Source organism: Streptomyces sp. NPDC001502 (genome assembly GCF_042894785.1).
GTDB classification, from domain to species: Bacteria; Actinomycetota; Actinomycetes; order Streptomycetales; family Streptomycetaceae; genus Streptomyces; species Streptomyces kutzneri.
On the sequence record NZ_JBIAVW010000020.1, the window covers coordinates 110324 to 165271 of the forward strand.

The following is a 54948-nucleotide window of genomic DNA, read 5'->3' on the forward strand; positions in this document are numbered from 1 at the left end:
ACCACCTGGTCCGGCGGGACGACTCGGACCTGCGGGCCCCGGTCGTGGTCGAGGAGCGCGGAGATGCTGACGCCCAGCGCGTCGGCGAGCCTGACCGTGGTGCCCACGCTGGGGTTCGTACGGGCCTGCTCGATCTGGATGATCATCCCGCGGCTCACTCCCGCGCGGGCCGCCAGGGAGTCCAGGGTGAAACCGCGCTCGCCGCGCCACCGCTTGAGGTTACGGGCGAGCGCCTGGGTGAGCTGTTCGAGGTCCGACACCATTCCGTCCAATATTTTGGATGACACAGTCCAATAGAGTGCACTAACGTGTTCTGTATTCGATCCTGCACTCCCACGTTCACTGCACTGTACTGCGAGGCCCCATGACCGCCCTCTTCGCCCTGGCCACAGCCGTGCTGTGGGGGCTCGCCGACTTCGGCGGCGGGCTGCTGACCCGCCGGATCCCGGCGCTCACGGTGGTCGTCGTCTCCCAGGTCGTCACCGTGGTCGTGCTCGGCGCGGTGGTCCTCGGCACCGGCGCCTGGCGGGAGGCCGGTCCGCAGCTGTGGTTCGCGGTCGGCGCGGGCCTGGTCGGCCCGGTCGCCATGCTCGGCTTCTACAAGGCGCTGGCCCTCGGCCCGATGGGCGTGGTCTCGCCGCTGGGCTCCCTCGGCGTGGTCGTGCCCGTCACCGCGGGGCTGCTCCTGGGCGAGCGGCCCGGCCTCGGCCAGTTCGCGGGGATCGCGGTGGCCGTCGTCGGCATCGTCCTCGCGGGCGGCCCGGAGCTGCGCGGCGCGCCCGTCCAGCGGCAGGCCGTCATTCTCACCCTGGTCGCGGCCTTCGGCTTCGGCGCGGTGATGGCCCTGATCTCGGAGGCGTCCAGCAGCGTCACCGGACTGTTCCTCGCGCTGTTCGTACAGCGCGTCACCAATGTCGCCGTGGGTGGCGCCGCCCTGTGGACGCAGACCCGGCGCGGCATACCCGCCCTTCCGGCCGGCGCCGGCCCGAAGCTCCTGTGGGGGCTGCTGCCCGCCCTGGCCTTCGTCGGCCTCGCGGACGTCGCGGCGAACGGCACGTACTCCATAGCCGCCCAGAACGGCCCGGTCACCCTGGCCGCCGTACTGTCCTCGCTCTACCCGGTGATCACCGCGCTCGCCGCCTTCGCCGTACTCAAGGAACGGCTGCGCACGGTGCAGGCCGCGGGCGCCGGCCTGGCTCTCGCCGGAACGGTTCTCCTGGCTGCGGGCTGACCGGCAGGACACCCCCTAAGAGTGCTCGGCCTCCGCGAGCTCGGCGAGGCCGCGGAGCTGCTCCGGGGTCATCCCGTCGGGGATCGGCACCGGCGTCGGCGTGCGCAGCGGCGGCTGCCAGCCCGTCTCCGGCTCCCAGCGCCGTACGATGCGCGCCGGCGCCCCCGCCACCACGGCGTGGTCCGGGACCTCGCCGCGTACGACGGCGCCCGCGGCCACCACCACGTTGCGGCCGAGGCGCGCGCCCGGCAGGATCACCGCGCCGGTGCCGAGCCAGCACCCCGGGCCGATCTCCACGGGTGCGCTGCGCGGCCACTGCCGGCCGACGGGCTCGTGCGGGTCGTCGTAGCTGTGGTTGGTGGACGTGATGTAGACCCCTGGGCCGCAGAAGGTGTTCGAGCCGATGGTGATCCGGGCGTCGGCGATGACATGGCTGTTGCGGCCTATGACCACCCCGTCGCCGAGCACCAGCATCGGCTCGGAGCCCAGGTCGAGGTCCGGCATCATCCCGGCGGTGAGGGTGACCTGCTCGCCGATGATGCAGTGCCCGCCGAGCCGGATCCACCGCTCGCCGAAGACGGTGCCCTGTGGGAAGGCGAGCCGGGTCCCGTCCCCGATCGCACCGAACCTGAGCCGCCCCGGGGCCTGCGCGGTGACCGCACCGGCCTGCTGCATCCAGCGCCAGCCGGTGTGGACCACGCGGCTCGCCAGCCGGCGGCGCGCGGCCGTCAGAGATGAGAACGTGTTCTGTTTCTTCGGCACCCGGCCACGGTAGTGCGCCGGGCCCCGCTCGCCCCGGCCACACTCCTGTGATCTTCACCCCATCGCCGGTGCGGCGGCACGCGTGGCCTACGGTGCCGTTAGCGCGGCAACCGGACGACGGACGCAGAGGAAGAGAACATGACGCACCAGGCGGCCCAGGCACTCGTGGCGGGTGTCGGCGGCAAGAACCCGGACATCGACCCGACGGCCTTCACGGCTCCGACCTCGGTCGTGGTCGGCGACGTCACCCTCGCCGCGGGCGCGAGCATCTGGTACTCGGCGGTGCTGCGCGCCGACTGCGGCCCGATCACGCTCGGCGCCGACAGCAACGTGCAGGACAACTGCACGGTGCACGTGGACCCCGGCTTCCCGGTCTCGATCGGCGAGCGTGTCTCCATCGGCCACAACGCCGTCGTGCACGGCTGCACCGTCGAGGACGACTGCCTGATCGGCATGGGGGCGACCGTGCTGAACGGCGCCGTGATCGGCGCCGGTTCGCTGGTGGCCGCGCAGGCCCTGGTCCCGCAGGGCATGGTCGTCCCGCCCGGCTCACTGGTGGCGGGCGTGCCCGCCAAGGTGCGCCGCGAACTGACCGACGAGGAGCGCGAGGGCATCAAGGTCAACGCCCTGATGTACGTGGAGCTGGCCAAGCAGCACCGCGCGTCGGTGACCCCGGAGGGCTAGGCCGTCTCTTTCGGATCTTGCCGGGCCGCCCACGCGGCTGCGAGCAGGGTCCTGACGGCCTTGTAGTCCGGGTCGTGCGAGAAGGGTCCGCGGCGGGCGGTGATCCCCTGCCCGGACGTCCCTTCCCGCACGGTCCGCTCGGTGGGGACGGCGCCCCGCGCGAGCAGCAGCTCCACCAGGTCCGGGTAGCCGAAGCGGGCGGACCAGTCGAGCACGGTGCGGTCCCTCATCTTCTCCTCGATGTCGGCGCCCCGGTCCAGCAGCAGGTCCACGAGCTCCGTGTGCTCGCGGTCCCTGCGCGTGGCCGCCAGGACCAGCGGCACGTAGCGCATCCGTCCGGCGGGACCGCCGGGCGGGGCTCCCGCGTCGAGGAGGGCCCGGGCGACGTCCGTGTCCCCGTGCATCGCCGCCAGGCACATCGGCGTCGCCTCGTCGTAGGCACCTGCGTCGAGGCGGGGGTCGGCGCCCGCCGCGAGGAGCAGCCGGACGATCTCCGCGTGCCCGGCGCACACGGCCAGGTCCAGCGCCCTCCGGCCGCCGCTGACATGGGCGTCGACCTCGGCTCCCCCGGCGAGCAGGCGCTGCACCAAGGCCGTGTCGCCGCTCTCGGCCGCTCGTCCCAGCCCGTTGATCAGCGGGTTGTAGTGGTCCTCCCGGCCCTCGTTGGACCAGTCGGACTCCGGTCGCTCCGCTGCCGTCATTCGCCGACGGTGGCCCGGGCCGCCTGCTGCGAGGGGATCTCCGTTTCCGCGGCTGCTCCGGCGGCCGCGGCCGCCTTCTTCATCCGGCTGCGCACCACGAGCGTCACCGCGAGCCCGAACAGCACGGCGAGGCCCAGAGCCAGCCAGGAGAACCGCTTCAGCCACGGCTCGGCGACGATCCCGACCGAGTAGATGACGGCCGTGGTGCCGCCGGCCCAGAGGATGCCACCGAGGACGTTGGCGACCAGGAAGCGCCAGTAGGGCATGTGCAGTACGCCCGCCAGCGGCCCGGCGAAGATCCGCAGCAGGGCCACGAACCGTCCGAAGAAGACGGCCCACATGCCCCACTTCTCGAAGGAGCGTTCCGCCAGCGCCACCTGCTGGGGTCCGAAGTGCTTGGGGAAACGCCGGCCCAGCCGCTCCAGCAGCGGCTTGCCGCCCCGGCGGCCGATCGCGTAGCCGATCGAGTCGCCCACGATCGCCCCGGTGATCGCGCAGAGCCCCAGGATCACGGGGTCGATCTGCCCGTGCTGCGAGGCCAGCAGCGCCGAGCTGACCAGGATGATCTCTCCCGGCAGCGGGATGCCGAGGCTCTCCAGCCCGATGACCAGACCCACCAGGAGATAGATGCTGACCGCCGGAATCGTCTCCAGCCATTCCTGGATGTGCACCGGTACGTCCTCCCGTGTCGTCCCCGGCGCGCCCCCTGTGACACGCCGAACGGGCAGCCTATCGGCTTGTCACGACCGCCTTGGACCTCAGTGGCAGTTCGCGCGACGAACGGCCCGCGAACACCTGCCGTCGGCCGGAACCCAGCACCCAGGCATGCCGCTCCGGATCCCATGACGACAGCGCCCGTGCCGTGATGTCGAGGGTGACCCGCTCCGCCTCGCCCGGTGCCAGGACCAGTCGCCGGTAGCCGGCCAGCGCGCGCACCGGCTGGTCGAGCTCCAGCTCCGCGGACGGGCCGACGTACACCTGGGCCACCTCGGTGCCCTTGCGGCGCCCGGTGTTGCGGACGGTGAACTCCACGCGCAGCCCGCCCCGCTCCGGCCGGACGGTGAGCTTCTCGTACTGCCAGGTGGTGTACGAGAGCCCGTGCCCGAAGGGGAACAGCGGGGTCACCCGCTGGGCGTCGTACCAGCGGTGGCCGACGTGGATGCCCTCGGAGTACTCCTCCCGGCCGCCCACGCCCGGGTAGCGCAGCGGGTCGCCGCCGACCGGGGTGGCCTGCTCGTCGGCCGGGAAGGTCTGGGTGAGGCGGCCTCCGGGGTCCACGTCCCCGAAGAGGAGATCGGCCGTGGCTCCCGCGCCCTCCTGGCCCGGGTAGTACATCTGGAGGACCGCTCCGGTATGGGAGAGCCACGGCATCGTCGTACTGGAGGAAGTGTTGAGCACGACGGTCGTACGGGGGTTCGCGGCGGCCACCGCCTCGATCAGCCGCTCCTGCCCGCCAGGGAGTGCCAGGGAGGTCCGGTCCCGGCCCTCGGTGGCGTCCTCGTAGGCGAACAGCACCACGCTGCGGGCCGACTTCGCGGTCTTCACGGCCTCGGCGAGGTCCGCGGCGCGGATCGCCCCGGTGGTGTGCCGGATCCGGAAGCGCTGGCCCTTGTCCCCGCCCTCGGCGGTCACGGCGAGCCGGTGGGCACCCGCCTTGAGGGCGAGGGTGGTGCGGCGGACGCTCATCCCGTCGGGTGCGGAGCCGAGCAGGCCGCCGGCGAAGTACTCGGCCACGCCCTGGCGGACGGGGAACAGCTCCTCCCCGTCGAGGCGTACGACGGGCCGCTTCCCGGTGTAGTGGACGAGCAGGGTCCACTCGTCGTCGTCCGCGAGGCGGAACTCCCCCTCGTGGCTCCAGACCCGCCCGGGGTCCACGGCCCGCGCCTCCAGGTCGGCGGCCGGGATCAGCAGCTTCGCCGGGAGCGGCCGCCCGTACAGGTCCTCACCGAGGGCGTAGCGGACGGTCGAACCGTTCCCGGCCCGCCGCCGGATGGCGGTGAGCGGGGCGGCCGCCCCGTCGGGGACCACGTGCGCGCTGCCCCCGCCGCCGACGAAGGGCACCTGGCCGGTCGGTCCGATCACCGCGATCGAGCGGGCGGCGGCGCCGGTCAGGGGCAGGGTGCCGTGTTCGTTGCGCAGCAGCACCGCTCCCGCGGTGGCCACCTTGCGGGCGGTCCGCGCCCCGGCGGCGGCGTCGCGCGGGGGCCGGGCGGCGGGCGGGGCCGCGAGCAGCCCGAAGCGGTCCATGGTGGTCAGGATCCGGTGGACGGCGAGATCGACGGCGTCCTGCGGTACGGAGCCGCCGCGCACCGCCTCGCGCAGCGGTCCGCCGAAGTGGGTGCCGCCGGGCATCTCCATGTCGAGGCCGGCGCCGATGGCGGCGACGGTGCTGTGGGTGGCGTCCCAGTCGGACATCACCCAGCCGTCGAACCCCCAGCTGCCGCGCAGCAGTTCGTCGAGCAGCGCCTTGCTCTCGCAGGCGTGGACGCCGTTGACCTTGTTGTAGGCGCCCATGACGGCGCCCGCGCCGGCTGCCACGGCGGCCTCGAAGCCCCGCAGCTCGGTCTCGTGGAGGGTCTGCTCGGCGGCGATCACGTCGACGGTGTCGCGGCCGTGCTCCTGGTTGTTGAGGGCGAAGTGCTTGACGGTGGCGATGAGGCCCTCGTCCTGGATGCCGCGGATCATCTCGCCCACCAGGTCGGCGGTCAGCTGCGGGTCCTCGGCGAAGGTCTCGAAGTTCCGGCCCGCGTACGGGGTGCGGATGAGGTTGACCATGGGTGACAGCAGGACGTCCTGGCCGAGCGCCCGGCCCTCGCGGCCGATGACACGGCCGTACTCGCGGGCCAGCGCCGGGTCGAAGGCGGAGGCGAGCAGGACCGGCGCGGGCAGCGCGGTGGCGGGTCGGGCGACCCGTACCCCGGCGGGCCCGTCGGCGAGGCGCAGCGCCGGGATGCCCAGGCGCGGTACGCCGGGCACGTAGCCGGCCTGGCCGAGGGAGGTGGGATCGGGGGCTCCGTGCAGCAGGCTGGTCTTCTCGTCGAGGGTGAGGCGCTCCAGCAGGGCGTCGATGCGCGCGGCGCCCTTGGCCTCGGCGGCGGCCGGTGCGGCGGGCGGCGCCTTACGGGCTCCCGCGCCCGGCGGCACCCCGGGCGCGCAGGCGCCCGCTCCGAGGGCCGTGCCCGCCGTGCCCGCCGCCGCGAGCAGTCGCATCGCGGAACGTCTGGACACGGCCTCGCTCATGGGCGCTCCCTGCGGCGTGGGTCGGCGGGAGCGGCCCGCGCCGGACCGCTCCCGCGCCCACTGTGCGCCGCGCGCCCGCCGGGTCGGCCGAGACGCGCCACCGCGGCGCCGAGGTTCAGCCCTCCGGCAGCGGCGGCGCGCTGTCGGCGCCGCGCCGGGTCTCGTCCCGGCGCTGCACCCGTGCCCCGGCGCGGTGGCCGCGCGCGGTGTGGTCCCGTACGACGGCCTCCACCGCGTCCTGCGGCGAGCCGACTCCGGCGAGCACCATCACGTCCACCACGAGCTCGGCGTCGAGGCTGAGGTCGGCCTTGGCCACGGGCGTTCCCTCCGTCGTCGTGCGACGGAGCTCAGGACGTGGCGGAGCTCAGGACGTGGCGGAGCTCAGGACGTGGCGGACCGTGGCCGCAGGGGTTGACGTGCGCCGGTCGTCACGCGTTGGGACGCAGGGTCCAGACGACCGTCATCTCGCCGGTCACGGCCTCGTCCTCGCGCTGGATGGCGATGGTGACGGGGAACTCGGGGCGGCCGCCGGCGTCGAGTTCGGCGATGACCTCCGCGGCCGGGCGGCCGAGGGTGGCGGTGGCGGTCACGACGCCCTTGGCGAGCTTCTTGTAGCCGATCTCGGCCTTCACGGCGAGCGGGACGGCGCGCGAGAGCTGGTCGCCGAAGGCGGCCAGGACGATCGCGCCGCTCGCGGACTCGGCGAGGGTGAACATCGCGCCGGCGTGCGGGCCGCCGACGTGGTTGTGGTAGTCGGGCTGGTCCGGAAGCCGGACGACCGCGCGCTCGGGGGTCGTCTCCAGGAACTGGAGGTTCAGGGTCCGGGCCATCGGTACGGTCGCGGCGAGCAGTTCGCCCACGTTCATCTGATCTGCGCTCATGGGACGCGATGTTACCCACGAGTAGTCCTCGTTGACCAGAGCTCCCACGGGGGCGGCCGTGGCTCCCCGCCTCCACGGCCACTATCGTTACCGGCCATGTGGCCAGGACAGCAGCAGCCGCCCGGGGGCGAACAGAACCCTCAGGACGCGCAACAGAACCCGTACCAGCAGCAGCCGGGACAGCCGGGGCAGCCGAACCCGTACCAGCAGCAGCCCGGATACGGATACCCGCAGCAGCCGGGATACCAGCAGCCCCAGGGGGTTCCCGGCCAGCAGTGGGGCCAGCCCCAGCTGCCTCAGCCGCCCCAGCCCGCCGCCGGCAGCGGCGGCGGCGGGAGTCCCTACTCGACCAGGACCGTGGCGATCGTCGCCGCGGCCGCCGTCGTCGTGGCGGCCGCCGCGACCGGCGCGTTCGTCCTGACCCGGGACGACAAGAAGACCGAGGCCGACGACAAGCCGGCGGTCAGCCCCTCGGCGCCGGCCTCCGAGGCACCCGCCCCGGCCGGCAGCAGCCCGAACCCGCGGGCCGGCGGCAGCGCCCAGCCCGTCATCCCGGGCTGGAAGGTCGTCGTCAACACGAAGTACGGCGTCAGTTACGACGTGCCCGCCGAGTGGAACGTCAACGAAACCGGCGCGATCCTCTCCTTCCACGACGAGGTCAAGAACGACGGCACGCCCCTCATCACGATGACCGGCACCGCCACCCTCAAGGAGGAGTGGTGCACGGTCGACAAGGACGCGGACGGCAGGGCCGAGAAGTTCTCCCTCGCGGACACCGGCATCAAGGGCGCCCAGGGCGCCAAGGACACCGCACAGGTGGCGACCGACAACACCAGTGCCTGGGCCTGGGCGGCCTTCGCCCAGAAGGAGCCCAAGGGAACGGTCAAGGTGGGCGCTCCCAAGGAGTACACGACCTCCTCCGGGATCAAGGGCCACCTGATCGTGGTGACCGCTCCGAACCTGAAGAAGGAGCACAAGTGCTCCACCGACGGCAAGACGGTCGGCTTCGGCTTCAAGAACGCCGTCGGTGACTTCGCCAGCTTCGTGCTCATCAGCGCGGCCGGCGTGAAGGACGAGGTTCCGACCGAGGTATCCGACAAGATCATCAGTTCCATCCGGCTCACCACCCCGTGATCCCCGCGTCCCGTGTCCCGGGCCGGCAATCCGTTTGGATTCTCGGCCCGGGGCGGGGATAGTCCGGGGGTGAGCTCTCCCCGCACCGCAACACCCCGTACGCCCGCGAACCGCCGCCGACCCGACTGGGCCGGCCGCAACTACAGCCTGCTCACGGGTGCGGCGATCATCACGAACCTGGGGAGCCACGGAGCACACATCGCGGCCGCCTTCGCGGTCATGGAAGCCGGCGGGTCCGTCGGCGACGTGGGCCTGATCGCGGCCGCCCGCACGCTGCCGCTCGTCCTCTTCCTTCTCATCGGCGGCGCCATCGCCGACCGGCTGCCCCGCCACCGCGTGATGGTCGCGGCCAACGTCCTGAACTGCCTCTCTCAGGCCGCCTTCGCCGTCCTCGTCCTCGCGGGCGAACCCCAGCTGTGGCAGATGATGCTGCTGACCGCCCTGTGCGGCACCGGCACGGCCTTCTTCAATCCCGCGGCCGAGGGCATGCTGCTCTCCACCGTCTCGGGCGAACACTCCAACCGGGCCTTCGCGCTCTTCCGCATGGCGATCAACGGCGCCGGCATCGGCGGCGCGGCCCTCGGCGGAGCGATGATCGCCGCGGTGGGCCCGGGCTGGGTCCTGGCCGCCGACGCCGCGGCCTTCGCCGTCGCCGGCGCCCTGCGGACCTTCCTCGACGTCAGCCACGTGCCCGACCGGGCCCCCGGCGGCGGCCTGCTGGCCGATCTGCGCGAGGGCTGGGTGGAGGTCCGGACCCGCCCCTGGCTGTGGAGCATCGTGCTCCAGTTCTCCGTCGTGGTGGCCGTCGTCGGCGCCGCCGACGCGGTCTACGGACCGCTGGTCGCCCGGGACCAGCTGGGCGGGCCCGCGCCCTGGGGCGTGGCCCTGGCCTTCTTCGGTGTCGGCACCATCGCCGGGGCCGTCCTGATGATGGTGTGGAAACCGCGCCGTCTGCTGCTCGTCGGCACCCTGTGCGTGTTCCCGCTGGCGCTGCCCTCGGCGGGGCTCGCCGTGCCGCTGCCCGTGTGGGGGCTGTGCGTGGTGATGTTCGTGAGCGGTGCCGCGATCGAGGTCTTCGGCGTGAACTGGATGACCGCCATGCACCAGGAGATCCCGGAGGAGAAGTTCTCCCGGGTCACCGCCTACGACTGGTTCGGCTCGGTGTCGATGCTTCCGCTGGCCACCGCCCTGGCCGGGCCCGCCGAATCGGCCTTCGGGCGCACCCAGGCCCTGTGGGGCTGCGCGGTCCTGGTGGTCGTGCCCACCGCCCTCGTCCTGCTGGTCCCGGACGTCCGCCGCATGACCCGCAGGGCGCACGGCAAGACGGTCGCCGGGGCCGCCGCGGCCCCGGCCGAGCAGACCCCCGCCGACGCCGTCGGCCGCTGACGCAGCGCCGGCCCCGGCCGCTCGCCCCAGGCCGCTCACCCCAGGCTGAACGCGCCCTCCGGCGGCGCCGGGGAAGGGGCCGCGTCCGCGTCGGCCACCGGCGACGCGCCCTTCCTGAACCGCACCAGCCCGTCCCCGTACTCCACCCTGGCGGGAAACGCATCGGCCGCGCACCTGCGGGCGAGCGCGCCGACCTCCAGAGGGGCGTCGGAGGCCAGCAGGACGGCGTTCCCGAACCGCCGCCCCCGCAGCACCGCCGGCTCGGCGATCAGCGCCAGCTCCGCGAACGCCTCGGCGAAGTTCGCCACCTGCGCCCGCAGGAAGTCGAAGGGTGCCCCGTCGGCCAGGTTCGCCGCGTACAGCCCCCCGGGCCGCAGCACCCGCGCGGCCGCCCGGGCGTACTCCACCGACGTCAGCTGCGCCGGCACCCGCGAGCCGCCGAACACGTCGGCCACCACCAGGTCCACGCTCGCCGCGGGCGCCGTCTCCAGCCAGGCGCGGGCGTCGGCGGTGTGCACGGTGACCCCGGAGCCCGCGGCGAGCGGCAGGTGCCCGGCCACGAGGTCGACCAGGCCCGCGTCGAACTCGACGACCGTCTGCCGGGAGCCGGCCCGGGTGGCCGCGGCGTAGCGGGGCAGGGTGAGCGCGCCGCCGCCGAGGTGCAGGAGGTCCAGCGCGAGCCCCGGCTCGGCGGCGCAGTCCAGGACGTGCGCGAGGCGGCGTACGTACTCGAATTCCAGGTGCTGCGGATCGTCCAGGTCCACATACGACTGCGGGGCCCCGTCGACGGTCAGCAGCCAGGCCCGGTCCCGGTCCACGTCCGGCATCAGCTTGGCGGTGCCCTGGCCCACGTCCCGGACGACCGGGATCTGTTCGTCGCTCACCGCTCCATTGTCCGGCAGCGCCCGGGCGGGCTTCGAACAGCCCTCGCACGGCCCTCAGGCGGCCCCGGCCCCGGCCGACCAGACCGCCGCCGTCTCCCCCGCGTGCTCCTCGGCCTGGACCAGGCCCGCCCGGGCGGCCGGATCCCGCCGCGCCGGATCCAGCACGTTGCGCCCGAAGGCTTTGCGGGCGGCCGTCGACGGGGTGATCAGCAGGACCCGCGCGCCCGCCTTGCGCAGCCGATCGGCCTGCGCCGACGGCGAGGGGACCAGCCCGGAGCCGAGCGACATCGGGGCGAGGATCACCACGCGCGCGTAGCCGGCGGCCAGATCCGCATTGGTGGCGGAGCGGATTCCGCCGTCGATGAAGCGGCGGCCGCCGACCGTGACCGGCGGCCACACCCCGGGCACCGCGCAGCTCGCCGAGACCGCGTCGACGAGCCCGTCGCCGCTCCCCCGTTCGAACGCCTTGAGCTCACCGCTGAGCGCGTCCACCGCCGTGACGACGAGCCGCCGCTCGGGCCACTCGTGCGAGACCAGCCGGGCGGCCAGCACCTTGCGCCGCTCGGCCTCACCGCCGGTGTCGGCGGCCAGCGCCATGGCGCCGACCCGCTGCTGGTAGGCCGTGGCGGTGCGCGAGCGCGCCATCGCGACGGCGTACCGGGCGAGGAGGCCGGCCCCCAGTTTCGCCGTGGCCTCCCCGGCGGGGTCCCCGAGCTGACGCTCGTACAGCTCCTGCGCGGTGAGCATTCCGGAGGTGAGCTGCGCCCCGACCACCGAACCGGCCGAGGTGCCGACGACCAGGTCCGCCGTGGTGAGGTCCACGCCTGCGCGGGCGAGGCCGTACAGGATTCCGCACTCCCAGCCGATGCCGGTCAGTCCCCCGCCGCCGAGCACCAGTGCCGTGTCCGCGCTCATGTCCGCCCGCCCCTCCGCTCATGCCTGTGGTGACGGCAGTCTGGCGCAGCCAGGCCACCGCCACCACAGAGGGGTCCAAATCAGGCCCGGGTCACCCCAGTACGGCCGTCACCGTCCCCGCGCCGACGGTCCGCCCGCCCTCGCGGATCGCGAAGCCGAGCCCCGACTCCAGCGGGACGTCCCGGCCGAGCTCGACGGTCATCGTGACCGTCTCCCCGGGCCGGGCCACGGCGGCCTCACCCAGGTCGACGTCCCCCACCACGTCGGCGGTGCGGATGTAGAACTGCGGCCGGTAGCCGCTGGCGACCGGTGTCGTACGGCCGCCCTCGCGCCCGGAGAGCACGTACACCTGCGCGGTGAAACGGCGCTGCGGCGTCACGCTGTCGGGCGCGGCCACCACGTGCCCGCGGCGCACGCCGTCGCGCGGCACCCCGCGCAGCAGCAGCGCGACGTTGTCCCCGGCCTCGGCGGACTCCATCGGCTTCCCGAAGGTCTCCAGCCCGGTGACGACCGTCAGGGCCGGCTCGCCGTCTCCGCCGAGGACCGCCACGCGGTCCCCGAGCCGTATGGTGCCGCGCTCGACGGCGCCCGTCACGACGGTGCCGCGCCCGGTGATGGTCAGCACGTTCTCCACCGGCAGCAGGAACGGCGCGTCCGTGTAGCGCACCGGGGTCGGTACGTACGTGTCCACCGCGTCCAGCAACGCCTGGATCGCCTCCGTCCACCGCGGGTCGCCCTCCAGCGCCCCGAGTCCGGAGACCCGTACGACCGGCGCGCCGTCACCGCCGTATCCGTGCGCGGTGAGCAGCTCGCGGACCTCCAGCTCGACCAGGTCGGTCAGCTCGGGGTCCCCGGCGTCGGCCTTGTTGAGCGCCACCACGATGTGGTCGACGCCGACCTGCCGGGCGAGGAGCACGTGCTCGGCGGTCTGTGGCATGACCCCGTCGAGCGCGGAGACGACGAGGATCGCGCCGTCGAGTTGGGCGGCGCCCGTGACCATGTTCTTGATGTAGTCGGCGTGACCGGGCATGTCCACGTGGGCGTAGTGCCGGGTGTCGGTCTCGTACTCGACGTGCGTGAGGTTGATGGTGATGCCGCGCCGGGACTCCTCGGGGGCCCGGTCGATGCGGTCGAAGGGCACGAAGGAGGCGCCGCCGTGCTCGGCGAGGACCTTGGTGATGGCGGCGGTGAGGGTGGTCTTGCCGTGGTCGACGTGACCCATGGTGCCGATGTTGAGGTGCGGCTTGGTGCGCACGAAGGCCGTCTTGGCCATGATTCATTCCCGTGTCTGGAAGCTGGAACGGGACCCCGAGGTCGAGCCGACCCTCCCCCTGCGGGGTCCGCCGGACGATCCGGGAAGGGTCAGCTTCGTGCGCCGTCGAATGCGGCGAAGACGGGTGCGTACGCAGGTGCGCCTGCCGGTGCGCCCGGGATTGCGGCAGCCTTCGGCGCGTCCGCGACTGCGGACCGCGCTGCGAGGAAGGCATACCGGTTCATGCCCCTGATCCTGCCGGACGCTCCGGGGCACGTCGAACGAATTACGGCGTGGTCAGAGGTTCTTGAGCGCCTCGCGCACGGACAGCGGGGCCAGGGAGCCGCGTTCGGCCTCGACGAAGGCGCGTACCGCCTCGGGGTCCGTCTTCGCGTACTCGCGCAGGGCCCATCCGATGGCCTTGCGCACGAAGAAGTCCGGGTGGCCGGCCCGGCGGCGGCAGTAGGCGAAGAGCCGTCCGGTGTCGGTGGCGGACTTGAAGCGGAGCTGGTGGAGCAGCGCGGTGCGGGCGAGCCAGAGGTTCTCGTCCTCGATCCACTCGTCCATCACGGCCGCGAGTTCCGGGTCGGCGGCCACCAGCGGTCCGACCGTGTGCGCGGCCAGCAGGTCGACGGTGTCCCACCAGGGGACGGTGACGATCAGGTGCCGGACCACCGGCAGGAAGCCGGAGGAACAGCGGGCGGCGTGGCGGCGCAGGTAGTCCACCGCGAAGTACTGGTACTCGCGCTCCGGGAGCAGCCAGCAGCGCAGCGCGAGCGCAGCGCAGTCCGCCTCGGTCGGTTCCGGGGTGTTCTTGGTCACGGTCTTCGACAGTTCCCGGCGCAGCGGGGTGGGGATGCCGAGGAAGGGCGCGACGTCCTTCATGTACGCGGCCATGGCCCGGCCCCGTACGGGATCGGCGGCCGCCCCGTACGCTCCGGGCAGCCGCTCCAGCAGGGTGTCCGCGAGGGCGCTGCGGGGAACTCGCGGGGGTCGCCGGTCGTTCGACAGCATGAGGCCCAGATTACGGCGCCCCGCCGTATACGTGGGCTAGTCTCCCGGGATGTCCCTCCTCCTCGCGCCGTGGACCCGGCTGTCGGTGCTCGTCGTGCTGCTCGTCGCGGCCGGCGTGTGCGTGCTGCTGTACGAGCCTCAGCGCATCCTCTCGGAGGGCTGGCCCCCGGGGCTCCCGGTGGGCACGGCGGTCCTGCTGTTCGCAGCCGCGTACGGTGTGTGCACGGCCGCCTTCGTGCCGCGCCCCCTGCTCAATCTGGCTGCGGGAGCCGTCTTCGGCACCCAGTTCGGCCTCGTCGCGGCGGTCGGCGGCACGGTGCTCGGTGGCGCGATCTCCTTCGGACTGGGCCGGATCCTGGGCCAGGAGGCTTTGCGGCCGTTCCTGCGCGGGCGCTGGGTCCAGGCGGCCGACGGGCAGCTCAGCCGGCACGGTTTCCGCTCGATGCTCGCGGTCCGGCTCTTCCCCGGACTGCCGTTCGTGGTGGCCAACTACTGTGCTGCGGTGTCGCGGTGCGGCTGGGGACCGTTCCTCCTCGCCACGGCGATCGGGGTCGTCCCGAACACCGCCGCGTACGTGATCGCGGGCGCCAGTGCCTCCTCGCCCGGATCGCCCGCGTTCCTCGTCTCGTTCGGCTTCATCGTCGTCTCCGTGGTGGGCGGCGCGGTCTTCGGATGGCGCAAGCGACACCGTCTGGTACCCCCTCGAACCGAGGATCGAGTACCCGAACTGGTGCCCCAGCACCCCCCTGTGGTCAGCGCCGCTTCGCACGGGCCCTAGCATCGGACGCGAACTGCCCGACGATCACAAGGACGAGCGCACCCCGACATGAGCTGGTTCGAATCCCTAATCCTCGGTCTCGTCCAGGGGCTTACGGAGTTCCTCCCGATCTCCTCCAGCGCCCACCTGCGGCTGACCGCGGCGTTCGCCGGCTGGCACGACCCAGGAGCGGCCTTCACCGCGATCACCCAGATCGGCACCGAGGCCGCCGTGCTGATCTACTTCCGCAAGGACATCGCGCGGATCGTCTCCACCTGGTTCCGCTCCCTGTACACGAAGGCCCTGCGCTCCGAACAGGACGCCAAGATGGGCTGGCTGGTGATCGTCGGCTCGATCCCGATCGGCGTCCTGGGCCTGGTCTTCAAGGACGCGATCGTGGGCCCCGCCCGCGACCTGCGGCTGACGGCCACCACCCTGATCCTCATGGGCATCGTGCTCGGCGTCGCCGACCGGCTGGCCGCCCGTGACGAGGAAGGCGGCCGGCACCGCGCGATCCGCGAGCGCAAGACGCTGCAGCAGCTGGGCGTCAAGGACGGTCTGATCTTCGGCATCTGCCAGGCGATGGCCCTGATCCCCGGCGTCTCCCGGTCCGGCGCGACGATCTCCGGCGGTCTGCTGCTCGGCTTCACCCGCGAGGCCGCGGCCCGCTACTCCTTCCTCCTCGCGATCCCGGCCGTGCTGGCCTCGGGGGCGTTCGAGATCAAGGACGTCGTGGAGAACCCGGGTCACATCTCCTGGGGTCCGACGATCTTCGCGACGGTCATCGCCTTCTTCGTGGGCTACGCGGTGATCGCGTGGTTCATGAAGTTCATCTCGACCAAGAGCTTCATGCCCTTCGTGATCTACCGGATCCTCCTGGGCATCCTGCTGTTCGTGCTGATCGGCACGGACGTGCTGAGCCCGCACGCGGGCGAGTCCGGTTCCTAGTGCTGTGACCGGCAGGGTTTGCCGGTCACAGCACCAGCGGAGCCCCGCTCCACCTCTTCGCGTGAACCGCAGGCCGTTCGGGAACGTTCCCGGGCGGCCTGCGCGTCGTTGTGCCTGAAGAGAGCGGAAGGCAAACAGCAGGGGGTGTCCCATGGGTCGAGTGGTGCTGGAGCGATTTCCCGCCGGAAGTCCGCGGGGAAGCTGGCCCGCCGAGGAGTACGCGGCGCAGCGGATGCGCGAGGGCGTGCCGGCGGAGGTGGTCATGGACCTGGACAGCGACGCGTTCCTCGTCGTGGTCCGGCAGCGGGAGTCCCGTTCCGGTCACTGACCGCCCGCAGGAAGATCCGGTGGGCGCACGGCCCTTGGCCTCGCGCCCGCACAGCCCCACACTGACCCGATGACGCAGCGTGTGGATCTCGCGACGGTGATGGACCGGCTGGCGATCGACGAAGTGGTCACGGGCTACGCGGTGGCCGTCGACGACGGTGACTGGGACGCGTACCGGGCCCTGTTCACCGCCGGTGGAAGGGTCGACTACAGCTCGGCCGGCGGGATCGAAGGTCCGGTGGCGGAGGTCGCGGACTGGCTGGAGCAGACGATGACGCTCTTCCCCGTCCGCCAGCACCTGATCGTGAACCGGCTGATCCGGCTGGAGGACCTGGGCGGCTCACCCGGGGACAGCGCCGAGGTCCGGGCGGACTTCCTCAATCCGATGCGGCTGGCCGGGCCGGACTCCGACGCCTCGGTCACCTCGCCCAACTTCGTCGCCGCCGGGCGCTACGGCTTCGCGCTGGCCCGCACCCGTGACGGCTGGCGGCTCACCCGCGTCACCGTGCACGAGAAGTGGCGGCACATGACCGCCTGAGCCGGGCCGGAGCCGCTCGACTCGGCCGCCACGTCAGGCACTGCCACACTGGAAGCGGAGGCACGCCATGATCACGATGCGCATGCGGGGGTGGTCCCCTCGATGGCGTGCGCCCGCCGCCGTGGCCGCCGGGGCGCTGCCCGCCCTCGCCTTCCCGGCCCCCGCCCTCTGGTGGTTCGCCTACGCCGCCCTCGTGCCCTGGATGCTGCTGCTGCGGTCGGCCCCCACCGGGCGGCGGGCCGTGCTGGAGGGCTGGCTCGGCGGCGCGGGGTTCATCCTGGCCGTCCACCACTGGCTGCTGCCCAGCCTGCACGTGTTCCTGATCCCGGTGGCCGTGCTGCTCGGGCTGCTCTGGATCCCCTGGGCCCTGCTGGTGCGGGAGCTCCTCGGCGGGACCCCGTCGGCGGGCCGGGTCTGCTGCGCGCTCGTCCTCGTACCGGCGGGGTGGCTGCTGTCGGAGCTGGTCCGGTCCTGGCAGGGGCTGGGCGGGCCGTGGGGGCTGCTGGGCGCGAGCCAGTGGCAGGTGGCGCCGGCCCTGAGACTGGCCTCGGTGGGCGGGGTGTGGCTGGTCAGCCTGCTGGTGGTGGCGGTGAACTGTGCGCTGGTGCTGCTGATCGCGGTGCCGGGGGCGCGCATCCCCGCGGTGGCGGGGATGACCGGGTGCGCGGTGCTGACGGGGGCGGTGTGGGTGTGGGCGGCGCGGCCCGAGGAATCGGGCCGGCTGCGCGTGGCCGTCGTACAGCCCGGCCCGGTGGCGGACGGCCCGGACAGTGCGGAGCGGCGGTTCGACGTCGGTGAGCGGCTGACGCGGCCGCTGGCGGGGCAGCGGGTCGATCTGGTGGTGTGGGGCGAGAGCAGCGTCGGCGCGGACCTGACGGCCCGCCCGGACCTGACCCGGCGGCTGGCCGCGCTGTCGGCGGAGGTCGGGGCCCCGCTGCTGGTGAACGTGGACGCGCGGCGGGCGGACCGCCCCGGGATCTACAAGAGCGCGGTCCTCGTGGGCCCCCAGGGCCCCACCGGCGACCGGTACGACAAGATGCGGCTCGTCCCGTTCGGGGAGTACGTACCGGCCCGTTCGCTGTTCGGCTGGGCCACCTCGGTCGGCAAGGCGGCGGGCGAGGACCGGGTGCGCGGCGACCGGCCGGTGGTCATGGACCTGCCCGGCCGGACGGACGGACCCGGCAGGGTCCGCGTCGGCCCTCTGGTGTGCTTCGAATCGGCATTCCCCGACATGAGCCGGCGCCTCACCCTGGACGGGGCCTCCCTGCTCGTCGCCCAGTCGGCGACCTCCTCGTTCCAGGAGAGCTGGGCGCCGGCCCAGCACGCCTCGCTGGCCGCGCTGCGGGCGGCCGAGAACGGCCGCCCGATGGTCCACGCCACCCTCACGGGCATCAGCGTCGTGAACGGCCCGTCCGGCGCGCGGGTCGGCGCGGCCCTGCCCACCTCCGCGAGCACGGCGGCGGTCTACGAGGTGCCGCTCGCCCACGGCACGACCCTCTACGTCCGCTTCGGGGACTGGCCGGTGACCGCCGCCCTCGCCGCCCTGGCGGTGTACTGCGCGGTGGCGGGCAGCCGTTTGCTCAGGAGGCCTGCTCCAGAGCCGAGCTCACCACCCGCTCGCACAGCTCGTGGGTTCGCAGGGCGTCGCGGGCGCTGAGCGTGGTGCCCGCCGCCACCGCCTCCAGGAAGTGGTCGACGACCTGCTCGATGCCGCGCTGGCGGGCGACGGAGACCCAGTCCCCGCGGCGCCGCACGGTCGGCTGGCCCTTGTGGTCGATAACCTCCGCGAGGTTGACGACCTGCCGCTTGGTGTCGCGGCCGGACACCTCCAGGATCTCCTCGGTGGAGCCGGACAGCCGGTTCATGATGCCGAGGGCGGTGAACCCGGCGCCGGACAGCTGGAGCACCACCTGGTGCATCAGCCCCTCGCGCACCACCGCCCGGACGTCGAAGCGGTCGGCCTCGCCGGGCAGCAGGAACCGCAGGGTGTCGACGACGTGGATGAAGTCGTCCAGCACCAGCGTGCGCGGGTCCTCGGGCAGCCCGACCCGGTTCTTCTGCATGATGATCAGCTCGCGGGCGTGGTCGGCGCACTGCGCGTAGGCGGGCGCGAAGCGGCGGTTGAAACCGACGGCGAGGGAGACCCCGAGCTGCTCGGCCCGTTCCACGAGCTGCCGCGAGTGCGCGAGTTCGTAGGCGAGCGGCTTGTCCACGTACGTGGGCACGCCGGCCTCCAGCAGCCGTGTGACGATCTCGGGGTGGGCCACGGTGGCGGCGTGCACGAAGGCCGCGTCGAGCCCCTCGGCGAGCAGCGCGCCGAGATCGGTGTGCCGGCGCGCGGCCGGCACGTGGTGGGTGTCGCCGACCCGCTCCAGGGTGTCGGGGTTACGCGTCTGCAGGTGCAGTTCGATGCCCGGGCGGGTGGTGAGGACGGGCAGGTACGCCTTCTGCGCGATGTCGCCGAGTCCGATGCAGCCGACCTTCACCGGGCGCCTCCAGGTTGGTTCCTTGTGGGATTCCCGCAGCTTAATCCCTGGTGACGGGGGGCCCGGTTCGCCGAGGATGAGCCCCATGACCACCAGTTCAGGATCACATCGCAACGAACCCGCCACCACCGCCGACGAGCGGGACATGCTGGACGGATGGCTCGACTACCACCGTGCCACCCTCGTCTGGAAGTGCGAGGGGCTCCAGGACGAGCAGCTGCGCCGCACCCCGCTCGCTCCCTCCGAGCTGAGCCTCCTGGGCCTCGTACGGCACATGGCGGAGGTGGAGCGGTACTGGTTCCGGGAGATCATGCTGGGCGAGGACCTCCCCGAGCTGTACTCCACGAGCGAGGACCCGGACGGCGACTTCCACTTCCCCGAGGGGGCCACCTGGGCCGAGGCCGAGCGGGTCTGGCAGACCGAGGTCGAGCTGGCCCGCCAGGCCGCCGCGGGGCGTTCGCTGGACGCGGTCTCGCAGGCCGGGAGCCACCACCGCGGCGAGGTGTTCAGCCTGCGCTGGGTCTACACCCACATGATCGAGGAGTACGCGCGCCACAACGGCCACGCGGACCTGCTGCGCGAGCAGATCGACGGCGCCACCGGCGACTGAAGGCCGTCCCGGGCAGGCCTTGGGGCCCTGTCCGGCGGGTGGGTACGTCACCCGTGCGGGGTGAATATCGGCTCCGGGTTTTCGCAACGGGGTCCTCGCACAGCAGAGTTGCGCGAGTGCATCCAACCCGAACCACGACAACGCTGCTGCTCGGAGTCGCCTGCGCCGTCTCGGCGGTCTCCGGCTGTGTGAGTGTGAGCCCCGGATCCGTGCAGCCCGCGGCGGCCCCCGCCGCCGGGGTACCGCCCCGCCATGAGCCGCGCGGCGGGCCCGGTGCCGCCCCCGTGGTCGTCCGCGCGCCCGCCCTGGAGGCGCTGGAGACCGCCCCGGAGCGGCCCGCGGCACCGGCGGACCCCGCGCCCGCCCAGCGGTCCGCGCAGCGCCCCGTACCGGGCGGCTCCGGCGGGCCCGTACAGGAGGCTCCGCCGGTCCCGGACATCCCGGAGCCCCGGCGGGCCGCCGAGCCCGTCACCGGGCACCCGGGAGGCCGTCCGCAGCGTCCCCGGCGCGACGCCGAGGTGGAGCGTGAGCTGATCCGGAAGCTGCCGGTGCGGCCGGCCGATGTGTGCGCGCTGGGGCACAGGCACGGCCACTGGCGTCCCGACAGCCCGGAGGCCCGTATCTGCTCGGGCGTCCACGGGGACTGACCGCCGGCGGGCCCCCGGGGCCTACGGGGACTGCTCGGGGAAGGGCCTGGGTCCGGGACCAGGTCCGGGTCCGGCTCCGGGTTCCGCGGCCAGGCGCCGCTCCAGCCGGGCGATGGCGGCCCGTACGCCGTTCCCGTACCCGTCGTCGGACAGCGCTCCGGTGGCCGCGCGGGCCCGGGCCAGGTGGACCCGGGCCGCCTCGGGCCGCTGCAGTTTCACGTAGTCGGCGGCCAGGTTCAGGTGCAGGGACGGGTAGAACACGCGCATCGCCGGATGCGGCTCCCACCGCGCGGGCCGCCCGTCCTGGGGCGGCCTGGTCCCGGCCCGGTCGCCCGGCGGGTCGCCCGGCAGGTCACCCGGCACGTCGGCGGCGGCGGTCAGCGCCCGCAGGTCCCAGGCCAGCTCGTCGGCCGGATCGTCCTGGGCGTCGGCCATGTAGTGGGCCAGGGTGCAGCGGTGGAGGGAGTCCCCCTCCTCGCCGATCTCGGACCAGATCTCCCCGAGCCGGTTGCGGGCCTCCTCGCGGTCCCCGGCGTGCAGCAGGATGACCGCCTGGCCGATCCTGGTCATGACCGCGTCCTCCGACGCCTCCTGCTGCTCCGTCACGACGGCCTCCGGCTTGCTCTGCCAGACCTGCTCCGGTCTGATCATCTAGAAGCTAGCCGGAGGCACCGGCAATGGCGCCGAGGCGCGGGGGGACGTCAGCCGAGGTTCGGGATCCGCCAGTCGATCGGCTCATGTCCCTGGGCGGCGATGGCCTCGTTGATCTGCGTGAAGGGCCGGGATCCGAAGAACTTCTTGGCGGACAGCGGGGAGGGGTGCGCGCCCTTGACGACCACGTGCCGCTCCTCGTCGATCAGCGGGAGCTTCTTCTGGGCGTAGGCGCCCCACAGGACGAAGACGGCCGGGTCGGGCCGCTCGGACACCGCGCGGATCACGGCATCGGTGAACTTCTCCCAGCCCTTGCCCTTGTGCGAATTGGGCTCGGCCTCCCGGACCGTGAGCACCGCGTTGAGCAGCAGGACGCCCTGCTCGGCCCACGGCATCAGGTACCCGTTGTCCGGGATCGGCAGGTCGAGCTCCTCCTTCATCTCCTTGTAGATGTTGCGCAGCGAGGGCGGGGTCTTGACCCCGGGCTGCACGGAGAAGCACAGGCCGTGGCCCTGGCCGGCGCCGTGGTACGGGTCCTGGCCGAGGACGAGGACCTTCACCCGGTCGAACGGAGTGGCTTCCAGGGCCGCGAACACCTGCTCGCGGGGCGGGTAGACCGGCCCGTTCGCCCGTTCCTTCTCGACGAACTCGGTGAGCTCTTTGAAGTAGGGCTGGTCCAGCTCCCCGCCGAGGACGGGGAGCCAGGACTCGGGCAGCATCTGGGTCACGGCGACAACCTCCGGTACAAGTTCGTGCAACTGCTCCAGAACCTACCGGGGCCCACTGACAATGCGTCGGCCGCCCATGGCGGCCGACGCACCGGTGCCGGTCCTACCAGCTGGTCTTGCGGTAGAACTCCCACATCTGCATGACGGTCTGCGGGTCCAGCGCCCGCTCGGCGCCCGCGATGTCCTCGCGCGCCGCGACGTACAGCTTGCCCTGCCACAGGGGCAGCAGCCGGACGTCCTCGGCGAAGATCTTCTGGGCCTGCTCGAACTCCTGGACGCCCGCCGAGCGGTCGCCCTCGCGGCGGGACTTGGGCAGCAGCTCGTTCACGATCTCGGCGGGCTCGTACGGGGTGCCGACCGCGTTCTCCTTGCCGACGAACGGCGCGATGAAGTTGTCCGGGTCCGGGAAGTCGGGGAACCAGCCGCGGCCGAAGATCGGGTACTCACCGGTCTTGTAGCCGGTCTGGAAGGTCTTCCAGGGCTGGCTGCGCAGGGTGATCCGGAACAGCTGGCTCTCGTCCAGCTGCCGCTTGAGCTCGGTGAACTCGTCGGCGGTCGAGGCGCCGTAGCGGTCGGTGGTGTACCAGAAGGTCAGCTCGACCGGCTGGGTGATCCCGGCGTCCCTGAGGATCTTCTTGGCCTTGGCGACGTCCGCGGCGCCGTACTTGTCGTAGAAGGGCGTCTTGTGGCCGACGACCCCCTTGGGGACCATCGAGTACAGCGGCTCGGCGGTGCCCTGGTAGACCTTGGAGACGAGCGCACCGCGGTCGACGATCTGGGCGATGGCCTGGCGGACCGGGAGCTTGGCGACCTGGGGGTCCTTGGGGTTGAAGACCAGGTAGCGGATCTCGGCGCCGACGTTCTCGACGACCTGGACGCCCAGTGCGTGCGCCGCCGGGGTCTGGAGGTCGGTGATCTCCGGGGCCGACAGGCCTCGGTAGGTGGCGTCGATCTCCTTCGCCTTCAGCGCCGCGATCATCTTCGGCGAGTCCGCGAAGTAGCGGATGGTCACCGCCTTGTTCTTGCGGTTGGCGAAGCCGGTGTAGTTCGTGTTGCCGCTGAGCACCGCCTCGGCGCCGTCCTTGTACGAGTCGAGCACGTACGGGCCGGAGCCGGTGATCTTGTCGCCCTCGCGGACCTTGTCGGCCGGGTAGTCCTTCGGCGCGACGAGCGAGGCGGCGGGCGAGCCGAGGACGTACGGGAAGGTGGCGTCCGAGGTGTTCAGGTGGAAGACGACCGTCAGCGCGTCCGGCGTCTCGATCTTGTCGAGGGTGCCGAAGAGGCCCTTGGGGCCGACGTTGGAGCCGATGGTCTTGATCCGGTCGAGGGAGTACTTGACGGCCTTGGCGTCGAGCGGCTCGCCGTTGGAGAACTTCAGGCCCTTGCGCAGGGTGCACCGGTAGGCCTGGCTCGCCGCGTCCGTGAACTCGCAGCTCTGGGCCGCGTCGGGCTGGGGCTTGCTGGAGCCCGTCGGGAAGGCCAGCAGGGTCTGGTAGACGTTCCGGTACAGCTCCCAGGAGCCGTCCCACGCGGCCGCCGGATCGAGGGTGCTCGGTGTGCTCGTGGTACCGACGACGATCCTCTTCATCTCGTCGCCGTCGTCCTCCGACAGCAGGCCGCATCCGGCGAGCAGGGATATGGACGCAAGGGCCGCAGTGATCTGCAGGCATCTGGTCCGGTTGAACACGTGCACGCTCCTCGATCAGCCAGGGGTGCGGCAGACCCTACCGCAGTGCCCCACGAATCCAATGGGTTGGTTTCGTGAGGCACTTGACCGGTTCCGTGCATATTCGATACGCATTTACCTCCCTTTCGGAGGCACATACGTCCGATTATCGGTCAGTGGACTCCGGCATTGAGGAACATCCCACCATCGACGACAAGAGTTTGCCCGGTGATCCATTCCGCTTGTGCAGATGTGAGGAACGCCGCTGCCCCGCCGATGTCCTCCGGGAGCCCCAGCCGGCCGAGCGGATAGGCCGCCGCGGCCTCCTGTTCCCGGCCCTCGTAGAGCGCCTGCGCGAACTTCGTCTTGACCACCGCGGGGGCGATCGCGTTGACCCGGACCCCGGGCGCCATCTCGTGCGCGAGCTGCAGGGTGAGGTTGACCATGGCGGCCTTGCTCATCCCGTACGCGCCGATGAAGGGCGAGGCGGAGACGCCGGCGATGGACGCGATGTTCACGATCGCGCCGCCGTTGTCCTTCTGCCAGGCGTGCCAGGTCCGCTGGGCGAAGCCGAGCGCCGAGATCACATTGGTCTCGAAGACCTTCCGCGCGACCCCGAGGTCCAGGTCCGCGATCGGCCCGAAGACGGGATTGGTGCCCGCGTTGTTCACCAGGAAGTCGACGCGGCCGAAGGCCTCCATCGTGCGCTCGACGGCGACGGCCTGGTGGGCCTCGTCGTGCGCCTTGCCGGCGACACCGATCACCCGGTCCGCGCCGAGCCGCTCGACGGCCTCCTTGAGGGCCTCCTCGTTGCGCCCGGTGATGCAGAGCCGGTCGCCGCGGGCGACCAGCGCCTCGGCGACGCCGTAGCCGATGCCCCGGCTCGCCCCGGTGATCAGAGCGACCTTGCCGCTGTCGATACCGCTGTACGTCATGTCGTACGCCCCTGTCTCTCGTGGACTCGTCAGTTGAGCGGGCCGCCGGCCACGTACATGACCTGGCCGGAGACGAAGCCCGCGGCCTCGCCCGTGAAGAAGGCGATGGCGTTGGCGATGTCGTCCGGGCGGCCGACGCGCTGGACCGGGATCTGGGTGGCGGCGGCGGCCTGGAAGTCCTCGAAGCCCATGCCGACGCGGGCGGCCGTCTGGGCCGTCATCTCGGTCGCGATGAAGCCGGGGGCGACGGCGTTGGCCGTGACGCCGAACTTGCCGAGCTCGATGGCCAGGGTCTTGGTGAAGCCCTGCAGACCGGCCTTGGCGGCGGAGTAGTTGACCTGGCCGCGGTTGCCGAGCGCCGAGCTGCTGGAGAGGTTCACGATGCGGCCGAACTTGGCCTCCACCATGTACTTCTGACAGGCCTTCGACATCAGGAACGCACCGCGCAGGTGCACGTTCATGACCGTGTCCCAGTCGGTCTCGGTCATCTTGAACAGCAGGTTGTCGCGCAGCACACCCGCGTTGTTGACCAGGATGGTCGGGGCGCCGAGCTCGCTCGCGACGCGCGCGACGGCCGCCTCCACCTGCGCTCCGTCGGAGACGTCGCAGCCGACCGCGAGCGCCTTGCCGCCGGCCGCCGTGATGGCCTCCACGGTGTCCTTGCAGGCTGCCTCGTCGAGGTCGAGTACGGCGACGGCCCGGCCCTCGGCGGCCAGGCGTACGGCGGTGGCGGCGCCGATGCCCCGGGCCGCCCCGGTCACGATCGCGACGCGCTGCTCGGTGGTGGACATGCTGGATCTCCTCGCCCTAGAGAGGCGGCCGCCCAGAGGTGAGCAACCGCTTAGTAGCTTCAGCTGAGGAGACGCTAGGAGCCCTGGCACCCGGTGTCAACGCCACTCGATCCGGCCCCGCCTGCGTTTCGGGCGCGGGGGTGGGGGGGGGGGGGGGGCCCGGCCCCCCCCCCCCCCGGCCCCCGGGGGGGGGGGGGGGGGGGGGGGGGGGGGGCCCCCCCCCCCCCCCACCCCCTCAGCGGACCAGCAGGTCCAGCAGCCGCTCCACCTCCGCCGCCGGATCGGCCGTCAGGCCGGTGTGCACCGGACCCGGCTGCACCACGGTGCTCCGGGGGGCGATGAGCCAGCGGAACCGCCGCCCCGCGTCGTCACCCGCCGCCTGCCCCGCCTCGGCGCCGCCGCTGCACACGCCCTCGACCCCGCGCAGGGCGGCCCGTACCCCGGCCACATCGGCCCCGGGGTCCAGCGCGAGGAGCTTCGCCTCGTCGAGGTGGGTGCGCGCGGCGACGTACGTGTGCGCCCGGCAGTAGACGATCACACCGGCGTTGAAGCACTCGCCCCGTTCCATCCGGGGCACCACGCGCACCAGCGCGTACTCGAACACGTCCCGCTTGGTCACTCGATGTCGCTCTTCTTCTTGTGGGTCTTGTGGGGCCATTCCGGCAGGTGGTCGGTGAGCCAGCCGGGAGGTCCGGCAGGCGTCTTCACCTCGGCCTCCAGCGAGATCCTCTCGTGGATCGTGGCCGCGCGCGGCAGCAACGCCTCCACATAGGCGCGGCGCAGCGCGTCGGTGGAGTCGAAGCCCGGCTCGTCGACCAGCCACTCGTCGGGGACGTCGGCCGCGACCTCCGTGAGCAGTTCCTCGGTGACCAGCGGCGCGAGCGCGGCGGCCGCGGCGGCGATGTCCGGGCCCACGGGGGCCAGTACGTGGTCGGAGGCGCTGTAGGGCTTGGCGGCCGCCGCCACGGCGGTGGGCCAGTTGTGGTGCCAGATCATGGTGGCGCCGTGGTCGATGAGCCAGAGGTCCCCGTGCCAGACCAGCATGTTCGGGTTGCGCCAGGAGCGGTCGACGTTGTTGACGAGGGCGTCGAACCAGACGACGCGCCCCGCCTCGACCGGGTCCACCTGGTACGCGAGCGGGTCGAAGCCGATCGAGCCGGGCAGGTAGTCCATGCCGAGGTTGAGCCCGCCGCTGGCCTTGAGCAGCTCCTGGACCTCCTGGTCGGGCTCGCCGAGCCCGATCACGGGGTCGAGCTGCATCTGCACCAGCCGTGGGACCCTCAGCCCCAGCCGCTGGGCCAGGCGGCCGCAGATGACCTCGGCGACCAGGGTCTTGCGACCCTGGCCGGCTCCGGTGAATTTCATGACGTAGGTACCGAGGTCGTCGGCCTCGACGATCCCCGGGAGCGAGCCGCCCTCACGCAGGGGCGTGACGTAACGGGTCGCGATCACTTCGGACAGCATCCGCCCAGGTTACGGGGGTCAGGTCGCGGGAGCCCACTGCATGAGCAGCTCTTCGGCGGTGGTGATGGCGGCAACCAGTGCGAGGGAGTTGCGGATCACCTCGGCGGTGCAGGTGGCGGGCACCCCGGCGATGGCGTCGGCCGGGACCACCACCCGGTAGCCGAGGTTCACGGCGTCGAAGACGGTGTTGGGGATGGCGATGTTGGAGGAGACCCCGGTGACGACGAGGGTGCGGATGCCGAGATTGCGCAGCAGGGGGTCGAGGTCGGTGCCGGCCATCGGGGAGAGCCCGTGCAGCCGGCGGACCACCAGGTCCTGGCCGGCGACGACGATGGGCGCGGCGACCTCCACCGCCCGGCTCCCGGTCAGCTGGCGCACCGGCAGCCGCTCCGCGGCCCGGAACAGCCGGGCGTTGGTGTTCGCGCCGAGCCCGTCGGGCCGCCGCTCGGCGACCGCGTGCAGTACCTGTACACCGGCCCCGCGCGCGGCGTCGACCAGCGCGGCCACCCGTCCCAGCATCCCCGAGTCCCGGGCCTCCTTGGCCAGCTCCGGCAGCGCGCTCTCCTCGCCGACGACACCGTTCTGGCACTCGACGGTGAGCAGCGCGGTGGTGGCGGGATCGAGATCCGGCATGGCTCCCCCTGGCGTGGCGACGGAAGAGCCCTCATGATTCCTGACACCTAGTCAGATGTGAAGGGGTGCAGGACGGATGGACGTGGACGGGGCACGAACCGGAACCTCGCAGCGGCGGGGCCGGCGCATCATGATGAGCGACGCGGAAGTGGACTCCTTCCTGCGTGAGCAGAAGACCTGCCGGGTCGCCACGGTCTCCCCCGGCGGGCGCCCGCACGTGGGCGCCCTGTGGTTCGCGTGGGACGGCGGCTCGCTGTGGCTGTACTCGATCACGCGCAGCCGCCGCTGGTCCGACCTGAGGAAGGACCCGCGGATCTCGGTGGTCGTGGATTCCGGCGAGTCGTACGACGAACTGCGCGGGGTGGAGCTGTCCGGCAGTGCCGTCTTCGTGGGCGAGGCCCCGCGCACCGGCGAGCCCTGCCCCGAGCTCGCGGAGGCCGAGCGGATCTTCCCGGTCAAGAACTTCGGCATCGAGGAGATGCCGCACGACGGGCGGCACGCCTGGATCCGGCTGACCCCCGACTCGATCGTCTCCTGGGATTTCCGCAAGCTGTAGGCGGCCACGGAACGGCGGACCTACCGCAGTCCGGCGGCCGCCTGCCGCAGGGCGTCGACCGCGGCTCGGATGGAGGGCCGGCGGTCGGCGTCCGCGCGCCAGACGGCGTACACGTGGCGCCGTACGCTGTCGCACACCGGCAGCAGCCGCACGCCCGGCGGCACCGGGCCGCGGCCCAGCTTCGGCGCCACGCACACGCCGAGTCCGGCCTCCACGAAGGCCAGCTGGGTGTGGTGCTCCTCGGCGATGTGGGCGATGCGCGGCTCGATGCCCGTACCGCGCAGGGTGAAGACCAGCCACTCGTGGCAGAACTGCCCCTCGTTCCAGGAGATCCAGTCGTCGTCGCCGCATTCGGCGAGGGAGATCCCGGACCCCGCGGAGCCCCCGGCCCGGTCGGCCAGCCGGTGGCCGGCCGGGACCGCGATGTCGACGGTGTCGTCCAGCAGGTGGGTGCGGGTGAGCTCGGCGGGCACCGGCATCCGCTTGTTGTGCCAGTCGATCGCCAGGGCCAGGTCGAGGTCCCCGCGCACGACGGCCGCCATGCTCTCCTCGGGCTCCTGCTCACGCACCCGGACCCGCAGCTCCGGATGTCCGGCCCGCAACCCGGCCAGGGCCTGGGGCAGCAGCCCGCGCATGGCGGTCGGGAAGGCTCCGATCCGCAACTCGCCCACCGCGCAGCCCCGCTGGGCCTCGACGTCGGCCTGGGCGAGCTCCACCTGGGAGATGATCCGGGCGGCGTGATCGGCGAGCAGCCGCCCGGCGTCGGTGAGCCGGACCCCGCGCCCGTTCCTGGCCAGCAGCGGCTGTCCGACCTCGCGCTCCAGCTTGGCCAGCTGCTGGGACACGGCGGAGGTGGTGACGTGGAGGCCGTCGGCCGCGCCGCTGACCGAGCCGTGGCGGGCGAGGGCGTCCAGGGTGCGCAGGCGCTCCAGGTTCAACATGTAAGCAATGCTACGGCGTCACTCCGAGAAACTCTCGCTTGTCCTACGAAGTTGATACGAGCACAGTAAGGGGCATGAGCGCACCGACCACCCCCGGGCCGACCCTTCCGGCCGCCTCCCCGTCCCCGGCCTCCCCCACCACGACCGCCGCCTCCACCACCGGCCGGCGCCGGGGCGGCCTCCTGGACTGGCGGGTCCGGTTCGCGATCCTGTCGGTCATCTGGGGCTTCAGCTTCCTCCTGATCAAGGTCGGCACGGAGGCGTACGCACCCTTCCAGGTGGCGCTGGGCCGGGTCCTGTTCGGCGCGCTCGCCCTGCTCACCGTGCTGCTGGTCCGCCGCGAGCCGCTCCCCCGGGGACTGCGCACCTGGGGCCACCTGACCGTGGCGGCGCTGCTGCTCAACACCGCCCCGTTCTCGCTCTTCGCGTACGCGGAGCTGAGCATCCCCTCCAGCCTGGCCGGCATCTGCAACGCCACCTCGCCGCTGTGGGGCATGGCGCTGTCGCTGGTCGCCCTGTCCGAGGACCGCCCGACGCGCCGCCGGTTCGCCGGGCTGGGCCTGGGCTTCCTCGGCGTCCTGACCGTGCTCGGCGCCTGGCAGGGCTTCTCCGGTGTCGACGCCAAGGGCACCGCGTTCGCCCTGCTGGCGTCCCTCTGCTACCCCATCGGCTGGATCTACGTCCGCCGCACGCTGGCCGGGACCCCCGGCTCCCCGGTGGCCCTGACCGGCGGCCAGCTCATGATCTCCACGATCCAGCTCGCGCTGGTGAGCGCCGCGTTCACCTCGGCGCCGACCTCGTTCCCGCTCTGGCCCACCCTCTCGGTGATCGCGCTGGGCGCCCTCGGCACCGGCATGGCCCTGCAGATGCAGTACGGGCTGGTGACGGAGGTCGGGCCGACCACCGCCCAGATGGTCACCTACTTCATCCCGGTCATCGCCACCACGGCGGGCGTCCTGGTCCTCGGCGAGCAGCTCCACTGGAACACCCCGGTCGGCGCCGCGATCGTGCTGGCCGGCGCGGCCCTCACCCAGACCCGCCCCGGGGCCCGCAGACCGGCCTGACCAGTGCTGACGTCCGGCGATCATCACATCTACCGGGACGGCACATGAGCATCGGCGCTTTCCTCCTGACCTTCGGTCTGACCGCGCTCGCCGGGGGCGGCTGGGTGGCCCTGAACCTCCGCGGCTCGGCGGCGTCCCTGGAGCGCCGGGCGGCCGCCGACGCGGAGCTGCGCATGCAGGCACAAGGCAGGCTCGGCCCGGCGCCCTTGCACATGTCGCGCGGCCTGTACCGGACCCTCGGCACCGTGATCGCCCTGGCCGGGTCGGTCCTCGCGCCGGGCGGCCTGCTGGAGCTCGCCGCCTGACCGCCCCGCGGTCCCGTGGGCAGGCGGGGGCGGGCCGGGGCGGGCGGGCTGCCGTCAGTCGTACCGCACCCCCGCCGCCCCCACACTGGCCGCCGCCGCCACCGCGTCCGCCAGGCCCGGTACCTCGGCGGCGCTCAGCTGCGAGACCGTCAGCCGGATCCCCGGCCCCGCCTCGACCCGGAAGACGGCCCCGGGGGACACCGCCCATCCGGCGGCGAGCAGTCGCGTCACCACCACCGTCTCGTCGACCACCGGCACCCAGACGTTCAGGCCGCTGCGCCCGTGCGCCCGGACCCCCCGCTGCCGCAGCGCCTCGACCAGCGCGTCCCGCCGCCCCGCGTACGAGCGCGCCACCACCACCGGGTCGACCACGCCCGAGGCCCACAGCTCCACCACCGCGTACTGCAGCAGCCGGCTCACCCAGCCCGGCCCCAGCCGCTGGCGCCCCCGCAGCCGGTCCAGCGTGACCGCGTCACCGGTCAGCACCGCGAGCCGCAGGTCCGGCCCGTACGCCTTCGCCGTGGACCGCACCAGCACCCAGTGCCGGGTCACCCCGCCCAGCGGATGCAACGGCAGGTCGACGATCCCGTTCCCGTGGTCGTCCTCGATCAGCAGCACCTCGGGGTGGTCCGCCAGCAGGGCCCGCAGCTCCCGCGCCCGCTCCGCGCCCACCGCGGCCCCGGTCGGGTTCTGCGCCCGCGCGGTCACCACCAGCGCCCGTGCCCCGGCCGCCAGGGCCCGGGCCACCGCCTCGGGCCGGGGCCCGTCGTCGTCCACCGCCACCGGCAGCACGCGCAGCCCGAGCGCCGGGACCAGGTCCAGCGCCCCACCCCATCCCGGGTCCTCGACCGCCACCGCGTCGCCCGCCCGCAGATGGGCGGTGAGCACCCGTTCGATCGCGTCCAGCGCGCCCGAGGTCACCGCCACGGGCCCCGGCGGCACCCCGTCCGCGTCGAAGCCGGCCCGCGCCAGTTCCGCGAGCTCCGGGGCGACCGGGTCCGCCCCGTAGAGGGTCGGTGCCTGCCCGTACCGCCGGGCGGCCGCCGCCAGCGGCCCCTCCAGCGCGGGGAGCAGGGATACGTCCGGACTGCCTTCGGCGAGGTCCCGTACGCCGTCGGGCACCACCATGCGCAGCGCGTCCCGCGGCGTGCTCGCCGGACGGGACCGCACCCGGCTGCCGCGCCGCCCGTCGGTTTCGATGACCCCGCGCTCGCGCAGCGTCCGGTAGGCGGCGGCCACGGTGTTGGGGTTCACCCCCAGATCGCCCGCCAGCTCCCGCATCGGCGGCAGCAGCGAACCCGGCGGAAGCGCGCCCGAAGCCACGCCCGCCTCCACGGCGGCGGCGATATCCGCTGCGCGATGCCCTGTGATCCGATAGTCTCCTAGCACAAACCCCAGTATGCACTAGTGCAATGGAGTCGGCACCATGACCGCCACGCCCGCCACGGAGACGTCCGGGACGCCGTCCCCGAGGGACGCATCGACCGGAAGCTACGAGCCCACCGACCGCACCGTGCCCAGCCGCTCCCGCGAACGGGCGCGCTACGACCGCGAGACGGTGCACTCGATACTCGACCAGGCCTACATCTGCCACCTCGGCTTCGTCCGTGACGGCGCACCCGTGGTCCTGCCCACGCTGTTCGCCCGGGTCGGCGAATCGCTCTACATGCACGGCTCGACCGGCTCCCGCCCGCTGCTCGCGGCCCGCCGCACCGACCCGGGCCTCCCCGTCTGCGTGACCGTGACCCACGTCGACGGACTGGTCCTGGCCCGCTCGGCCTTCCACCACTCGCTCAACTACCGCTCGGTGGTCGTGCACGGCACCGCCCACCAGGTCACCGACGAGGCGGAGTGCCGGACGGCCCTGGACGCCATGGTCGACGCCGTCGCCCCGGGCCGCTCCGCCGACACCCGGCCGGCCAACGCCCGGGAACTCGCCGCCACCGCGGTGATCCGCGTGGACCTCGCCGAGGTGTCCGCGAAGATCCGCAACGGACCGGTGAACGACGACGCCGAGGACCTGGGCCTGCCCCACTGGGCGGGCGTGGTCCCGGTGGCCCCGGCGTACGGAACCCCGGTACCCGCCGCGGACCTGACCCCCGGCATCGCCGTCCCGGACTACCTCAGCGCGCTCTGAGGGCTGCGCCCCACGGGGGTGGGCGCAGCCACCGGCCGACGGGCCTCCGCCACGATCAGCGCGCCCACCGCCGTCAGCAGCAGTGCGGTGCCCAGCACCACGGCGCCGGTCAGCCGCTCCCCGAGCAGCAGGACCGCGATCACCGCCGCGCTCACCGGCTCGATCAGCATGATCACCGACACGGTGGCGGCCCGTACGGCGGCGGCGCCCGTGAAATAGAGCGCGTACGCCAGCGCGGTCGGCACGGTGGCGACGTACACCAGCAGCCAGAGCACCCGGCCGAGGTCGGCGGTGTGCGGCAGCAGCCCCTCCACCGCGGCGAGCGGCAGGAGGCACACCGTGCCCACCGCGACCGACCAGGCGGTGGTCACCAGCGGGTCCCCGCCCGCCCCGCGCTGCCCGAGCCACCGCGCCCGCAGGGTCATCCCCGCGTACCCGGCGGCCGACAGCAGCGCCCAGCCGACGCCGAGCGGCCGCACCTCGCCGCCGCCGCTGCCCAGCACCAGGACGGCCAGCCCGGCCAGCGCCCCCACGACGGCGGCCACGCCACCGCGGCCGAGCCGCTCGCCCATCCAGGACCGGGCTCCCAGCGCGATGATCACGGGCCCGGCGCCGAGGGTGACCACGGTGCCCACCGCGAGGCCGGTCTCGCGCACGGCGGCGAAGTACGCGGCCTGGAAGAGGGTGAAGAGGAGCCCGGTCCCGATCAGCGAAGCCACCGAGGGCCGCACCCGGCCGGTGGCGGGGCGGGACCCGCGTACGGCGAGCACCCCGAGCAGCACCACGAGCCCGCCCGCGCACCGCCAGAAGGACAGGGCGAGCGGGCCGAGGTCACTGGCCAGGAAGAGGAGGGAGGCGGCCGCCCCGGCGGTGCCCCAGGCGGCTCCGGCGACGACGAGGTACAGCAGACTGCGCCCGGCGGCGGGCGAATGGTTCGACACGAGATGTCTCCGCGCATGCGTGAAGGATGAAAGAAGCAGGTCATCGCTTCGCGGGCAGCACGGACCCGCCCGGGGACTCCCCGGGCCGGGTACCTGACGTGGTGGCGCCGCCCGCGCTAGGCGGCGGGAGGCGGAAGCACGGTCGAATGCATGACCGCCACACTAGCCCTTGCCGGCCGCGGTGGTCTCACGCTCCGGTACGACCTGGTCGGCCACGGCCGGCACCGGCGGGGCGGCAGGCCGGGAGGACTGCGCGATGAAGGCGCCGCCGAGCACCAGGCCGCCGCCGACGATCTGCCAGGTGGAAAGGTGCTCGCCGAGCAGGATCCAGGCGAACACGGTGGCGACGACCGCCTCCAGGAAGGCCACGACGCCGGCGACCTGGGGCGAGAGCCGGCGCACCGAGACCACACCGGTCAGGTAGGCGAAGACGGTCGCGACCAGCACCACCCAGGCGAGCAGCACCGGCGCGGGCACCATCGTGCCGCCCACAGAGGCGTCGCCGCCCAGCACCTGCCAGTCCATCTCCCAGGGCCGGGCGATCACGGTCATCACCAGGGCGCCCACGAGCATGCCGTACGCGATCACCCCGAGCGGGTCGGGGGCGTCGTCCCCGTCGGCGCCCTGGTCGGCGAAGACGAAGTAGAAGGCCTGGCAGCAGGCGGCGGCGAGGCCGAAGAGCACGCCGAGCAGGTCCAGGCTCAGCCCGGCCCAGATCTCGACCACGCAGGCCAGTCCGACGACGGCCACGGCCGCGCCCGCGGCGGCGCCGCGCGTCACGGGCTTGCGCTGCACGAAGCGGATGTAGCCGAGCAGCAGCGCCGGGCCCAGGTACTCCAGCAGCAGGGCCACGCCGACGGGAATGCGGGACAGGGAGGCGAAGTAGAAGGCCTGCACACCCGCGACGGCGACCAGCCCGAAGCCCGCGAGCAGCGCGGGCCTGCGCAGCACGAGGTCACGGTGGCGCCAGGCCAGCGGGGACAGTACGAGCGCTGCCCCGGCCACCCTGAGCCAGACCATGTGGAGGGGGTCCAGACCCGCCTCGATCAGCGGCTTCGCCGCCACTCCGGAACCACCGAACGCGAACGCCGAGACGAGGGCGAGGCCCAGTCCGGCATTTCTCCCTGACGCTTGCATTCCGCCATCATGACAGGGCGGGTCAGGAGCGTCACCGGGATGACACCTGTTGAGACGGAGTCGAGATCACACCCCGTCGGCACCGGCAATATCTGACAGGTCGTCAGTATTGAATGTTCCGCCCGCCGGGGCTACCTTCCGCCGCACGTACCCGACGAGAAGGGGTGGTCGCATGGCTGAAGTCACCGCGGAATCACGCATCGAGGCGTCCGCCGCGCAGCTCTGGTCGCAGCTGACGGACTGGGACGCGTACGGGCAGTGGAGCATGACCCACACGAACTTTCCCAAGGGCGGACCCGAGACCCTCGCGGTCGGCGCCACCTTCGCCGAGAACATGAAGATGATGGGCTTCCCGGCCGAGGTCGTCTGGACCGTCTCGGAGCTGGAGGCCGAGCGCCTCTTCGCCATCACCGGCAAGGGCCCGATGGGGGTGGCGGTCCTCACCCGGTACACCCTGACCCCGGACGGCGAGGCCACCACGGTCCGCATCGACGGCGAGTTCACCGGGGCCGCCGTCTCCCTGATGGCGGGCAAGCTCAAGGACTCGGCCACCGCCGCGCTGAACGAGTCGCTGCGCAAGCTGGCCGGCCTGGTCGTCTGACCGCCGGGCCGTCCACGCCGCCCCCACCGCACGCCCCGCACGCGCCGCACGCGAAGGCGCGCCCCGCGAGACGAACTCGCGGGGCGCGCCGCTGCGTGCCGTTGCATGCCGGGGCCGGCCGGGCTCAGTGCTCGTCGGCCAGGATCAGGTAGAGCTTCTTGCGGGCGTCGTTGATGACCCCGAGCGCCTTCTCCCGCTGCTGGGGCGAGCCGGTCTTGAAGACCTGCCCGAAGGCTTCCATCAGGCCGATGCCGGCCGTCCGGACCTCCTGCATCGCCTCGAAGTCGAAGCCGCGCCCGGCGTCCGCCCAAGGGGCGTCCGGGCCCGACTCGGCCTCGGTGCGGCCGGCGTCGGTGAGCGTGAACAGCTTCTTGCCGCCTTCGCTCGCACTGGTGATCAGCCCCTCGTCCTCAAGCAGCTGCAGGGTCGGGTAGACCGAGCCCGGGCTGGGCTTCCAGGCCCCGCCGCTGCGCTCGCCGATCTCCTGGATCATCTCGTAACCGTGCATCGGCCGGTCGGCGAGCAGCGCCAGGATCGAGGCGCGCACATCGCCGCGCCGGGCCCTGCCCCGCGGTCCCCCGCGTCCGCCGCGGCCACCGAAGGGGCCTGCGCCGAAGGGCGGCCCGAACGGGCCGAAGGCGGCGCGCCGCCCCTTGAAACCCTCCCGACGATCGGGCCCGCAGTGGTCGTGGCCGCGTCCGTGGTCATGTCCGTGGTCGTGTCCGTGCTGTCCCTGTGAACGCATGTCTGCGCTCCTTCCGTCACGTTGTCGTCGCTTCATCGGTTGTCCGATGTCTCCACTATCGGCGACGGCTCGCGATATGTCAACGATATATCGGAACGCATCGGCGACAGTCGAACAGCTCGCACGCCTCGGGGTGGATCGGCGCGCACCTGCCCGTCCCGGGCGTCGACGACTTCACCGCCCGGGCCCCCTCCCGGACCTGACCGCCCACGCGCCGACCCGACCGGGCCAGTCACCCCGGATTGGCCTTTGTCGACGATCAAGAAATCGCCCTACCGTCGGGGCATGCGCATCCGAATCGTCGACGCCTTCACCGACCGCCCCTTCCACGGGAACCCCGCCGCAGTCCTGCTCCTCGACACCGCGTTCCCCCCGGACGCCTGGCTCCAGCAGGTCGCGTGCGAGATGAACCTCTCCGAGACCGCCTTCGCCCACCCGCTGCCGCCCGGCGGGGACGCCGACTGGGCGCTGCGCTGGTTCACCCCGGCAGCCGAGGTCGACATGTGCGGCCACGCCACGCTGGCGACCGCGCACGTACTGGCCGCCGGCGGGCTCGCCACGGGACGGATCCGCTTCTCCGCGCGCTGCGGCATCCTCGCCGCCGAGACCGCCGAGGACGGCACGATCACCATGGACTTCCCGACGTCCTCACTCACCCCGGTGCCGGCGCCGCCTGCCGTGGACCACGCGCTCGGCGGCCCGCCGATCCTCTCCGTGCACGACACCGCCGACCACATCGGTGACCTCGTCGTCGAGCTCGCCGACGAGAAGACCGTCCGCGAGCTGGAGCCGGACCACGCGGCTCTGCGTGCCTTCGCCCGGCGGGGGGTGATCGTCACCGCGCCCGCCGAGGATCCCTCCCTCGGGTACGACTTCGTCTCCCGCGGCTTCTTCCCCGCCTTCGGGATCGACGAGGACCCTGTCACCGGGAGCGCCCACACCGCGCTCGCCCCGTTCTGGGCGCAGCGGCTGGGCCGTACCGAGCTGACCGGCCTCCAGGGCGGTGCGCGGCGCGGTCTCGTACGGGTGACCCTGGCGGGCGACCGCACCCTGCTCACCGGCCGGGCCGTCACCGTCGTCGACGGCGAGCTCCTCGCGTCCCCGTCCGGGGCCGGACAGGCAGGGTGACCTCGGGGCACGGGCGCGGGCACCGGGCCGGACCGCCCGGGCCGGACTGCCCGGACCGCCCGCGGACCGCCCGGCCGGCTCAGCCCGCGGACCCGCCCGCGGACCCGCCCCCGCCGCCCTTTCCCCCGACGCGCCCCTTCGACCTCGCCTTCGCATCCGCCTGCGCGCGTGCGGCAATCCGCCGCTTCTCCTCCTGCTCCTCCCAGGCGGCCGAGTCGATCCGCTTGCGGTAGACCTGCCCCGGCTCCGCCGCGCCCAGGTGCACCGTCCATCCCCACAGGCCGGCCGACACGACGAACAGGACGCCCGCCACCCCCAGATAGGAGCCGATTTCCTCGGACTCGGAGACACCTTCCTCGTGCATGAAACCGGGTACGCCGGAGATGAGCGCGTTCACCCACCACCCGAGCGCCACGTTGAACAGGACGAGGGAGACCCAGTAGACGACCCGCATGCTCTTCGCCGGGCCGCTCACTTCCCCCAGCAGCAGGAGGCGCCGCAGCGAGACCGGCCCCGTCCGGTGCCGGCCGCCCGTGTTCTGCTTGGCCCGGCGCACCGAGGCGTAGCACTCGTCCAGCCAGCGCCCGGGGTCCGGGTCCGGGGGCGGGGCGTCGGTCGGCGCCAGTTGCTTGGCCTGGATCCAGCCCGTGAGGAACTGGATCTCCAGCTGGGCCTTCTCCAGTCGCCTGCGGTAGTGGTGGTCGCTGCTGCGCGCCTCGCGGCGGTCCCGGATGAGGAGGCTGATGCCGCCCACGAGGCCGGTGACCACGGGCACGAAGAAGGGCGCGAACGGTATCAGGGTGTCCAGAACAGCCACCGGGTGCGCCTCCTCACTCGCCCCAGGGTCGCACCGCTCCGGCGTCCGCCACCGCCCGGACGGTCCGATCGGGTGGGCCCGCGCCGGGTCACGGCGTCGGCAGCCAGCCCACCTTGCCCGCGAGCAGGGCGTACCCGCCGAAGGCCACGATGTCGAGGAGTGCGTGCGCGACGACGAGCGGTCCCACCCGGCCCCAGCGCCGGTAGGCGAGGACGAAGACGACGCCCATCACGACGTTGCCGATGAAGCCGCCGATGCCCTGGTAGAGGTGGTACGAGCCGCGCAGCACCGAACTGGCCAGCAGCGCGGCCATCGGCGACCAGCCCAGCTGGCCGAGCCGGCGCAGCAGGTAGGCCAGCACGATGATCTCCTCCACCACGGCGTTCTGCAGCGCGGAGAGGATCAGTACGGGGAACTTCCACCACACGTCGGGCAGCGCCTCCGGCACCACCGTGAGGTTGAATCCGGTGGCCCGGGCGCCGAGGTAGAAGGCCAGCCCGGCGCTGCCGATGCCGGCCGCGACGAGGGCGCCCCGGCCCAGGTCCCACCAGGGCCGGGTGCGGTCGAAGCCCAGCACCCGTAGCCCGGGGGCGCCCTCACGGGTCAGCAGGTGCGCCACGAGCAGTACGGGCACCAGGGCGCTCGCGATGCCGAACAGCTGCCAGGCGAGGTCCAGCCAGGGCCGGCCCGGGGCGTAGGAGCCGTTGAGCGTGGCCGCCTGGTCCTTGAGACCGCCGGGCTTGGTGAGCGAGCCGATGAAGCTGATCAGCGCCGAGACCCCGCTCGCGCCCAGCGACAGCGCGAGGACGAGCAGCGTCTCGGTGCGCAGCAGGCTCCGCCGCCCGTCCTCGTCCAGTTCCACGAACACCGGCTCCGGCTCCGTCCGCACGCCCGACTCCGTCCTGCCATCCCGTTGCGACCACCCCATACTGCCTCCTCACGGGGCCGGGAGGATCACTGCGGGGCCTGGCACCGGGATCACCGGACGGCGGCGGACGGGCGGACAGCGGCGGACGGCTGCGGACGGCGGCGCGGGGCCGACCGACGGACGGCGGCGCGGGGCACCGCCCCGCTCCGCCCTGCTCCGCCCCGCTCCTCCCCGCGCCGCCCCGCGGCCGGTCAGCGCACGACGGGCGCCGGGACGCTCACCTCCTCCGTCAGCCCGACCGGCCAGGTGTGCACCGGGTCGCCCTTGTGCATCAGCTCGGTGTACCGCCGGGTCGTCGCGGCCAGCGCCTCGTCCCGCTCCAGTCCGGCGGCGAGCGCCCGGTGGTAGGTGTCCACCTGCCAGGTCGCCCCGTTCACCCGGCGCCGGCAGCGCTCCTCGATGATGCCGAGGTAGTGGTCCCGGTCCGCGGGCTCGATGCCCCAGGCGTCCAGCCCCGCCGCCGCCATCGGCAGCAGCTCGTCCAGGACCAGCCGCACGGCGGGCACGCTCGCCAGCCCCCCGGCCCGGCCCCGGCGCGGCCACCGCAGCCGCGCGTCGATCCCGTACCGGCAGGCCGCGTCGAAGTTCGCCTCCGCCTCGGCGAAGGGCAGCCGGGTCCACACCGGGCGCGGTTCGTCCGCGAGGGTGCGTACGAGCCCGTAGTAGAAGGCGGCATTGGCGACGACATCGGCGACCGTCGGCCCGGCCGGCAGCACCCGGTTCTCCACCCGCAGGTGCGGCACCCCGTCGGCGACCCCGTACACGGGCCGGTTCCAGCGGTAGACGGTGCCGTTGTGCAGGACCAGTTCCTGCAGCCCCGGTACCCCGCCCTCGGCGAGCACCCGCAGCGGCTCCTCCTCGTCGCATATCGGCAACAGGGCGGGGAAGTAGCGGACGTTCTCGGCGAAGAGCTCGTACGCCGAGTCCACCCACCGCTCCCCGAACCAGGTGCGCGGCCGCACGCCCTGGGCCTGGAGCTCGGGCGGCCGGGTGTCGGTGGCCTGCGTGAACAGCGGCGGCCGCGACTCCCGCCACAGCTCACGCCCGAACAGGAAGGGCGAGTTGGCGCCTACGGCTATCTGCACCGCGGCCACGGCCTGGGCCGCGTTCCACACCGCCGAGAACCGGGCCGGGGTCACCTGCAGATGCAGCTGTACGGAGGTGCAGGCGGCCTCCGGCACGATCGACCCGGAGGTCCAGATCAGCCGTTCGACGCCGTCGATGTCGAGCGTGAAGTCCTCCCCGCGCATCATCAGGATCTGCTCGTTGAGCAGCGAGTAGCGGTCCACCGCCGACAGGTTCGCGGCGACCAGGTCGGCGCGGGAGATCGTCGGCAGAATACCGATCATCACCACTCCGGCGTCGATCTCCGCGGCCTGCCGGTGGGCATAGCCCAGCCCGGCGCTGAGTTCCTCGGCGAGCTGGTCGAAAACCCGGCCGCCGAGCCGGTGCGGAAGGACGTTCACCTCCAGATTGAACATTCCCAGCTCGGTCTGGAAATCTGGGCTCGCAATCCGCTCCAGCACCTGCGCATTCAGCATTCTCGGCAACCCGTCGGCACCCGCGAGATTCAGCTCGATCTCCAGTCCCATCATGTTCTTCGGGCGATCGAACCTCTTCTCCGCCAGGAGCCGCTCCAGTCCCTCCAGACACTCGTGAAGCTTCCTTCGATACCGCTGCCGATCGGACAGGTCGAATCCGCCTGCCACGACCTTCTCCCCCATCGAAGCGTCCCTCCTCGAGTGGGCCTGGCCCGGTACACCCAGGCGCGCGTTACGGTCGATGATGCCCCGGCAGCGTGATCCATAACGCGCGGGGGGCGTGCGTGACGAGGAGCGCGCGCCGGTTTGGCCGAAGGGCGCTTCGGCACATTCACGTGGCAAGTCGCGGTATGCAAATTCCTCTTAGACTTTGCCCCGTTCGGATAACCGGCGCTTTCCAGCCGAGCCCCCGTCCGGTAACCTCCGAGGTCAGCGCGACATGTTCGCGTGCATCCGGCATGAATGCCATGTCAGCGGGTCCGGTAAGCGTCTTGTCGGCAATAGGCGGGACAGCTAGCCGAAACACTGCGTGAACACATGTCGTATAAACTCCGCAAACGAGGCAGAGAGTTGGCGCGCGGCCATTGCCCCTCGGCCCCCCTCTGGCCCCAGAATGCGAGTCCGCACCTGCCCCCGTTCCACCGGTCTCCCAAGTGAGAGGCGACCCACCATGCCGCTGCATGTCCCTCCGGCTCCCGCGCCCGCCCTGCGCAGCGTCCTCGCGGCACTCGGTTCCCCCACCGCCGTCCACGAGGCGCACACCCCGGCCCTGCGCGCGAACCAGGGGCCGCTGACCGCCGAACTCCCGCTTCCGGTCCACGTCCTCGACCGGCTGGGCATGTCCACCCTCGCGGCCGGCGGCAGGCCGCCGCGTACCCGGCTCACGGGCTGGCGGTTCCTGATCCGCAGCGGGGACCGCTACATCGCGGCGGCGGACACCCGGCTGACTCCCGACGGCTGGGTCTTCTCCCATTTCTTCGAGGGCCCCTATGTCGCGGCCACCGAACGCGCCCTGCGCCAGGCGGAATCCCTCACCACCGGCTACCAGCCACGGCTGCTGTCGGTTCCGGAGCTCTACATGCTGACCCTGTGGCTGCACGGGGCGGTGGGTGCCGACGCCGCCGCCGGACTGCCGGCCGGCGAGGACCTGCTGGTGCCCCTCGCCCCGGCCCCGCCCGGCATCGCCGCGTACCGGCCGCATCCGGTCTCCGAGCTGCTGCCCGTACTGACCCGGCGGCTGACCCCGGCACCGACGGCGGCGCCTCCCTCCCTGGCCGCGCCCGCCGCCTGACCCGAATCACCCATTCGGCCTAGTCCACCCGGGCCACTTGCGAACCATCCGAAATGACAGGGGAGTTGGCCTGAACCGCCCGCACGAGTGATGCGTCATCAATCTGTGAGGACAGCTGCCGGGAAATACCTGCGAAGCGGCTGTCATGGGGGAAGACTGATGACACGCTCCCCGCGGGTGCGGGGATGACCCAGGGGGACGGCCATGAATCACGCATCGAGCCGTAGCACACAGACCACACCGCAGCGAAAGAACGCATCCATGTGCCAGCACCAGCCAGCCTGCCCGTCAGCCGAATCCGCCGACCGGGAGGCCGCGCGCCCGGTGGCCAACCACCCGGAGCAGGGCTGGAGCCTGCTGTGCAATGGCGTCCTGCTCTTCGAGGACACCGGTGAACTGCTGCCGGACGGCCAGATCATCGCCCCGCACCGCCCGCTCGCGGCGGCCTAGGCGATCGAACTGTCCGGCCGACCGTAGCGAACGACGAAGGGGCCGGTCCGGGAGACTCTCCCGGACCGGCCCCTTGTTCATGTCGTACGGCCGTCATACGGCGGCCGTACGACGCGGAACACCTCAGGCGTCGTACTCGTCCAGCGGCGGGCAGGAGCACACGAGGTTCCGGTCACCGAACGCACCGTCGATGCGGCGCACCGGCGGCCAGTACTTCTCGGCGGCCGTGACCCCGCCCGGGAAGACGGCCTCGTCCCGGGTGTACGGGTGGTTCCACTCGCCGCCCAGCGCCGCCGCGGTGTGCGGGGAGTTCGCCAGCGGGTTGTCGTCCACCGGCCACTCGCCGCCCGCGACCCGCTCGATCTCGGCGCGGATGGCGATCATCGCGTCGCAGAAGCGGTCGATCTCGGCGAGGTCCTCGGACTCCGTCGGCTCGATCATCAGCGTGCCGGCGACCGGGAAGGACATGGTCGGCGCGTGGAAGCCGTAGTCGATCAGACGCTTGGCGATGTCGTCCACGCTCACACCCGTGGCCTTCGACAGCGGCCGCAGGTCGATGATGCACTCGTGCGCGACCAGGTTGCCCGGGCCGGTGTAGAGCACCGGGTAGTGCGGCTCCAGGCGCTTGGCGATGTAGTTGGCGCCGAGCACCGCCACCTGGGTGGCGCGCTTGAGGCCCTCGCCACCCATCAGGCGCACGTACGACCACGAGATCGGCAGGATGCCCGCAGAACCCCACGGAGCGGCCGAGATCGGGCCGACGCCCGTCTCCGGGCCCGCGGCCGGCTGGAGCGGGTGGTTCGGCAGGTACGGGGCCAGGTGCGCCCGGACACCGACCGGGCCGACGCCCGGACCGCCGCCGCCGTGCGGGATGCAGAAGGTCTTGTGCAGGTTCAGGTGCGAGACGTCGCCGCCGAAGTGACCCGGCTTGGCCAGGCCCACCAGGGCGTTCAGGTTGGCACCGTCGACGTAGACCTGGCCGCCGGCCTCGTGCACCTGGGCGCAGATGTCGGCGACGTGCTCCTCGAACACACCGTGCGTCGAGGGGTACGTGATCATCAGCACGGCGAGCTCGTCACGGTGCTGCTCGATCTTGGCGCGCAGGTCGGCCGCGTCCACCTCGCCGTCGTCGGCGGTCTTGACGACGACGACCTTCATGCCGGCCATCACGGCGCTGGCGGCGTTGGTGCCGTGCGCGGAGGACGGGATCAGGCAGACGGTGCGCTGCTCGTCGCCGTTCGCCCGGTGGTAGGCGCGGACGGCCAGCAGGCCGGCGAGCTCACCCTGGGAGCCGGCGTTCGGCTGGATGGAGACCTTGTCGTAGCCGGTCACCTCGCAGAGACGTTCCTCCAGCTCGTTGATGAGCGTGAGGTAGCCCTCGGCCTGCTCCACCGGCGCGAAGGGGTGCAGCTGACCGAATTCGGGCCAGGTCACCGGCTCCATCTCGGTGGTCGCGTTGAGCTTCATGGTGCAGGAGCCCAGCGGGATCATGCCGCGGTCCAGCGCGTAGTCCTTGTCCGAGAGCTTGCGCAGGTAGCGCAGCATCGCGGTCTCGGAGCGGTGCTGGTGGAAGACCGGGTGCGTCAGGTAGGCGTCCGAGCGCAGCAGGCCCTCGGGCAGCGTGTCGACCGTGGTCGCGTCCAGCGCCTCGATGTTCGCGGCGGAGCCGGGGACACCGAAGGCGGCCCAGACAGCCTCGACGTCGGCCCTCAGGGTGGTCTCGTCGCAGGCGACGGAGACGAGGTCGGCGTCGACCTGGAACAGGTTGACCCCGCCCTCGCGGGCGGCGGCGACGACCTCGGCGGCACGGCCCGGCACGCGGGCGGTGATCGTGTCGAAGTACGAGCCGTGCACGATCTCGACCCCGCCGGCCGTCAGACCGGCGGCGAGCAGGGTGGCGTAGCGGTGGGTGCGGCTCGCGATCGTCCGCAGGCCGTCCGGGCCGTGGTAGACGGCGTACATGCCGGCCATGACGGCGAGCAGCACCTGCGCGGTACAGATGTTGCTGGTGGCCTTCTCACGGCGGATGTGCTGCTCACGGGTCTGCAGCGCGAGGCGGTACGCCTTGTTGCCGTCCGCGTCCACGGAGACGCCGACGAGGCGGCCGGGCAGCGAGCGGGCGTGCTTGTCCTGGACGGCCATGTAACCGGCGTGCGGTCCGCCGAAGCCCATCGGGACGCCGAAGCGCTGGGTGGTGCCGACGGCGATGTCCGCGCCGAGCGCACCGGGGGAGGTGAGCAGGGTCAGCGCGAGCAGGTCCGCGGCGACGGCGACGATGGCGCCGAGCTCGTGCGCCTGGTCGATGACCGGCTTGATGTCCCGGACGGCACCGGAGGCACCCGGGTACTGGACCAGGACGCCGTAGATGCCGCGCTCGGCGACCTCGGCCGGGATGCCGGCGGACAGGTCGGCGACGACGACCTCGATGCCGATCGGCTCGGCGCGGGTCTCGATGACGGCGATGGTCTGCGGCAGCGCGTCGGCGTCCACCAGGAAGACGTTGCCCTTGGACTTGCCCACGCGGCGGGCCAGGGTCATGGCCTCGGCGGCCGCGGTGCCCTCGTCGAGCAGCGAGGCGCCCGAGGTCGGCAGCCCGGTCAGCTCGGCGACGACCGTCTGGAAGTTCAGGAGCGCTTCGAGGCGGCCCTGGGAGATCTCCGGCTGGTAGGGCGTGTACGCCGTGTACCAGGCCGGGTTCTCCATGACGTTGCGGAGGATCACCGGCGGCGTGAAGGTCCCGTAGTAGCCGAGACCGATCATCGGCGAGAGGACCTGGTTGCGGTCGGCGAGCGAGCGCAGCTCGGCGAGCACCTCGGCCTCGGTACGCGCCTCGGGCAGGTCGAGCGCGTCGGCGGTCTTGATCACATCCGGGACCGCGGCGGCGGTCAGTTCGTCCAGGGAGCCGTAGCCCACCTGGGCGAGCATCTTCGCCTGCGCCTCGGCATCCGGGCCGATGTGGCGCTGTTCGAAGGGGATGCCTCGCTCCAGCTGGGAGAGCGGAATGCGGTTGGCGGTCATGTACGGAGGCCTCCTGGTCGTATGACCTGCGAGGGGCACCACGGCGCGGGCACCCGGACGGCCTCCCCCTCTGTCATCTGCACCTGAGAGTTTCACCGGAGTCACGGGGGTCTCCCGAGAGTTCCGGCTTTCACCGTCGGTGAGGAGGGGGACCGGCACTGCGCGCCCGGTACCCGCCCTGCTTTCCAGAGTGGCCTCGTCCGTGCGGTACGTATGCCTGAGAGATTCCGGGGAGGATTTGCTCCTTCGGCGCCTCCGTCTTGCTCACTCGGAGGACTCTCCCGCACAGGGTCGACAGCCGTTCACCAGGGTACCAGCGAGGATCCGGACCCTCCCCGAGTGGCCTCCGCTGCGGATATGCACTTCTGTAGTCATTACGGAGCAGTTGCGACCTTTTGGAGGGACCGTGCAGACCGACATCGATCCGCGCAGCCTGATCGGCCGCAAGGCGTTCGACCGCAATGGCACCAAGATCGGCACGATCGACGAGGTCTACCTCGACGATGCCACGGGCGTCCCGGAGTGGGCCGCGGTCCGGACGGGGCTCTTCAGCCGGGACGCCTTCGTCCCGCTGGAGCCGAGCGAGCTGGTGGGTGACACCCTGCGGGTGCCCTTCGAACGCGCCCTCATCAGGGACGCCCCGGACTTCGGTGTCGGGCGCCACCTCTCCCCCGAACAGGAGCTGCAGCTCTACCACCACTACGGACTGGACACGACGCTGCCCTCGGACTTCAACCGCGACTTCGGCCGCCTGGCGGGGGACGAAAGCTAAGGGGTGTCCTCCGGATCCGCGTCGGCCCCCACCAGCGGCAGCGGCTCGGACGGCTCCAGCTCGGGGTCGTCCACCCGGAAGGTCCGCACCCGGCCGGGCTCCGATCCGGGCTGCTCGAACCGCACGGTCACCCGCCCGACCCCGCTGCCCTGCACCCATCCGGGCCCGTACACGGCATGCCGTACGTCGCTCCCGGCCGCCCAGCGCCGTTCGGGGGCCGGCTCCGGGTCCCCGGGCGGCCCGGCGGCCCCCTGGGCACCCTCGGCCGCCGCCTCTGCGGCACCGGCCGCCACCGCTTCCCCTCCGGCCCCGTCCGTCCTGTCCGCGCCCTCGGTCCCGTCCGCTCCGTCGGTACCATCCGCCCCGTCCGGCTCAGCGGCGAGCGACTGCGCGAACAGGTCCTCCTGCGTGTAGTCCGCCAGCCCGCTCACCCCCACTCCCAGCAGCCGCACCCCACCCGTGGTGTCCACGCCCTCCAGCAGCCGCGCCGCCGCCTCACGCACCACCGCCGGGTCGTCCGTGGGCCCCCGCAGGGTCTCGGACCGGGTCAGCGTGGAGAAGTCGTACCGCCTCACCTTGAGCACGATCGTGCGCCCCGAGTGCCCCGAGCCCCGCAGCCGCTGCACGCACCGGTCGGCGAGGCGCTGCACCTCGCCGCGGATCCGTACCCGGTCGTGCAGGTCCACGTCGAAGGTGTCCTCGACGGACACCGACTTCGCGTCGCGCTCCGCGACCACCGGCCGGTCGTCCAGCCCGAGCGCCATCCGGTACAGCCCGGCACCGGCCGAGCGGCCGACCATCCGGACCAGCTCGTCCTCCCCGGCCTCCGCCAGCTCCCCCACCGTGGTGATGCCGGCCCGGCGCAGGTGCTCGCCCGTGGCCGGCCCCACCCCGGGCAGCGTCCGTACCGACATCGGCGCGAGCAGCTCGCGCTCCGTCCCCGGCTCGATCAGCAGCAGTCCGGCCGGCTTGGCCTCCTCCGAGGCCACCTGGGCCAGCATCTTCGACCCGGCCAGCCCCACCGACCCGCTGAGCCCCGTGGCGGCCCGGATGTCGGCCCGCAGCCGCTCCCCCGTCTCGCGCGCGCTGCGCGAGTCGAAGGCCACCCCGCCCGCCTCCAGGTCCACGAAGGCCTCGTCCAGGCTCAGGGGCTCCACCAGGGGCGACAGTTCCCGCAGCATGGCCATCACCACGTCGCTGACCTGCCGGTAGAGACTGAAGCGGGGGATCAGGTATGCGCCGTTCGGGCAGAGCCGCCGCGCCTGACCCATCGGCATCGCGGAGTGCACCCCGAACCGCCTGGCCTCGTACGAGGCCGTGGCGACGACCCCGCGCGGTCCGAGGCCGCCGACGATGACGGCCTTGCCCCGCAGGCTCGGCTTCGACGCCTGCTCCACGGAGGCGTAGAAGGCGTCCATGTCCAGGTGCAGGATGGTCGGCGCGGCTCTCACAGCCCGATGCTGCCCTACGCCACTGACAATGCCTCTGCTCGGGTCAGACGGCCCGGTTGCGGCGGGCGGCCAGCTCGTCCGTCGGGTTGTGCCGCACCAGGGTCTCGCCGGTGTCCACGCGCTCCCCGTGCAGCTGCGACAGCGCGCTCTCGACGTCGCGCCACACCACGCCCACGGCGATGCCGAAAACGCCCTGCCCGCCCTGGAGCAGGCTCACGACCTGGTCCGGCGAGGTGCACTCGTACACGGTGGCGCCGTCGCTCATCAGAGTCATCCGTTCGAGGTCCGAGAACCCGCGGTCCTGCAGGTGCTGGACCGCCGTGCGGATGTTCTGCAGCGCCACCCCGGTGTCCAGGAAGCGCTTGACGATCTTGAGGACCACGACGTCGCGGAAGCTGTAGAGCCGCTGCGTCCCCGCCCCGTAGACGGCCCGCACGCTGGGCTCCACCAGCCCGGTCCGGGCCCAGTAGTCGAGCTGCCGGTAGGTGATGCCGGCCGCGGCACAGGCCGTCGGCCCGCGGTATCCGATCTGCTCGGGCTCCGGGTCTGCGCCCACCGGTCCGACCGGCGTCGACTCCGGCTGACGGCGCGCGGACCCGACCGCACCGCCGCGCAGCGGGTACGGCCCAGCCTCACTCCGTGCGGGGGTGCCCCCGGTCGTACCGTCGCCCGTGATCCTCACGCCGACCCTCCGTCCTTGACCTGCCCACCTCGAAGGTAGGCAGTCACCAGGGGTGCGTCAACGATCGCCACACTCGGCACGCCGAGTGATAATCACCCTGAGAGTGGTTTCCCGTATCCCTTTACGGGGAAAGGCTAATCGAATGGCCTGAAGATCTCCGAGGACGACGCGGCCGACACCTCACTGCGGGCCGGTGCCGAAGTCCTCCGGTGAGATCTGATCGAGGAACTCGCGGAACTTCTCCACCTCGTCCTCCTGCTCGTCCGGAATAGCGATTCCGGCGTCGTCCAGCACGCCGTCACTGCCGTAGATCGGCGTCCCCGTCCGCAGGGCGAGGGCTATGGCGTCGGAAGGACGCGCACTCACCTCGACCCCGCTGGCGAAGACGAGCTCCGCGTAGAAGACGCCCTCCCGCAGATCCGTGATCCGGACCTCGGTGAGCTCCTCGCCGATCGCCTCCAGCACGTCCTTGAACAGGTCGTGCGTCAGCGGTCGGGCAGGGGCCATGCCCTGCTGCGCGAAGGCAATGGCGGTCGCCTCCCCTGGACCGATCCAGATGGGGAGGTACCGGTCGCCTCCCACTTCACGCAGGAGCACGATCGGTTGGTTGGAGGGCATTTCCACCCGGACACCCACAACGTCGAGCTCGTTCACACAGCAACCCTAGGACCTGCTCGGCAGGTTTGGGTAGTCGGGCCCCCCACCTCAGGGCAGCCGGACCCCGAGAGCGGTCTGTACGAGCGCCTCGTGGAGCCGTACGGAAAGCCCCGCGAGCTCCTTGAGGGTGGCCTCCGCATGAGCCCTGGTCTGCGGGTTGCGATGCCTGCGCAGCGGTGCCACGACCTGCTCCACCAGCCCCGCCTCGCGGTCCGCGGCGGCCTTCATCGCACGCAGGTGCCGCGGCTCCAGCCCGAAACGGCCCAGGTCGGCCACCAGCCGGGCCACCGTGACCGCCTCGGCGTCGAATCCGCCGTCCGTGCCCTCGGCCAGCAGCCCGTACGACTCCCACTCGACCAGCTGCACCTCGTCCACCCCGGCGGCCGCGAGCAGCTCGGCCCGGCCCACCCGGGCCACGGTGGGCCGTTCCCGCCCCACTTCGCCGTAGACGGCCGCCGGTCCGGCGGGATCGGCGGAGTCCCCGTGCGCGGTGGGCGCCGGGATGCGGATCTGCTCCCCGCGGGCGAGCGCGTCGAGCTGCTCGCGGATGACCTTCAGCGGCAGGTAGTGGTCACGCTGCAGACGCAGGATCCGAGCGAGCCGCTCCACGTCGTCCGTGCTGAACTTGCGGTATCCCGAAGGTGTGCGCCGGGGCTCGACGAGCCCCTCCGCCTCCAGAAAACGGATCTTCGAGATGGTGACTTCGGGGAACTCGTCACGCAGCGTGGCGAGCACCGTGCCGATGCTCACCAGCCGCCCGGCCGGGCCGGCGGTGCCGGCGGCGCCGCTTCGCGGGGCACCGCCGGTCGGGGTACGCAGCATGGAACCTTCCCTAAAAGGGTCAGATGCCCCGCAGGCTCGCGTAGAAGACCAGCCGGTACTTGCCGATCTGCACCTCGTCGCCGTTCTGCAGGGCGACGGAGTCGATCGGTTCCCGGTTCACGTACGTGCCGTTGAGGCTGCCGACATCGGCGACGGTGAAGCCGCCCTCCTGGCTCCTGCGGAACTCGACATGGCGCCGGGAGACGGTGACGTCGTCCAGGAAGATGTCGCTCTGCGGGTGGCGGCCGGCCGTGGTCAGCTCACCGTCCAGCAGGAAACGGCTCCCGGAGTTGGGACCGCGCCGCACGATGAGCAGAGCGGAACCGGGGGGCAGCGCTTCCACCGCGGCCTGCGCCTCGGGGGACAGCGAGGAAGACGACACGTGCGGTTGTCCCGACACCTCGGCCTCGTAGGCCTCCAGGCCCGAGATCGAGATCGTGGACGTGGTCTCCGAGGCACGCTCCGGCGTCAGACCCGCCCGCAGCGGCGCACCGCAGTTCGAGCAGAACCGACTGGCCGCATCGCTGCGGTGTCCGCACCTGCTGCAAATCTGCTCGGCCGACATGGACGGCTCCTCGCGCCGCGGATGCCCCGCGGATGCATTGGTGGCATACGGGTCGGGGGCAAACCCTCCACCCGCACTTGAGGTTGATGGTTCACCGAAACCTATGCGTCCGGTACCAGCAGGGTCAACAGCCGACGCGCCGGGGGCACCGGAAACATCACCCGCTCCGGCGACCTCGTCGCGGAAGAGCGGCCGGTCGCCCTGCCCTTCCACGTCCCCGTGCCCGGCGCGGTGCCGTGCCGCGCCGCCTTCCTCACGGTTCTTCTTGCCGAACAACTTCTCAAACAACTTCACGGGCGATTCCCCTTGACCTAAACAGACCCGCCCGTGGGGCAGGACGAACTCCGAATGCAGACACCTGCCGACCCGGACATTCTCACAACGTCCGTAACCACCAGACAGTTTCCACCACGCACCGCGACTTCGGTGCGCCGACCCCCCGCAGGCATCCGCCCGCGTGGGACGCTCCACTCATCACTCCGAATCATCACGATGACGACCGAGCGTAGTCAGGCTGCTTCGCAGCCCGCAAGGCGTCCACAACGATCTTCGCCGACCGTGTGACGGCAACGGTGGCCTGCTCCTTCTCCAGCGTCTGGACGACACCGCCCGGAATGTTCAGCGCGGGCTCCAGATCCTGGGGCTTGCCGATCACCTTGAACTCATAGGGTTGTGTGATCTTCTTACCGTCGATGGCGACCCCGCCGTCCTCATCCGAGAAGTACGAGCCCGCCACGATGCGCACCCCGTTGATCTGGATCGCCTCGGCCCCGGCCGCCCGCAGCTCCTGGAGCGTGTCCAGCAGCTGGTCGGACTGCACCTGACCCGTGGGGTCCGTGATCTTCAGTGTGATGCCCGGTCCCTGGGCTGCCACCGTACCGGCCAGGATGCCGAGTTGGCGTTCCTTCTCGACGGTCTGCTTGCGGGCCTCCTCGGCCTGGTTGGAGCTGTTCTCCAGCTCCTTGCGCTGGTCCTCCAGCTGCTGCTTCTCGTCCTCCAGGCGCTTGGTCCGCCCGTCGAGCTCGTCGAGGATCCGTACGAGGTCCTCCTGGCGGGCCCCGCGCAGCGCGCTGGAGTCGCTGTTGGAGCGGACCTGGATCGCCAGACCGAGCCCCAGGACGAACAGCAGCAGCGCCACGATCAGTTGGGCCCGGCTCACCCGCGGCGGCCACAGCCCGGCCGCGAGTCGCTGCCGGCCGGTCTCCTCGGGCTGCCCCGGTGCCTCCTTGACCTGCTCCGACGGCTCCGGCGACCGCGCGGGCTGCGGGGGCTGCGAGGGCTGAGGCGACTGCGGGGGTTCCGAGGACTGCGGGGGTTCCGAGGACTCCGGAGGCCGCACGGACTCCGGAGACTGCTGGGGCTCAGGAGACTTCGGAGGCTGCTGGGGCTCAGGAGACTTCGGAGGCTCGGGAGACTTCGGGGGCTCCGGCGGACGGCCCGCGCCTCCCGGCTCCTCGGGGCTGTCGTCCGTACTCATCGGCCTCACGCCCGGAACACGTGCCGGCGGATGGCCGCGGCGTTGGAGAAGATGCGGATACCGAGGACCACGACCACACCCGTGGACAGCTGTGAGCCGACCCCGAGCTTGTCGCCGAGGAAGACGATCAGCGCGGCCACGACCACGTTCGACAGGAACGACACCACGAAGACCTTGTCCACGAAGATGCCGTCCAGCATCGCGCGGAGGCCGCCGAACACCGCGTCCAGCGCCGCCACCACGGCGATCGGCAGATATGGCTCCACCACGGCCGGCACTTCGGGCCGGACCAGAAGTCCGGCCACCACTCCGGCCAAGAGGCCCAGTACCGCGATCACGATGCACCCTTCTGCTGCTCTGCCGGTGTAGCTGTACGTACGGTCAGACTCGACGCGGCCGGCAGCCGCAGGTCGTCCGCCGGGGACAGGGCGTAACGGATCCCGTAGCTCTCCTGCAGCACGTGCAGGTACTGTCCGTCCGCCGAGTCCTGGAAGGCCGTGCCGAGCCGCTTCTTGTCCCCCACCGCCAGCACTTCGTACGGCGGCACCAGCGGCCTGTTGTCGACCAGTATCGCGTCACCCGCGGCTCTGATCGCCGACAGTTCCGTCAGCCGCTGTCCGTTGATGGAGATGGCCTCCGCCCCGGACTGCCACAGCCCGTTGACGATCTTCTGCATGTCCCGGTCCCGGAGCCGGCCGGTGTCCGAGAAACCGGAGCTCTCGCGCGGTTTGCCACCGCCGCCCGACGAGGCGCCCTTCGCGTCGTCCACCACCAGTTTGATCCCCGGCCCGCGGACCTCCGTGGCACCCGCCAGCAGGGCCACGAGCTCGCCCTGGCCCCCGCCGGGCTGCTTCAGCGCCGCACGCTGGCGCGCCGCGACATCGGTCCTGAGGCGGTCGACGTCACGCTCCAGGCCGTGCACGCGGTCATCCGCCCGCTCCACCCGTTCGATGAGTTCCTGACGCTCCTTGGCCAGCACCGGCGCCGCTATCCGCGCCTCGGCCGCACCCAGCGTGACGACCATGGCGGTCACGACGAGCCCGGCCGCGAGCCCCAGTTTGGCCTTGAGGGTCCGCGGCAGACCCGCCGTACCCTCCGCCTCGCGCCGGGCCGCGGCCTCCGCGTAGCCCTCGTCGAGACTGTGGTCCATCACGTGCGTCAGCAGCGACATTGAAGCGTCCGGGCGCGCGGGCACAGGAGACGCCGGAGTCCGGTTGTGGGGCGGCTGCGACATGCCGCACATCGTCGCATGTCGGCAGCGCAGTCACCCAATGCGTCCATCCGGTGGGCCGGGCCGGCACTCCCCGCACCCGGACCACCGGACTTCCGTCCACGTCATCGCACGCCGGCACTCACTGCCCGGCGCTCTCCACCACGCCCGCCCACTCGTCCAGCAGGGCCTGCGCGGTGCCGTCGTCGGGCCCTTCGGCCCACAGGTGGGTGACCGCTTCCGCCGGGTCCGGCAGGACCAGCGCCCACCGTCCGTCGGCCTCGACCACCCGCACCCCGTCGGTGGTGTCCACCTGCCGGTCGCCGGCCGCCTCCACGACCCGCCGCATGACGAGCCCCTTCACCGCCCACGGCGTCGAGACGTCCCGCTTGAGGACGTGGGCCCGCGGAATCCGGGCGTCGATCTGGCTCAGCGTGAGCTGTGTACGCGCCACCAGCCCGAGCAGCTGCACGAAGGCCGCCGAACCGTCGAAGACGCTGCTGAACTCCGGAACGATGAAGCCGCCCCGGCCGTCTCCACCGAAGATGGTGTTCTCCGCACGTCCCACCCGGGTCAGGTCGTCGGGCGAGGTCGTCGTCCACTCGACCTGCGTGCCGTGGTAGGCCGCCACCTGCTCGGCCACCCTCGTCGTGGTCACCGGCAGCGCGACCTTGCCGCTGCGCTTCTCCGCGGCCACCAGGTCGAGCATCACCAGCAGCGCCCGGTCGTCCTCGATGATCCGCCCGCGCTCGTCCACCAGCGAGATCCGCTCGCCCACGGGGTCGAACCGTACGCCGAAGGCCGCCCGCGCCGAGGCCACGATCTCCCCCAGCCGCACCAGCCCGGCCCGCCGGGACTCCCTGGTCTCCGTCGGCCGGGACTCGTCGAGCCCGGGATTGATCGTCAGCGCGTCCACACCGAGCCGCCCCAGCAGACTGGGCAGAACGAGCCCCGCGCTTCCGTTCGAGGCGTCCACGACCACCTTGAGCCCGGCGTCGGCGATGCCGGTGGTGTCCACCCGCCGCAGCAGCGAGCCGGTGTAGGCGTCGAAGACACTGCCCGGGAACTGCAGGTCTCCGATCTCCCCGGGGAACGCCCGCCGGTACTCCTGGCGCGCGTACACCCGGTCCAGCTTGCGCTGCCCCTGAAGTGAGAGGTCCGCTCCCCGCTCGTCCAGGAACATGATGTCCACGGAGTCCGGCACACCCGGCGAGGTCCGCAGGACGATCCCGCCGGCGCTGCCGCGCGCGGTCTGCTGCCGCGCCACCGGCAGCGGTACGTTCTCCAGGTCCCGTACGTTGATGGCGCTGGCCTGGAGCGCGGAGATCACGGCCCGCTTGAGCGCCCTGGCGCCTCGCGAGTGGTCACGGGCCGTGGTGACGGTCGCCCCCTTCTTCAGGGTCGTGGCGTACGCGCCGGCGAGCCGGACCACCACCTCGGGAGTGATCTCCACGTTCAGGATCCCGGAGACCCCACGCGCGCCGAACAGGTGCGCCTGGCCGCGGGACTCCCAGATCACCGACTCGTTGACGACGGCGCCGGCCTCGATGGTCTTGAAGGGGTAGACCCGTACGTTCCCCTGGACGATCGATTCCTCACCGACGAGGCACTCGTCGCCGATGACGGCCCCGTCCTCGATCCGCGCGGCCCGCATGATGTCGGTGTTCTTGCCGATGACGCAGCCGCGGAGATTGCTGTGGGGCCCGATGTACACGTTGTCGTGGACGACGGCCCGGTGCAGGAAGGCCCCGCTCTTCACGACGACGTTCGACCCGATGACGGTGTGCTCTCGGATCTCGGCGCCGGCCTCGACCTTGGCGTAGTCGCCGATGTACAGCGGTCCGCGCAGCACCGCGTCGGGGCTCACCTCGGCCCCTTCGGCGATCCACACCCCGGGTGAGATCTCGAAGCCGTCCATCTCGATCTGGACCTTGCCCTCAAGCACGTCGGCCTGCGCCTTGACGTAGCTCTCGTGTGTGCCGACGTCCTCCCAGTAGCCCTCGGCGACATAGCCGAAGATGGGCCGGCCTTCCTTCATCAGCTGTGGGAAGACATCACCGGACCAGTCGACGGAGACGTCCGGATCCACGTAATTGAAGACCTCGGGCTCCATCACGTAGATGCCGGTGTTGACGGTGTCCGAGAACACCTGTCCCCAGGTCGGCTTCTCCAGGAACCGCTCGACCTTGCCCTCCTCGTCCACGATCGTGATGCCGAATTCCAGCGGGTTCGGCACCCGGGTCAGGCACACCGTGACGAGGGCGCCCTTCTCCTTGTGGAAGCGGATCAGATCGGTGAGGTCGAAGTCGGTGAGCGCATCACCGGAAATGACGACGAAGGCGTCGTCCTTCAGGGCCTCCTCGGCATTCTTCACACTGCCGGCGGTCCCGAGTGGCTTCTCCTCATGGGCGTAGGTGAGCTCCATTCCGAGCTCTTCGCCATCCCCG

General features: G+C 72.3%; 58 protein-coding genes and 1 riboswitch (2 of these 59 only partly in view). Of the genes, 20 read left to right on the forward strand and 38 right to left on the reverse strand.

Annotated features, from left to right (window positions below):
• On the reverse strand, positions 1–260 hold the 5' portion of the coding sequence (locus ACFY0D_RS29900; RefSeq protein WP_390801173.1) for a cupin domain-containing protein. The gene continues 385 nt to the left of window position 1, outside the view; only the first 260 of its 645 coding nucleotides appear in the window; the start codon lies at positions 258–260; its stop codon lies off the left edge, out of view.
• Between the two features lie 104 nt (positions 261–364).
• Between ACFY0D_RS29900 and ACFY0D_RS29905 the strand changes: the two genes are divergently transcribed.
• The gene (locus ACFY0D_RS29905) at positions 365–1231 is read left to right on the forward strand and encodes an EamA family transporter (RefSeq protein WP_390801131.1); all 867 of its coding nucleotides are present in this window, start codon (positions 365–367) and stop codon (positions 1229–1231) included.
• 15 nt (positions 1232–1246) lie between these two features.
• Here ACFY0D_RS29905 and ACFY0D_RS29910 read toward each other — a convergent pair whose 3' ends face one another.
• A complete protein-coding gene (locus tag ACFY0D_RS29910; protein WP_390801132.1) occupies positions 1247–1993 on the reverse strand; it encodes an acyltransferase in 747 nt (248 codons plus the stop codon).
• Between the two features lie 138 nt (positions 1994–2131).
• Here ACFY0D_RS29910 and ACFY0D_RS29915 point away from each other — a divergent pair, with 138 nt between their 5' ends.
• Positions 2132–2677 carry a gamma carbonic anhydrase family protein gene (locus ACFY0D_RS29915; RefSeq protein WP_301372601.1) on the forward strand — a complete coding sequence of 182 codons (546 nt, stop codon included), beginning with the start codon at positions 2132–2134 and terminating at the stop codon, positions 2675–2677.
• Here ACFY0D_RS29915 and ACFY0D_RS29920 read toward each other — a convergent pair.
• From ACFY0D_RS29920 to ACFY0D_RS29940, 5 genes are all read right to left on the reverse strand, one after another.
• Positions 2674–3378: an ankyrin repeat domain-containing protein gene (locus ACFY0D_RS29920; RefSeq protein ID WP_390801133.1), complete on the reverse strand. Its 705-nt coding sequence runs from the start codon at positions 3376–3378 to the stop codon at positions 2674–2676. The genes ACFY0D_RS29915 and ACFY0D_RS29920 overlap by 4 nt on opposite strands.
• On the reverse strand, positions 3375–4049 hold the full coding sequence (locus ACFY0D_RS29925; protein ID WP_390801134.1) for a DedA family protein: 675 nt from the start codon (positions 4047–4049) through the stop codon (positions 3375–3377). The genes ACFY0D_RS29920 and ACFY0D_RS29925 overlap by 4 nt, the downstream gene beginning before the upstream one ends.
• 58 nt (positions 4050–4107) lie before the next feature.
• Positions 4108–6618 carry a beta-glucosidase gene (locus tag ACFY0D_RS29930; protein WP_390801135.1) on the reverse strand — a complete coding sequence of 837 codons (2511 nt, stop codon included), beginning with the start codon at positions 6616–6618 and terminating at the stop codon, positions 4108–4110.
• A 115-nt stretch (positions 6619–6733) separates the two neighbouring features.
• Positions 6734–6934: a DUF2191 domain-containing protein gene (locus tag ACFY0D_RS29935; protein ID WP_390801136.1), complete on the reverse strand. Its 201-nt coding sequence runs from the start codon at positions 6932–6934 to the stop codon at positions 6734–6736.
• A 112-nt stretch (positions 6935–7046) separates the two neighbouring features.
• Positions 7047–7499, reverse strand: a complete 453-nt coding sequence (locus ACFY0D_RS29940) for a DUF4442 domain-containing protein (RefSeq protein WP_181382609.1) — start codon at positions 7497–7499, stop codon at positions 7047–7049.
• A 96-nt stretch (positions 7500–7595) separates the two neighbouring features.
• Between ACFY0D_RS29940 and ACFY0D_RS29945 the strand changes: the two genes are divergently transcribed.
• Complete coding sequence (locus ACFY0D_RS29945) at positions 7596–8633, forward strand: hypothetical protein (RefSeq protein ID WP_390801137.1); 1038 nt, start codon at positions 7596–7598, stop codon at positions 8631–8633.
• 69 nt (positions 8634–8702) lie between these two features.
• Positions 8703–10019, forward strand: coding sequence for an MFS transporter (locus ACFY0D_RS29950; protein WP_390801138.1), 1317 nt, complete (start codon positions 8703–8705; stop codon positions 10017–10019).
• Between the two features lie 35 nt (positions 10020–10054).
• Here ACFY0D_RS29950 and ACFY0D_RS29955 read toward each other — a convergent pair whose 3' ends face one another.
• The 4 genes from ACFY0D_RS29955 to ACFY0D_RS29970 form a co-directional block, all read right to left on the reverse strand.
• Positions 10055–10846 (reverse strand): spermidine synthase, encoded by a 792-nt coding sequence (locus ACFY0D_RS29955; RefSeq protein ID WP_390801174.1) that lies wholly within the window; start codon positions 10844–10846, stop codon positions 10055–10057.
• Between the two features lie 111 nt (positions 10847–10957).
• Positions 10958–11818, reverse strand: a complete 861-nt coding sequence (locus ACFY0D_RS29960; RefSeq protein WP_390801139.1) for a patatin-like phospholipase family protein — start codon at positions 11816–11818, stop codon at positions 10958–10960.
• A gap of 91 nt (positions 11819–11909) precedes the next feature.
• A complete protein-coding gene (gene tuf / locus ACFY0D_RS29965) occupies positions 11910–13091 on the reverse strand; it encodes an elongation factor Tu (protein ID WP_390801140.1) in 1182 nt (393 codons plus the stop codon).
• Positions 13092–13367: 276 nt separating this feature from the next.
• Positions 13368–14084, reverse strand: coding sequence for a DNA alkylation repair protein (locus ACFY0D_RS29970; RefSeq protein ID WP_390801141.1), 717 nt, complete (start codon positions 14082–14084; stop codon positions 13368–13370).
• 49 nt (positions 14085–14133) lie between these two features.
• On the opposite strand from ACFY0D_RS29970, the gene ACFY0D_RS29975 reads away from it, so the two are divergent.
• The 5 genes from ACFY0D_RS29975 (at position 14134) to lnt (ending at position 18311) form a co-directional block, all read left to right on the forward strand.
• On the forward strand, positions 14134–14862 hold the full coding sequence (locus tag ACFY0D_RS29975; protein ID WP_390801142.1) for a TVP38/TMEM64 family protein: 729 nt from the start codon (positions 14134–14136) through the stop codon (positions 14860–14862).
• 48 nt (positions 14863–14910) lie between these two features.
• Entirely contained in the window at positions 14911–15789 is an 879-nt protein-coding gene (locus tag ACFY0D_RS29980) for an undecaprenyl-diphosphate phosphatase (protein WP_390801143.1), read from the forward strand.
• Positions 15790–15940: 151 nt separating this feature from the next.
• The gene (locus tag ACFY0D_RS29985) at positions 15941–16117 is read left to right on the forward strand and encodes a hypothetical protein (protein ID WP_181382610.1); all 177 of its coding nucleotides are present in this window, start codon (positions 15941–15943) and stop codon (positions 16115–16117) included.
• 69 nt (positions 16118–16186) lie between these two features.
• Positions 16187–16654 (forward strand): nuclear transport factor 2 family protein, encoded by a 468-nt coding sequence (locus ACFY0D_RS29990; protein WP_390801144.1) that lies wholly within the window; start codon positions 16187–16189, stop codon positions 16652–16654.
• 67 nt (positions 16655–16721) lie between these two features.
• Positions 16722–18311: an apolipoprotein N-acyltransferase gene (gene lnt, locus ACFY0D_RS29995; protein ID WP_390801145.1), complete on the forward strand. Its 1590-nt coding sequence runs from the start codon at positions 16722–16724 to the stop codon at positions 18309–18311.
• Here lnt and ACFY0D_RS30000 read toward each other — a convergent pair.
• Positions 18235–19140: a Gfo/Idh/MocA family protein gene (locus ACFY0D_RS30000; protein WP_390801146.1), complete on the reverse strand. Its 906-nt coding sequence runs from the start codon at positions 19138–19140 to the stop codon at positions 18235–18237. The genes lnt and ACFY0D_RS30000 overlap by 77 nt on opposite strands.
• Before the next feature lie 85 nt (positions 19141–19225).
• Here ACFY0D_RS30000 and ACFY0D_RS30005 point away from each other — a divergent pair, with 85 nt between their 5' ends.
• Together ACFY0D_RS30005 and ACFY0D_RS30010 are read left to right on the forward strand one after the other, a co-directional pair.
• Positions 19226–19750, forward strand: a complete 525-nt coding sequence (locus ACFY0D_RS30005) for a DinB family protein (protein ID WP_390801147.1) — start codon at positions 19226–19228, stop codon at positions 19748–19750.
• A 116-nt stretch (positions 19751–19866) separates the two neighbouring features.
• Positions 19867–20397 (forward strand): hypothetical protein, encoded by a 531-nt coding sequence (locus ACFY0D_RS30010; RefSeq protein WP_390801148.1) that lies wholly within the window; start codon positions 19867–19869, stop codon positions 20395–20397.
• 21 nt (positions 20398–20418) lie between these two features.
• On the opposite strand, the gene ACFY0D_RS30015 is transcribed toward ACFY0D_RS30010, so the two are convergent.
• The 8 genes from ACFY0D_RS30015 to ACFY0D_RS30050 form a co-directional block, all read right to left on the reverse strand.
• Entirely contained in the window at positions 20419–21003 is a 585-nt protein-coding gene (locus ACFY0D_RS30015) for a hypothetical protein (protein ID WP_390801175.1), read from the reverse strand.
• Between the two features lie 95 nt (positions 21004–21098).
• Positions 21099–21767, reverse strand: coding sequence for a uracil-DNA glycosylase (locus ACFY0D_RS30020; RefSeq protein ID WP_030009790.1), 669 nt, complete (start codon positions 21765–21767; stop codon positions 21099–21101).
• A gap of 112 nt (positions 21768–21879) precedes the next feature.
• Entirely contained in the window at positions 21880–23463 is a 1584-nt protein-coding gene (locus ACFY0D_RS30025) for an ABC transporter substrate-binding protein (protein WP_390801149.1), read from the reverse strand.
• Positions 23464–23615: 152 nt separating this feature from the next.
• Positions 23616–24377 carry an SDR family oxidoreductase gene (locus ACFY0D_RS30030; RefSeq protein WP_030770413.1) on the reverse strand — a complete coding sequence of 254 codons (762 nt, stop codon included), beginning with the start codon at positions 24375–24377 and terminating at the stop codon, positions 23616–23618.
• Between the two features lie 29 nt (positions 24378–24406).
• Positions 24407–25168 carry a 3-oxoacyl-ACP reductase FabG gene (gene fabG, locus ACFY0D_RS30035; RefSeq protein ID WP_327734427.1) on the reverse strand — a complete coding sequence of 254 codons (762 nt, stop codon included), beginning with the start codon at positions 25166–25168 and terminating at the stop codon, positions 24407–24409.
• A 235-nt stretch (positions 25169–25403) separates the two neighbouring features.
• On the reverse strand, positions 25404–25787 hold the full coding sequence (locus ACFY0D_RS30040) for a DUF3037 domain-containing protein (RefSeq protein ID WP_030009794.1): 384 nt from the start codon (positions 25785–25787) through the stop codon (positions 25404–25406).
• A complete protein-coding gene (locus ACFY0D_RS30045) occupies positions 25784–26632 on the reverse strand; it encodes a HipA family kinase (protein WP_390801150.1) in 849 nt (282 codons plus the stop codon). Before ACFY0D_RS30045 ends, ACFY0D_RS30040 begins: the two co-directional genes overlap by 4 nt.
• Before the next feature lie 18 nt (positions 26633–26650).
• The gene (locus ACFY0D_RS30050) at positions 26651–27265 is read right to left on the reverse strand and encodes a cysteine hydrolase (RefSeq protein ID WP_390801151.1); all 615 of its coding nucleotides are present in this window, start codon (positions 27263–27265) and stop codon (positions 26651–26653) included.
• 130 nt (positions 27266–27395) lie between these two features.
• On the opposite strand from ACFY0D_RS30050, the gene ACFY0D_RS30055 reads away from it, so the two are divergent.
• A complete protein-coding gene (locus tag ACFY0D_RS30055; RefSeq protein ID WP_390801176.1) occupies positions 27396–27821 on the forward strand; it encodes a pyridoxamine 5'-phosphate oxidase family protein in 426 nt (141 codons plus the stop codon).
• 20 nt (positions 27822–27841) lie between these two features.
• Here the strand turns inward: ACFY0D_RS30055 and ACFY0D_RS30060 are convergent, their stop codons facing one another.
• Entirely contained in the window at positions 27842–28762 is a 921-nt protein-coding gene (locus tag ACFY0D_RS30060; RefSeq protein ID WP_390801152.1) for a LysR substrate-binding domain-containing protein, read from the reverse strand.
• A gap of 74 nt (positions 28763–28836) precedes the next feature.
• Between ACFY0D_RS30060 and ACFY0D_RS30065 the strand changes: the two genes are divergently transcribed.
• Positions 28837–29826 carry a DMT family transporter gene (locus ACFY0D_RS30065; protein WP_390801153.1) on the forward strand — a complete coding sequence of 330 codons (990 nt, stop codon included), beginning with the start codon at positions 28837–28839 and terminating at the stop codon, positions 29824–29826.
• A 44-nt stretch (positions 29827–29870) separates the two neighbouring features.
• A complete protein-coding gene (locus tag ACFY0D_RS30070) occupies positions 29871–30131 on the forward strand; it encodes a hypothetical protein (protein ID WP_390801154.1) in 261 nt (86 codons plus the stop codon).
• A gap of 54 nt (positions 30132–30185) precedes the next feature.
• On the opposite strand, the gene ACFY0D_RS30075 is transcribed toward ACFY0D_RS30070, so the two are convergent.
• Positions 30186–31520, reverse strand: a complete 1335-nt coding sequence (locus tag ACFY0D_RS30075) for an aminotransferase class I/II-fold pyridoxal phosphate-dependent enzyme (RefSeq protein ID WP_390801155.1) — start codon at positions 31518–31520, stop codon at positions 30186–30188.
• Between the two features lie 37 nt (positions 31521–31557).
• Between ACFY0D_RS30075 and ACFY0D_RS30080 the strand changes: the two genes are divergently transcribed.
• Positions 31558–32268, forward strand: a complete 711-nt coding sequence (locus ACFY0D_RS30080) for a pyridoxamine 5'-phosphate oxidase family protein (protein ID WP_390801156.1) — start codon at positions 31558–31560, stop codon at positions 32266–32268.
• Here ACFY0D_RS30080 and ACFY0D_RS30085 read toward each other — a convergent pair.
• Complete coding sequence (locus ACFY0D_RS30085; RefSeq protein ID WP_390801157.1) at positions 32250–33209, reverse strand: DMT family transporter; 960 nt, start codon at positions 33207–33209, stop codon at positions 32250–32252. The two genes, ACFY0D_RS30080 and ACFY0D_RS30085, sit on opposite strands and share 19 nt — an antisense overlap.
• A gap of 162 nt (positions 33210–33371) precedes the next feature.
• A complete protein-coding gene (locus tag ACFY0D_RS30090; protein ID WP_390801158.1) occupies positions 33372–34346 on the reverse strand; it encodes a DMT family transporter in 975 nt (324 codons plus the stop codon).
• Positions 34347–34518: 172 nt separating this feature from the next.
• Between ACFY0D_RS30090 and ACFY0D_RS30095 the strand changes: the two genes are divergently transcribed.
• On the forward strand, positions 34519–34947 hold the full coding sequence (locus ACFY0D_RS30095) for an SRPBCC family protein (protein ID WP_314251349.1): 429 nt from the start codon (positions 34519–34521) through the stop codon (positions 34945–34947).
• 124 nt (positions 34948–35071) lie between these two features.
• Here the strand turns inward: ACFY0D_RS30095 and ACFY0D_RS30100 are convergent, their stop codons facing one another.
• The gene (locus ACFY0D_RS30100; RefSeq protein ID WP_390801159.1) at positions 35072–35692 is read right to left on the reverse strand and encodes a PadR family transcriptional regulator; all 621 of its coding nucleotides are present in this window, start codon (positions 35690–35692) and stop codon (positions 35072–35074) included.
• 285 nt (positions 35693–35977) lie between these two features.
• Here ACFY0D_RS30100 and ACFY0D_RS30105 point away from each other — a divergent pair, with 285 nt between their 5' ends.
• A complete protein-coding gene (locus ACFY0D_RS30105; protein WP_390801160.1) occupies positions 35978–36820 on the forward strand; it encodes a PhzF family phenazine biosynthesis protein in 843 nt (280 codons plus the stop codon).
• A gap of 79 nt (positions 36821–36899) precedes the next feature.
• Here ACFY0D_RS30105 and ACFY0D_RS30110 read toward each other — a convergent pair whose 3' ends face one another.
• The 3 genes from ACFY0D_RS30110 to ACFY0D_RS30120 all read right to left on the reverse strand — a co-directional run bounded on the left by ACFY0D_RS30110 (position 36900) and on the right by ACFY0D_RS30120 (position 40289).
• Positions 36900–37637: a hypothetical protein gene (locus tag ACFY0D_RS30110; RefSeq protein WP_390801161.1), complete on the reverse strand. Its 738-nt coding sequence runs from the start codon at positions 37635–37637 to the stop codon at positions 36900–36902.
• Between the two features lie 88 nt (positions 37638–37725).
• Positions 37726–38565 carry a CPBP family intramembrane glutamic endopeptidase gene (locus ACFY0D_RS30115; RefSeq protein WP_390801162.1) on the reverse strand — a complete coding sequence of 280 codons (840 nt, stop codon included), beginning with the start codon at positions 38563–38565 and terminating at the stop codon, positions 37726–37728.
• 191 nt (positions 38566–38756) lie between these two features.
• Positions 38757–40289, reverse strand: coding sequence for a glutamate-cysteine ligase family protein (locus ACFY0D_RS30120; RefSeq protein WP_351154638.1), 1533 nt, complete (start codon positions 40287–40289; stop codon positions 38757–38759).
• A 487-nt stretch (positions 40290–40776) separates the two neighbouring features.
• Here ACFY0D_RS30120 and ACFY0D_RS30125 point away from each other — a divergent pair, with 487 nt between their 5' ends.
• Positions 40777–41397, forward strand: coding sequence for a hypothetical protein (locus tag ACFY0D_RS30125; RefSeq protein WP_390801163.1), 621 nt, complete (start codon positions 40777–40779; stop codon positions 41395–41397).
• Between the two features lie 261 nt (positions 41398–41658).
• A complete protein-coding gene (locus ACFY0D_RS30130) occupies positions 41659–41847 on the forward strand; it encodes a DUF5999 family protein (protein ID WP_030009772.1) in 189 nt (62 codons plus the stop codon).
• 123 nt (positions 41848–41970) lie between these two features.
• On the opposite strand, the gene gcvP is transcribed toward ACFY0D_RS30130, so the two are convergent.
• On the reverse strand, positions 41971–44865 hold the full coding sequence (gene gcvP, locus ACFY0D_RS30135; RefSeq protein WP_390801164.1) for an aminomethyl-transferring glycine dehydrogenase: 2895 nt from the start codon (positions 44863–44865) through the stop codon (positions 41971–41973).
• A gap of 195 nt (positions 44866–45060) precedes the next feature.
• Positions 45061–45159: riboswitch (glycine riboswitch) on the reverse strand.
• Between the two features lie 112 nt (positions 45160–45271).
• Between gcvP and ACFY0D_RS30140 the strand changes: the two genes are divergently transcribed.
• Positions 45272–45637, forward strand: a complete 366-nt coding sequence (locus ACFY0D_RS30140; RefSeq protein WP_189746224.1) for a PRC-barrel domain-containing protein — start codon at positions 45272–45274, stop codon at positions 45635–45637.
• Here the strand turns inward: ACFY0D_RS30140 and ACFY0D_RS30145 are convergent.
• The 9 genes from ACFY0D_RS30145 to ACFY0D_RS30185 form a co-directional block, all read right to left on the reverse strand.
• Complete coding sequence (locus ACFY0D_RS30145) at positions 45634–47088, reverse strand: DNA polymerase IV (RefSeq protein WP_390801165.1); 1455 nt, start codon at positions 47086–47088, stop codon at positions 45634–45636. The two genes, ACFY0D_RS30140 and ACFY0D_RS30145, sit on opposite strands and share 4 nt — an antisense overlap.
• A 43-nt stretch (positions 47089–47131) precedes the next feature.
• Positions 47132–47770, reverse strand: coding sequence for a MerR family transcriptional regulator (locus ACFY0D_RS30150; protein WP_390801166.1), 639 nt, complete (start codon positions 47768–47770; stop codon positions 47132–47134).
• Positions 47771–47950: 180 nt separating this feature from the next.
• The gene (locus ACFY0D_RS30155; protein WP_030009777.1) at positions 47951–48424 is read right to left on the reverse strand and encodes a bifunctional nuclease family protein; all 474 of its coding nucleotides are present in this window, start codon (positions 48422–48424) and stop codon (positions 47951–47953) included.
• 51 nt (positions 48425–48475) lie between these two features.
• Complete coding sequence (locus tag ACFY0D_RS30160) at positions 48476–49249, reverse strand: MerR family transcriptional regulator (protein WP_390801167.1); 774 nt, start codon at positions 49247–49249, stop codon at positions 48476–48478.
• Between the two features lie 19 nt (positions 49250–49268).
• The gene (locus ACFY0D_RS30165) at positions 49269–50216 is read right to left on the reverse strand and encodes an FHA domain-containing protein (protein ID WP_301374854.1); all 948 of its coding nucleotides are present in this window, start codon (positions 50214–50216) and stop codon (positions 49269–49271) included.
• A gap of 85 nt (positions 50217–50301) precedes the next feature.
• Entirely contained in the window at positions 50302–51291 is a 990-nt protein-coding gene (locus ACFY0D_RS30170; protein WP_390801168.1) for a DUF881 domain-containing protein, read from the reverse strand.
• A 5-nt stretch (positions 51292–51296) separates the two neighbouring features.
• Entirely contained in the window at positions 51297–51629 is a 333-nt protein-coding gene (locus tag ACFY0D_RS30175) for a small basic family protein (RefSeq protein WP_030010496.1), read from the reverse strand.
• Complete coding sequence (locus tag ACFY0D_RS30180; RefSeq protein WP_390801169.1) at positions 51626–52534, reverse strand: DUF881 domain-containing protein; 909 nt, start codon at positions 52532–52534, stop codon at positions 51626–51628. Before ACFY0D_RS30180 ends, ACFY0D_RS30175 begins: the two co-directional genes overlap by 4 nt.
• Positions 52535–52643: 109 nt before the next feature.
• Positions 52644–54948: the 3' portion of a sugar phosphate nucleotidyltransferase gene (locus ACFY0D_RS30185; RefSeq protein WP_390801170.1), read on the reverse strand. The gene runs 191 nt beyond the window's last position; 2305 of the gene's 2496 nt are visible here — the last part of the coding sequence; its start codon lies off the right edge, out of view — the gene reads right to left on this strand; its stop codon occupies positions 52644–52646.

Bases quoted from the DNA above. Each gene is read 5' to 3' on its own strand.
- ACFY0D_RS29970 (WP_390801141.1), bottom strand. From the start codon at position 14,084: ATGCTGTCGAACGACCGGCGACCCCCGCGAGTTCCCCGCAGCGCCCTC.
- ACFY0D_RS29960 (WP_390801139.1), bottom strand. From the start codon at position 11,818: ATGAGCGCGGACACGGCACTGGTGCTCGGCGGCGGGGGACTGACCGGC.
- fabG (WP_327734427.1), bottom strand. From the start codon at position 25,168: ATGTCCACCACCGAGCAGCGCGTCGCGATCGTGACCGGGGCGGCCCGG.
- ACFY0D_RS30050 (WP_390801151.1), bottom strand. From the start codon at position 27,265: ATGCCGGATCTCGATCCCGCCACCACCGCGCTGCTCACCGTCGAGTGC.
- ACFY0D_RS29905 (WP_390801131.1), top strand. From the start codon at position 365: ATGACCGCCCTCTTCGCCCTGGCCACAGCCGTGCTGTGGGGGCTCGCC.
- ACFY0D_RS30090 (WP_390801158.1), bottom strand. From the start codon at position 34,346: ATGCAAGCGTCAGGGAGAAATGCCGGACTGGGCCTCGCCCTCGTCTCG.
- ACFY0D_RS30180 (WP_390801169.1), bottom strand. From the start codon at position 52,534: ATGTGCGGCATGTCGCAGCCGCCCCACAACCGGACTCCGGCGTCTCCT.
- ACFY0D_RS29940 (WP_181382609.1), bottom strand. From the start codon at position 7,499: ATGAGCGCAGATCAGATGAACGTGGGCGAACTGCTCGCCGCGACCGTA.
- ACFY0D_RS29955 (WP_390801174.1), bottom strand. From the start codon at position 10,846: ATGCCGGACGTGGACCGGGACCGGGCCTGGCTGCTGACCGTCGACGGG.
- gcvP (WP_390801164.1), bottom strand. From the start codon at position 44,865: ATGACCGCCAACCGCATTCCGCTCTCCCAGCTGGAGCGAGGCATCCCC.
- ACFY0D_RS29975 (WP_390801142.1), top strand. From the start codon at position 14,134: ATGTCCCTCCTCCTCGCGCCGTGGACCCGGCTGTCGGTGCTCGTCGTG.
- ACFY0D_RS30095 (WP_314251349.1), top strand. From the start codon at position 34,519: ATGGCTGAAGTCACCGCGGAATCACGCATCGAGGCGTCCGCCGCGCAG.
- ACFY0D_RS30120 (WP_351154638.1), bottom strand. From the start codon at position 40,289: ATGGGGGAGAAGGTCGTGGCAGGCGGATTCGACCTGTCCGATCGGCAG.
- lnt (WP_390801145.1), top strand. From the start codon at position 16,722: ATGATCACGATGCGCATGCGGGGGTGGTCCCCTCGATGGCGTGCGCCC.
- ACFY0D_RS29985 (WP_181382610.1), top strand. From the start codon at position 15,941: ATGGGTCGAGTGGTGCTGGAGCGATTTCCCGCCGGAAGTCCGCGGGGA.
- ACFY0D_RS30055 (WP_390801176.1), top strand. From the start codon at position 27,396: ATGATGAGCGACGCGGAAGTGGACTCCTTCCTGCGTGAGCAGAAGACC.
- ACFY0D_RS30125 (WP_390801163.1), top strand. From the start codon at position 40,777: ATGCCGCTGCATGTCCCTCCGGCTCCCGCGCCCGCCCTGCGCAGCGTC.
- ACFY0D_RS29915 (WP_301372601.1), top strand. From the start codon at position 2,132: ATGACGCACCAGGCGGCCCAGGCACTCGTGGCGGGTGTCGGCGGCAAG.
- ACFY0D_RS29990 (WP_390801144.1), top strand. From the start codon at position 16,187: ATGACGCAGCGTGTGGATCTCGCGACGGTGATGGACCGGCTGGCGATC.
- ACFY0D_RS30045 (WP_390801150.1), bottom strand. From the start codon at position 26,632: ATGCTGTCCGAAGTGATCGCGACCCGTTACGTCACGCCCCTGCGTGAG.
- ACFY0D_RS29930 (WP_390801135.1), bottom strand. From the start codon at position 6,618: ATGAGCGAGGCCGTGTCCAGACGTTCCGCGATGCGACTGCTCGCGGCG.
- ACFY0D_RS30100 (WP_390801159.1), bottom strand. From the start codon at position 35,692: ATGCGTTCACAGGGACAGCACGGACACGACCACGGACATGACCACGGA.
- ACFY0D_RS30130 (WP_030009772.1), top strand. From the start codon at position 41,659: ATGTGCCAGCACCAGCCAGCCTGCCCGTCAGCCGAATCCGCCGACCGG.
- tuf (WP_390801140.1), bottom strand. From the start codon at position 13,091: ATGGCCAAGACGGCCTTCGTGCGCACCAAGCCGCACCTCAACATCGGC.
- ACFY0D_RS30060 (WP_390801152.1), bottom strand. From the start codon at position 28,762: ATGTTGAACCTGGAGCGCCTGCGCACCCTGGACGCCCTCGCCCGCCAC.
- ACFY0D_RS30030 (WP_030770413.1), bottom strand. From the start codon at position 24,377: ATGACGTACAGCGGTATCGACAGCGGCAAGGTCGCTCTGATCACCGGG.
- ACFY0D_RS30070 (WP_390801154.1), top strand. From the start codon at position 29,871: ATGAGCATCGGCGCTTTCCTCCTGACCTTCGGTCTGACCGCGCTCGCC.
- ACFY0D_RS30115 (WP_390801162.1), bottom strand. From the start codon at position 38,565: ATGGGGTGGTCGCAACGGGATGGCAGGACGGAGTCGGGCGTGCGGACG.
- ACFY0D_RS30065 (WP_390801153.1), top strand. From the start codon at position 28,837: ATGAGCGCACCGACCACCCCCGGGCCGACCCTTCCGGCCGCCTCCCCG.
- ACFY0D_RS30020 (WP_030009790.1), bottom strand. From the start codon at position 21,767: ATGCTGCCCGAGTCCTGGCTCCCCGTCCTCGGCGGGGAGCTGGACCAG.
- ACFY0D_RS29920 (WP_390801133.1), bottom strand. From the start codon at position 3,378: ATGACGGCAGCGGAGCGACCGGAGTCCGACTGGTCCAACGAGGGCCGG.
- ACFY0D_RS30005 (WP_390801147.1), top strand. From the start codon at position 19,226: ATGACCACCAGTTCAGGATCACATCGCAACGAACCCGCCACCACCGCC.
- ACFY0D_RS30080 (WP_390801156.1), top strand. From the start codon at position 31,558: ATGACCGCCACGCCCGCCACGGAGACGTCCGGGACGCCGTCCCCGAGG.
- ACFY0D_RS29980 (WP_390801143.1), top strand. From the start codon at position 14,911: ATGAGCTGGTTCGAATCCCTAATCCTCGGTCTCGTCCAGGGGCTTACG.
- ACFY0D_RS29945 (WP_390801137.1), top strand. From the start codon at position 7,596: ATGTGGCCAGGACAGCAGCAGCCGCCCGGGGGCGAACAGAACCCTCAG.
- ACFY0D_RS30160 (WP_390801167.1), bottom strand. From the start codon at position 49,249: ATGCTGCGTACCCCGACCGGCGGTGCCCCGCGAAGCGGCGCCGCCGGC.
- ACFY0D_RS30170 (WP_390801168.1), bottom strand. From the start codon at position 51,291: ATGAGTACGGACGACAGCCCCGAGGAGCCGGGAGGCGCGGGCCGTCCG.
- ACFY0D_RS30105 (WP_390801160.1), top strand. From the start codon at position 35,978: ATGCGCATCCGAATCGTCGACGCCTTCACCGACCGCCCCTTCCACGGG.